Source organism: Polaromonas sp., assembly GCF_013817205.1.
Lineage (GTDB): Bacteria > Pseudomonadota > Gammaproteobacteria > Burkholderiales > Burkholderiaceae_C > Polaromonas.
Genome location: NZ_JACDDD010000006.1, coordinates 1 through 54,343 on the forward strand (window position 1 = coordinate 1; position 54,343 = coordinate 54,343).

The window sequence follows — 54,343 nt, forward strand, 5'->3', positions numbered from 1 at the left end:
TCGACCCAGGAAACAACAGAATCCGCTTAGTGGAGCTAAGTGGATACCCCTTAACTTTCCACAGTGTGTGGTCAAAAAAGGACGGCTCAGGCCGTCCTTTTTTATTCGGCCGCAGGGTTATAGCTTGCAGGATTTTGCTTTTTCTTACCCTTTGCAGGATACTGGCAGACCGTCAAAGCCTTAACAGGCACTTGGGGTTACGCATGAAACCTACAGTACTTCTTTCAATCTCCATCGGGCTTCTGGCCGCAGTTGCTGGCTCCGCCGTCGCGCAGGAGCGCATCTACCGCTGTGCCGCAACAGCTGGCGCCGCGCCCGAATACATCAATAACGCCAGAGATGCGCAGGCACGCGGCTGCAAGCAAATCGATGGCGGCAACGTCACGGTGGTGCAAGGCACGCAAGCCAGCCGGCCGGCGCCCGTGCGTGTGGCGGCTGCCGTGCAGGCCGCTCCGGCTTCAGGCAGCGCCGAGCAGCGCGCACGCGACAGCGACACCCGCGCCATTCTGGAGTCAGAACTTCGCAAGGCCGAGGCCAGGCTCGCCGAGCAGCAAAAGGAATTCAAAAACGGCGAGCCTGAAAAGCAGGGCATTGAAGGCCGCAACTACCAGCGCTACCTAGATCGCGTGGCGGAGATGAAGGAAAGCATTGCCCGCAACGAAAGCGACATTGCCGGCCTCAAGCGGGAAATCGGGCGTCTGCCTGGCCCCACCGTGCGCCAGTAAGCCCGCAGCCGGCTCTTCTGGGTCAGAATAGCAGGCTTGAAAAAGCCCAATCCCACACACGCTGCCGCCACTGCGGCGTTCCCCCGCTTCCAGTCCTTTGACCTGCTGGCCACTCTTGTGGCCGTCGTGCGCACCAACGGTGTGGTGGTGTTTGCCAATGCCGCACTCGAAGACGCGCTGGGTATCTCGCGCAGGACCATTGAGGGCTCCCTGCTACCTGACTGTTTCACCGAACCCGTTATTCTGCACAACGCGCTGGAAGGCGCGGGCAGCAACGAGTTTGCGACGTTGCGTTATGACGCCTGGCTCAAGCCCTTGAACCGCGAGCCCATGCCGGTCCATGTGGTGGTGGCCCAGACCGACACCCCGGGTGAAGCGATTGTCGAGTTGTTGCCGCTGGAGCAGCAGGCCAAGCAGGACCGGGAGGAGCGGCTGATTGACCAGGCCCAGGCCAACAAGGAACTGATCCGCAATCTCGCCCATGAAATAAAGAATCCACTGGGCGGCATTCGCGGCGCGGCGCAGCTGCTGCAGATGGAGATTGAATCCAAAGAGCTGACCGAATACACCCAGGTCATCATCCACGAGGCCGACCGCCTGCAAACTCTGGTGGACCGCCTGCTGGCGCCGCACCGCCGGCCGCACTTGGTGGGTGACGTGAATATCCATGAGGTCTGCGAGCGTGTGCGTTCGCTGATCCTGGCCGAGTTTCCCAAGGGCCTGCGCGTGCTGCGCGACTATGACATCTCCATCCCCGACTTTCGCGGGGACCGGGAGCAACTGATCCAGGCGGTTCTGAACATTGCCCACAACGCTGCGCAGGCGCTGGCCGAGCGCATTGCGGCCGGTGATGCGCAGATCAGTTTCAAGAGCCGGATCGCGCGCCAGGTGACTTTTGGCAAGCAGCGTTATCGCTTGGCACTGGAATTGCATGTTATTGACAATGGACCGGGCGTTCCGGACTCCATCAAGGACCGCATCTTCTATCCCCTGATCTCGGGGCGTGAGGGTGGCTCCGGGTTGGGGCTGACGTTGGCGCAAACCTTTGTTCAGCAACACCACGGCTTGATCGAGTGCGACAGCGTCCCCGGCCGCACGGATTTCAAGATGCTGATACCTCTGCCTTGAAACCCTCATGATTGTTGATGGATAACCGGTCGCCGTACCAAGGGATAAAAAAACATGAAACCGATCTGGATTGTTGATGATGACCAGTCCATCCGGTTTGTGCTGGAAAAGGCCTTGTTGCGCGAAGGCCTGCCGACCCGCAGCTTCACCAACCCGCGCGAATTGCTCGCGGCGCTGGACACCGCCACCGACGACGATGGCCCGCAGGTGCTGGTCAGCGACATCCGCATGCCCGGCGGCTCGGGCCTGGACCTGTTGTCCACCGTCAAGGAAAAACACCCCGGCCTGCCGGTCATCATCATGACGGCGTTTTCCGACCTCGACAGCGCGGTGTCGGCGTTTCAGGGCGGCGCTTTTGAATACCTGCCCAAGCCCTTCGACCTGCCCAAGGCGGTCGAACTGATCCGCCGCGCCGTCGAGGAAAGCCAGCGCGAGGAAGTGGCCGAGGAGCGCATGGCCGCCACGCCCGAGATGCTGGGCCAGGCGCCGGCCATGCAGGACGTGTTCCGCGCCATCGGCCGGCTCAGCCAGAGTAATGTCACGGTGATGATTACCGGCGAGTCCGGCTCCGGCAAGGAACTGGTAGCGCGCGCGCTGCACAAACACTCCCCACGCGCCAACGGTCCCTTTGTGGCCATCAACACGGCGGCCATCCCCAAGGACCTGCTCGAGTCCGAGCTGTTCGGTCACGAGCGCGGCGCCTTCACCGGCGCCCAAACCATGCGCCGCGGCCGGTTTGAGCAGGCCGACGGCGGCACACTGTTTCTCGACGAGATCGGCGACATGCCATTTGACTTGCAGACGCGGCTGCTGCGGGTGCTGTCCGACGGCAATTTCTACCGCGTCGGCGGCCACAACGCCGTCAAGACCAATGTGCGCGTGATTGCCGCCACACACCAGGACCTGGAGCAGCGTGTCAAGGAAGGCGGTTTCCGCGAGGATTTGTTCCACCGCCTCAACGTGATCCGCCTGCGCCTGCCGGCGCTGCGCGAGCGCCGCGAAGACGTGTTCATGCTGACGCGCCACTTCCTGCAGCAAAGCGCCAAACAACTCGGTGTGGCCGAGCCCAAGCGCATTTCCGATGCCGCCCTGCAAAAGCTCAGCACTTTTGGCTTCCCCGGCAATGTGCGCCAGCTCGAGAACATTTGCCACTGGCTGACCGTGATGGCGCCGGCGCAGGTGATCGAGGCCAAGGACTTGCCGCCCGAGGTGCTAGATGCCGCGCCCGAGCCGCTGCGTACACCCGCGCCGGTACTGGTTGAAAGCGGTGCGGTGGTGCGCCATGCAGCGTTGCCACCGGAGGGCGGTGTGGCGATGGATTCCGCGCCTGCTGAGAAGGCGACCCTGCCGCCAGCGGACCCGGGCTTGCCTCCGCAGGGCGGCACCTGGGAAAGTGGCCTGGAAGCCGAGGCCATGGCCCTGCTGGCAACCGGCCGCAGCGACGTCTGGGACGTGTTGACACGGCGTTTCGAGTCCAGGCTGATCCAGACGGCGTTGCTCAGCACGCGTGGCCGCCGCATCGAAGCCGCACAAAAACTGGGCATAGGCCGCAACACCATCACACGAAAAATTCAGGAATTGAATCTTGAATAAAGGCCCCCACGCTCCTCACTACGTGTAGTCGCTGCCCCCCAAGGGGGCGCTGCGCCTGCGGACTGGCAAAGCCAGATCCGCGGCCCCTGCTTGAACAGAGCGGGTTTCAGTCGATGCTGGATTTCGGCGGTTAAAGTCCAGCCATGAGCCGCTTATCCCTGACCCGCGACAAGATCTACAAAACCGTGGCGCGCCAGCTGCATGGCAAAGTTCCGTGCTGGGTCTGTGGTGAGCATGTGTTGCCGGCGGCTGCTACGCTGGAGCACATCCGCCCGCTGAGCGAAGGTGGCAACAGCCACGCCGATAACCTGGCGATCAGCCACGAGCTTTGCAACAGCCAGCGCCATGCGAAAGGCGTGGTTCCCGGCTCTGCCGAGTCACCGGGTCGGGTTGCCCGGGGTGTGTGAATGAAATCGGCCATCAGCCCACGTCGGGTGGGCGTGAGCAGCTATGCTATTTATAGCAAATCGAGGTGTACAACAACCGGGACATGGTCGCTGGGGCGCTCGTTTTTGCGCGGCAGCTTGTCGATCGCGCAGCTTTGCACCAGCGGCTTGAGCACGTCGCTGACCAGGATGTAGTCGATACGCAGGCCGCGGTTGCGGCGAAAGGCGAACTCGCGGTAGTCCCACCAGGAATAACTTTTCTCCGGCTGCTCAAACAGGCGGAAGGCGTCGTGCAGGCCCAAGGCCAGCAAGGCCTTTAGATGCTCGCGCTCCTCGGTGGTGTGGTGAATGGTTTCGCGCAGGCCTTCGGCGTCGTAAGTGTCGCGGTCGTCGAAGGTGATGTTGAAGTCACCGACCAGCACCAGTCTGGGCTGCGCCGCCAGCTCCTGGCCGAGCCAGTTGCGCAGACCTGCCAGCCACTTCATCTTGTACTCAAATTTTTCGGTGCCAGGCGCCTGACCGTTGACGAAATAACCGTTGACCAGCCGCAACTCGCCCTGCGGCGTGTCAAGGGTGGCGGCGATCACCCGCGATTGCTCGTCGCTAAAGCCGACGATGTTTTTCACGATATTGCGTGCCGGCGTGCGGCTCAGAATGGCCACGCCGTTGTAGGTTTTCTGCCCGAAAACCGCACTCTGGTAACCGGCGTCGGCCAGCGCCTGCAGCGGAAACTTGTCGTCGCTGAGCTTGAGCTCCTGCAGACACAGCGCATCGACCGGGTTGGCAGCCAGCCAGTCCAGCACCTGCGGCAGGCGGACGGCCAGGGAGTTGACGTTCCAGGTGGCGATTTTCATGGGCGCTCCAGCGTGACAAAAGTGAAGGCTAGCCCCTTGGCGGACACACCTGTGCTGCGCGCGATTTCGCGCCATGCTGGGCCCAGGGTGGGCGCATAAGCGTCACCGTCAAAGTCCTGCGCAATCTCGGTAACTTCGGCACGGCTGGCCAGTGGTTCAGCCTGTGCGTAGATCTGCGCACCGCCAATCACCCAGATTTCCGGCGCGGGGCTGGCCTGTGCCAGAGCCTCCTCAAGACTGCCGGCGCGCGTGGCGCCTTCGGCTTGCCAGTCAGTCTGGCGCGTGATCACGATGTTGGTTCTGCCGGGCAGTGGGCGGAATTTCGGCTGCAGCGAGTCCCAGGTCTTGCGGCCCATGATGACGGGGCAGCCGTGGGTCAGCTGCTTGAAGTGCGCCAGGTCTTCCGGCAAGTGCCAAGGCATGGTGCCGTCTTTGCCGATGACGCCGTTGGCGGCGCGCGCGTAGATGAGGTTGATGCGTGGAGAGGTCATGCCTGGTACTGCCTCAGACGTTCTTCAAGTGTTCCTGTGTGCAGCTCGAACAGATGGTTGTCGAAATCGTAGAAGTAAAGCGACTCGCCTTCGCCGGGTACACGCGGCCTGGCCGGGCGAACTTCCGATCCTATCGCACGCAGCCGGGCTTCAAAACCCGGCAGTTCGCCTACTTCAACTTTCAATGCCAGATGCCGGTAACTGCGTTCGCTTGGTGGCTCGCCTTCCATGGCCGCCAGCCAGGTGTCACCGAGCACAAAGAATTTTTCACGTGCCAGCGAGAAGTTTTTCAACTTGCTGTCATAGACCTCCCGGGCCCCCAGACCTTCACACAAAAAGCTCGCCATGCGACCAAGATCCCGCACGATGAAGGTGATGTGGCTGACACCCTGAACAGGCATGAACGGTCTTAGACGGCTACTGGCGCTTTGATGGCCGCATGGTGCTGGTAATCCACAAACTCGAAGTCCTCGAATTCATAGTCAAAAATCGAGTCGGGCAAGCGCTTGATGTTCAGGGTCGGGTAGGGGAAGGGCTGGCGGCTCAGTTGAAGCGCCACCTGTTCAGCGTGGTTGCTGTAGATGTGGCAGTCGCCACCGGTCCAGATGAAGTCGCCGACGTCCAGGTCGCACTGTTGCGCGACCATGTGGGTGAGCAGCGCATAGCTGGCGATATTGAAGGGCACACCCAGGAAAATATCGGCGCTGCGCTGGTAGAGCTGGCAACTGAGCTTGCCGCGCTGGCCGTTTTCGCCAGGTGCGACGTAGAACTGGAAGAAGGCATGGCAGGGCATCAAAGCCATTTTGGACAGATCAGCCACGTTCCAGGCGCTGACGATGATGCGGCGTGAATCGGGGTTGGTTTTGAGTGTCTTGATGACATCGGCAATCTGGTCGATGTGGCCACCGTCTGGCGTTGGCCAGCTACGCCACTGCACGCCATACACCGGGCCCAAGTCGCCGTCTTCGCGCGCCCATTCGTCCCAGATGGTGACGCCGCGCTCCTTGAGCCAGTTGTTGTCGCTGGAGCCCTGCAGAAACCAGAGCAATTCATGCACGATGGATTTGAGGTGGACCTTTTTGGTGGTGACCAGCGGAAAACCTTCGTTCAGATCAAACCGCATCTGGTAGCCGAACACGCTTTTGGTGCCGGTGCCGGTGCGGTCGGCTTTGAACACGCCGTGCGTGTCCACATGGCGCATGAACTCTTCGTACTGGGAGCGGATGGGGCGGGTCGTCATGTCAGTAGCTTCCAAACAGGCAATCCATTGCGGCCACGATTTCTTCTTGCTGTCTTTCCAGATTAGCTACTGGTTTGACCAACTCACGGGCGGGGAATGCGGCGAGGGCTGCCGTGTCGAGAACTACAGGCTTGTCAGTGATCTCGAATGCAGGATTCAAGTCGCGCAGCCGTATGCGGTACAAGGCGGCGGACCGGAGCGGAATGACGACGCGGGAATCGAGACCGTCGATGAAATCATTCTGCACGTCCAGCAGAAAAGGAGTGAATTTGCGCATGGCAACGACAGGGTGCGCATAAACGTCAAACCTTGCCATGGTCAAAAGCTGCGGTATTTGGCCAGCGGCAGGCCTTCACGGGCAATGCGCGCGTTGTATTCCGCAATCGCTTCCTTGTTATCCTCGTTCCATCGCTCCCAGTAGCGACGTTTGACTTCGGCGGCAAGTAGTGCGTCAACAGTCTGGGAGACATTCATGCCCATCTCGCGCGCCATTTCCAGCACCCTGGCATTGAGCGACAGATTGGTGGCTTTTTTAGGGGCGTTTTCAAATTTCAGCATGGCTTACCTCCATGAATCATGCGCATATTATATGCGCAGAAGCCGCCCTGGATTCATCAGGTTTTCGGGGTCCAGCGCCTGCTTGATGGCGCGCATCATTCCAAGCGCCACCGGCGATTTGTGCTTGGGCAGGGAGTCGACCTTGAGGCTGCCGACGCCGTGTTCGGCTGAGATCGAACCGCGGTAACGGTCCACCACCTCATAGACCAGCGCATTCATGGGTGCTTCCTGCTCGTTCAGGAAACGCGCCTGATCTTCGTTCTCGGGCGCTTGCACGTTGTAGTGCAGGTTGCCATCGCCGAGGTGCCCATACACCACCAGGCGCGCGCCGGGAAAACGCTGCAACAGCAGAGCATTGGTCTCCGCCACGAATTCGGGGATGCGCGAGACATTAATCGAAATATCGTGCTTGATGTTCAGGCCCTCTTCGGCCTGCGCCAGCGGAATGCTCTCGCGGATGTGCCACAGCGCGTGGGCTTGCGCCATGCTTTCGGCAACCACTGCATCGGCCACGCAGCCGGCCTCCATGGCAGCTTCCAACAGGCGCTCGAAACAGGCACGTGCATGTTCCTCGGACTCATTGTCGGAGTTCTCCAGCACCACACACCATTCCGACTCCTGCCAGAAGGGCACCCGTTGCTGCGGGAAATGTTTGGCCACCAGGCTCAGCGGGAACTGGCCCATCACTTCAAAACCGGTCAGGCCAGAACCAAGATGTTCATGCGCCAGCCCGAGCAACTGCACTGCGGCTTCGAGCGAGGGCACAGCCGCAAAGGCGGTGAGCTGGCTCTTGGGCAGGGGATAGAGCTTCATGGTCGCGCCGGTAATCACGCCCAGGGTGCCTTCGCTGCCGATGAACAGGTGGCGCAGGTCGTAGCCGGTGTTGTCCTTGCGCAGGCCGGTCAGGCCGTCCCAGATCTCGCCCTGCGCGTTGACGACTTCCAGGCCCAGGCACAGTTCACGCGTGTTGCCGTAACGCACGACCTGCGTGCCGCCGGCATTGGTGCCGAGGTTGCCGCCTATGGTGCAACTGCCTTCCGAAGCCAGGCTCAGCGGGAATAAAAAGCCGGCTTTCTCGCAGGCTTCCTGCAGGTTTTGCAGCACACAACCGGCGTCCACCGTGATGGTCAGGTTGCCGGCATCGAGACTGCGGACTTTGTTCATGCGGGTCAGGCTCAGCACCACCTGCGTGCCGCTGGCATCGGGCGTTGATCCGACCACCATGCCGGTGTTGCCGCCCTGCGGCACCATGCTCACGCGCGCGGCAGCGCAGGCCTTGACCACAGCGGCGACTTCTGTGGTCGAGCTGGGACGCACCACAGCCAGCGCCTTGCCGGTTTCGCGCCGACGCCAGTCCTGCACCCAGGCGGTCAGATCGCCCTCGGTCAGCACGTTGGACGCGCCGACGATCTGGCGCAGCGACTCAATCAGTTCGTTGTTTGTGCTCACGGTATCTGGGCTTTCGGTTCTGGGAGGGTCGGGTTTTGGGCGTTTTTCAGTCGTATGCGCACATGCAGCGCGCAGGCGATGAAGAGCAGCAGGCACAGCAAGACCTCGATCATCGCCAGGTAGTTGCCGGGGGGCTTGTCGCTCCAGGCGCGCACCGCGCCTTCGGTGAAGTACAGCCAGACCATCAGGCTGAGCCAGCGGTAGGTGTACATCCGGTTCTTCAACAGGCCGGCCAGTGGGATACACAGGGGCAGTACCTTGAGCGCCAGCAATGAGCCACCTGGACGAATCGGCGCCAGCCACAGCTCCCAGGCCAGGCCAAGCACGATCAGGCCGCCGAGGCTGCCCAGGGCCAGCCAGCGGGTGGCGTCGATTTGCAAGGTTTTGTTCATGAGGGAGAGGTCTTCATATGCGCGGGGTCGATGGCATGATACCGGGGATGCCATTTCAGCAGCCTTTGCAGCAGTTATTGACGGACCTCTCGCACTTTCCGTGGCGCGACACGGCCTGGACCCTGCGCCAGCGTTTTCGTGACGACCACATGGGCCTGACGGCCAGCAGCCTGACCTTTACCACCAGCATTGCGTTGGTGCCATTTTTTACGGTGGCGCTGGCGATTTTCACGGCGTTTCCCATGTTCTCCAAGCTGCAGGGCGTGCTGCAGCTCTGGCTAGTCAACAGCCTGATCCCGGACAACATCTCGCGCCAGGTGCTCGGTTACCTGACGCAGTTTTCGTCCCAGGCTAGCAAGCTGGGGGCGGCCGGCCTGGCGGTGCTGCTGGTGACCGCGATTGCGCTGATCCTGACGATAGACCGCACGCTCAACGGCATCTGGCGCGTCAAGAAACCACGCCCGCTGACCCAGCGCGTACTGATTTACTGGGCCGCCATCACCCTGGGCCCGCTGGTGCTGGGCGCCAGCCTGGCCGTCACCTCATCTGTGTTTTCCGGTTCGCGTGGCGTGGTGGGGGCGATGCCAGGTGGGTTGCGTATGTTGCTGGACGTATTGCAGTTCTTCCTGCTGGCCGGAGCCATGGCGGCGCTCTATCGCTACGTGCCCAACACCTATGTGCGCTGGGCCCATGCCTGGGCCGGCGGGCTGTTTGTCGCGGCCGGCATCGAGCTTGCCAAAAAGCTGTTGAGCCTGTATCTGAGCAGCGTGCCGACCTATTCGCTGGTGTACGGCGCTTTCGCCACCTTGCCGATTTTGCTGGTCTGGATTTATGTGGCCTGGGTCATTGTGCTGCTGGGCGCGGTGATTGCCGCCTACCTGCCCAGCCTGCTGGCCGGTGTGGCGCGCCGTGGCAGTGCGCACGGCTGGCAGTTCCAGCTGGCTGTCGAGTTGCTGCAACAATTGCACCAGGCGCGCAGCACCACCCGCATCGGGCTGGAAGGCTCGGAACTCGCGAAGGCGCTGCAGGTGGACGTGCTGCAACTCGAACCCGTGCTGGAGACCCTGATGTCGCTGGACTGGATAGGCCAGCTGACCGACCCCGAGGACGAGAAGGAGTCGCGCTACCTGCTTCTGGCCGACCCGGGGACCACACCGCTGGAGCCGCTGATGGCGAAGTTGCTGCTGAGCCGCGATCCGACCATGGAAAATTTATGGGAAAACGGCCGCTTCCCCTTGCTGCGCCTGCGTGACGTGTTATGAAATTGATAGCATAGGCGTCGCACCGCTTGCGTGCCTGGCTGGGTCGCGCGGGGAGGAAGGCCGCCCTCAGATCTTCACCTTGCCGGTCCAGATGTCCTTGTACATGACCCAGTCGCCCATGAAACTGTAAAGCGGGCGCTTGAAGGAGGCGGGCCTGTTTTGCTCAAAGGCGAAATGGCCGACCCACGCAAAACCGTAGCCGCACAGCAGCCCCGCCAGCAACCACCAGGGGTTGCGCGTGACCACCGCCGTCGCCAGACAGAGTAGCGACAGGCTGGAGCCTGCGAAGTGCAGGCGACGGCAGGTTCGGTCGCTGTGTTCGGTCAGGTAGAAGGGGTAGAACTCTGCGAAGCTTCGGAATGCTTTGGCGTCGACGGGCGTGGCTGGCGCTGCGGGGCTGGCTGCGTTCATGACTTGTCTCCGGATGATTCACCATGATAGCCACAGCGGCTATCAGGCATCAAGTAGCGGAAAACGGAGCCTTCAGAAAGCCGCGAAAGCGAGCCCGGCCGCCGCGCGTCGGCGCCTCGCTCAGCGCGTAACCCGGAAAACGCCGCAAAAAATGCCCGACGGCGATGCGACCTTCAAGCCGTGCCAGGCTCAGGCCCGCGCACTGGTGGATGCCGAAACCGAAGGCCAGGTGGCGGTTGTTCTCACGCGTCAGGTCCAGTTGCTCGGGGTGCGCAAACTGCGCCGGGTCCCGGTTGGCCGCGCCTATGCACAGCGTCAGCAGCGTGCCTTCGGGCAGGTCCACGCCGCCGACCGTGCAGGCCTTGACGGCACGGCGGTTGCTGAGCTGGTTGGAGGACTCAAACCGCAGGAACTCGTCGATTTCAGTAGTCAAATCGGCCTCTGGCCCTTGTCCCGCCTGCGCCGATAGCTGCAATTTTGATAGCAGCTGGACCTTCGCATCCGGCCACTCCTGCAGCGCCACCAGCGCATTCCCGATCAGGTTGGTGGTGGTTTCATGCCCGGCGTTGAGGATGAAGACGCAGTTTTGCAGGAGTTCGGTTTCGCTGAGTTTTTCGCCGGCGACCAGCCCCTCGGGCGACTTGTTGTTTTCGCCCTGAATCAGCCGCGTGAGCACATCATGTTCAGGATCGCCTGGGTGTTTCCGGCGCTCCGCGACGAGCGTCTTCAGATACGCCGTGAATTCGTTGACACTGCGGTTCCCCAGTGCTTCCTGTTCGGGTGTGAGCTTCGGTTCGAGCGCGCCCAGGATGGCCAGCGACCAGTCGCGCAAGGGGCCGCGCTCGGCATGTGGCACGCCCAGCAGGTTGCCGATGATCTCGACCGGGATGGCCGAGGCGAAGTCCTCGATCAGATCGCCGCCGCCTTTGGCATCGATGGCATCCAGCAGCCCGTCCACCAGGGTGACAAGGCCGGGCTCCATATCGGCAATCGCACGGCGCGTCAGCGCGCCCATGATGAGCTTGCGCACGCGCGTGTGCAGTGGCGGGTCGTTGAACACCAAGCTGGTGGTGTGATGCTCCAGCAGCGGCGCGCCCTCGCCGTACTTCGGCGTGAACTCCACCTTTTTGTCCGAGCTGAAGGTCTGCGCGTCGCGGTACACCGCCACGATGTCGGCGTAACGTGTCAGAAAGTACGAGCCATCGGGCATCTGCCGCATCGGTTCATTTTCACGCAGCCAGGCATAGACCGGGTAGGGATTGGCGTAGAAGTCAGCGGGCAGGGCGCGCAGGTCGAGCGTGCCGGCGATGTCGCGTGCGCGCGCAGCGCTCATGGCGGGTGTGATTGAAAAAGGGGAAGGACTTGACGCGGCATAGGGCATCCGTGAATTCTGACGGGGCTGACGGGGCTGACGGGGCTGACGGGGCTGACGGGGCTGACATGGCTGACATGGCTGACATGGCTGACATGGCTGACATGGCTGACATGGCTGACATGGCTGACATGGCTGACGGGGCCGGCGTTGTTGCACTTATAGTCAGCGCGGTGGCGCCAAGCCACGTTCACGAAACAACAACGAGGGAAAGATGAATAGAACATTGAAAATTACAGGCGGCCTGTTTGTTGCGCTTGTTTTGCAGGGTTGCGCGATGTATCAGCCAGTACCTGAAGGGTATACAGGCGCGGTTGCCGAGGTGGCTGACTCCGTGCGTCCCGGCGATGGAATGAAATCCGAAATCTTTGCGATCACGGAGTTGGATGGCCGCGAGATTCACAGCAGTTTTCGCGCGTCGGGCCCCGAAAGGTCCGGATGGAGAACCTCGCTGACCACGCGGGCGGTTTCCCGGCTTGTCCTTGCCGCCCCCCAGAAGGTCAAGCTTGTAGGCTCACACATTCACATCGACAATATGCGGGCCATTGTGGGCGACATTCGGGGCACGTCCTTCTCGGTATCGGGCGTCGTGGATTTCAAGCCCGAACCCGGGGGCAAATATCTTGTGAAGGGCGTCTTGCAGAAGGGCGTGTCTTCTATCTGGATCGAGGACAGGGCTACGGGCCTGCCCGTCACGCAAAAAATCGTCGAGAAATAACAGGCCCGCCGGTCCGAGCCGGCCGCTCACGCCTGCAGGAAGTCGCGCATCGCGAACAGTGTTTCTTCCGGCGACTCGGTCATCTGGTGGTGCCCGACCGGCACCTTGACCAGCTTCACGGTTTTGCCACTGGCTTTGGCCTTGTCAATCAGCAGCTGCGCGGCCCTGGCCTGCGTCATCTGGTCCTGCGCCCCGAGGAGGAAAAGAACCGGGCAGGTGATCTGCGTGATGGCGGTGTCGCCGTTGGCGTAGCTGTCGCAGGCCTTGAAACCGCGGTGGAACACATTGACTTGGGTGTTGCTGGCGATCACGCGCCGGCCCAGCGCCATGCTGGCGCCATGCACCCAGGTGCCCGGGCCGAGAGCCGAGGGCGGCGGCGCCAGCGTGCTGCGCGAGAAGATGTTGACCATCGCCAGCGCCTTCATCGGCTGGTTCAGCGCGGCGTCCAGCAGCGCGGCAGACACCTTCATGGGGAAGGCCGTGCCGACCAGAACCAGGTGGTTGATGCGCTCTTTCAGTTGCGCGGCTGCCTCCAGCGCAATCAGCGAGCCCCAGCTATGGCCGACCAGCGCCGCGCGCTGCACCCCGGCTGCATCGAGCAGGGCGGCGACAAAATCCGCGCCTTCCTCGACGCTGGACGGCGCTTCGCCTTCGCTCCGGCAGTGGCCGGGCAAATCCACAGCCAGCACGTTCCAGCCATGGTGGGCCAAGTAGCGGCTTTGCAATATCCAGACGCTGTGGTCGTTGATCACGCCGTGGATGAAGACCACAGTCGGTTTGGCAGCATCGAATGGCTTGCCGCCGGTGTAGCAGTAGGTAGTGTGGCCGTTGACGGTGAGGATCATGCCATGTCTCCCGACGAGCCGCCTCTAGGGCGACATGCACCCCCTCGAGGGGGCAGTGAATACACGAAGTGATGAACGTGGGGGGTCATAGCTTCTCCGCAGCTTTGAGCGCACGTTTCAAGTCGTCAATCAGGTCGTCCGGGTCTTCGAGCCCGATGCTCAACCGAATCGTGCCCTGACTGATGCCGCCGGCCGCCAGCGCTTCGTCGCTCATGCGGAAGTGGGTGGTGCTGGCAGGGTGAATCACCAGGCTGCGGCAGTCGCCCACATTGGCCAGGTGGCTGAAGACTTTGAGCGCTTCGATAAATGCCTTGCCCTGCTCGCGATTTCCCTTGATGTCGAAGCTGAACACCGAGCCTGCGCCGCGTGGCAGCAGTTTCTTCGCGAGTGCATGGCTGGGGTGCGATTCGAGCATCGGGTGGCCGACGCGCGAGACCAGCGGGTGGCTGGCGAGAAAAGCCACGACTTTCTCGGTATTGGACATGTGCCGTGCCATGCGCAGCGGCAGGGTTTCGATGCCCTGCAGGATCAACCAGGCCGTGTGCGGGCTCATGCAGGCGCCGAAGTCGCGCAGGCCTTCGCGGCGCGCGCGCAACAAAAAGGCCCCGATCGTGCTTTCCTCGGTGAAGACCATGTTGTGAAAGCCATCGTAAGCCTGGTTCAGCTCGGCAAACTTGCCTGCTGACCTGGGGCCGTCCCAGTCGAAGCTGCCGCCGTCAACCACAATGCCGCCTATCACGGTGCCGTGGCCGCTCAGGAACTTGGTCGCAGAGTGATGCACGAGGTCGGCGCCGTGTTCGAAGGGCTTGATCAGCCATGGCGAGGTCAGGGTCGAGTCCACCAGCAGCGGCACCCCGGCCTCATGCGCGATGGCCGAGACAGTCGGCATGTCCAGCACATCCAGCCCCGGGTTGCCGACGGTTTCGCCAAAAAACAGCTTGGTCTCGGGCCGGACCGCCGCCCGCCAGCCGTCGATGTCGCCGGGTTTGACGAAGGTGGTCTCAATCCCGAAGCGCCGCATCGTGTAATGCAGCAGGTTCTGCGAGCCGCCGTAGAGCGCAGTAGAGGCCACGATGTGGGACCCAGCGCCCATCAGCGTGGCAATCGACAAATGCAGCGCCGCCTGGCCGCTGGCGGTGGCGATGGACCCGATGCCGCCTTCGAGTGCAGCCACCCGCTGCTCCAGCACCGCGTTGGTCGGGTTGCTGATGCGCGAGTAAACGTGACCCGCGCGCTCCAGGTTGAACAGGCTGGCCGCATGGTCGCTGGACTCGAAAACAAAAGACGTGGTCAGGTGGATGGGCACGGCGCGTGCACCGGTGGCCGGGTCGGGCGCAGCGCCGGCGTGCAAAGCCAGCGTGTCAAAGCCCGGGTCAGAGTAGCCAGACATGGGGTCTCCAGTAGTCGTGGGTGGGAAGCTGCCCGCTCAAAAAGAGGAAGCGGCAAGCACCCTGAAACAAATCACGATGGCTTGCCCGGGCATTGTGGGCTATATTTGAACTGAATTGTCCCCGGGCGGCACCGGGGGGAAACCTGCAGACTGCAGAGAAAAACACCAGAGGAGCGCCCCATGAAAGTCCTTGATATCCTGCGCGTCAAAGGCAACACCCTGTACACCGTCAAGTCCGACGAACCGCTGGCCAAGGCTGCGGAGATCATGGCCGAGAAAGACATCGGCTCGCTGGTCGTGATGGACCACGGCGATCTGGTCGGCATGCTGACCTTCCGTGAAGTGATTCTGTGCATCGTCAAAAATGGCGGAGAAATCGGCGCCACCCTGGTCCGTACCGCCATGGACGACGCGCCGCTGACCTGTACCCCCGAGACCGAAATCGACGAAGTCCGCCGCATGATGCTGGGCCGCCATGCGCGCTACATGCCGGTGCTCAACAAAAAGGTGCTCGAAGGCGTGATCTCGTTTTACGACGTGGCCAAGGCCGTGGTCGACGGCCAGAACTTCGAGAACCGTATGCTCAAGGCCTATATCCGCGACTGGCCTTCTGAAGAAGACGAGACGCAAGATACCAAGCTCTGAAGCAGATTCGCCGTGCTGAATGCCCTGTTTGCCGGGTGGCGCGGAACCGGGTGATCGCTATCTTGAGTGTCTGTCCGGCTGCACGGCGGGACCCGGCAGACGATCAAAGTCGATGAAGTCGCCGCAAGGTTTTACCCCGCCGACCAGTATGCAACTGGTCTCCGTTTTGCGTGACTTGTTTCGGCGATGACAAGAACCCTGCAGAGAAACACGGCTCCAAAAGCCCTGAATCATTGGCGCTGCGGGGGCTCATATTGACGGGCCATCTCCCTCATGACCTTGGACCCCGTGAATGAATGGCCGATCGAAGGGAAAAACAGGGCCTTGATAGACAAATATCGCAGAGCAAGTAATATTTGGTGCATATATTGCGTGCAGCTCAGAGTTGGTACTACGGGGAGAAAAAATGCCTGCTGATGGATCCGGCAACACCTCGCCAAGACACGTCCTGGTCGTCGAGAACATCCTGGCGCAGGCCCAGATGTTGTGCCACATCCTCGAGGAGGAGGGCTACCGGGTCAGCATCGCCGACAACGGGAGATCCGCACTGGAAATGACCACCAGCCTGCTGCCTGCTCTGGTCGTCAGCGGGGTAAAAATTCCCGAAATGAGCGGCTACGAACTGTGTCGCCAGATCAAGGTCGACCCGGCGCTGCGCCAGATTCCGGTAATCCTCGTGACCAGTCTGGTGGACCCCAATGAGGTGCTGCTGGGTCTGCAGTGTGGGGCCGACAGCTTCGTCATCAAACCCTATGAAAGAAGCCACATGCTGGCGCGGGTGGAGCACGCGCTGAGCACCCGTGACATCGACCAGGCGCCGGAGGCGAGCGCACCGGCGGAAATCTTCTTCCATGGTGAGCGCCACCACATCACCGCCAGCCGCACCCAGATCCTCAATCTGCTGATGTCCACCTACGACGCGGCCATGCAACGCAACGATGAATTGACCGAAAGCCGGGAGCTGCTCAGGGAGCGCACGGCGGAAGTGCTGAAGTCCAACCGCTTCCTGGACTCCATGATCGAGCACATTCCTGCGGCCGTTTACATCAAAGACGCGACCCACTTCAGGTACGTGCGTGTCAATCGCGCCGAAGAAGACATGGTGGGCAGGCCGCGTGAGGAAATAATTGGCAAATGCGTGCACGACATTTTTTCGAAAGAAGAAGCCGACAACTTTGCCGCGCAGGACCGGCGGGTTCTGGCAAGCGGCCTTCTCGAAGACATCCCGGAAGACCGGCTTTTGTCGGGGGCCAATGGTCCGCGCTTGCTGCACACCTGCAAGGTGCCGGTTTTTGGCGACGGCGCAGAGCCCACGCACGTGTTGGGCATCTCAGAAGACATTACCGTCAGGAGAGACCTTGAAAAAATGGTTGCCACGCTGCATGCCGCGCTGAAAATCCGCGTCGATGACCTGGAAACCACCAACAAAAGCCTGGAGAGTTTTACCTCGGCGGCCTCACACGATCTGCGCTCACCGCTCAGCGTTATTGCCGGCTATGCCGGTCTGCTGGAGAAAAATTACGCTGATCGACTGGATGAAAAAGGCTTGCACTACCTGTCTGTCATCCGTGCCCGAGTGACAAGCATGACCGGGCTGATCGAGGACCTGCTGACGTTTTCACGGCTGACCCTGCAGGAGGTCGCCAAAACCCGGGTCGACATGAACGCACTGGTCGCGCAGGTGGCCGCCGAGATGCCCGGCTCAGGCCCGGACACCCCGCAGCCTGCCATCGCGCTCGGCCCCTTGCCGGATGCGCAAGCTGACCCGGCGCTGCTGCGTCAGGTATGGATCAACCTGCTCTCGAACGCGTTCAAGTACAGCAGTCGGGTCGCCAGCCCGCTGATCGAGATCAGCGGCCGCGTGGAAGATGCAGAAGCGATTTATTCGGTCCGCGACAACGGCGCCGGCTTCGACATGGCTTACTACGACAAGCTCTTTGAGGTGTTCGAGCGACTGCACGGCGACGAGGAGTTTGCAGGCACGGGCGTCGGCCTGGCCACGGTGCGCCGCGTGATCATGCGGCATGGCGGGCGTCTCTGGGCGGAGGGCAAGGTGGGTGAGGGCGCGGTGTTTCACTTTGCGTTGCCGCTGCAGGGCGGTTGACTGTGGGAGCCCGATCCTGCGATAGGGGAAGCATCCCGTCCCGGCCCGCGGCCGCGTTTCCACTCTGAAACCATCTGGGATAATCTCCCCCATGAGCGGCAACACCTTCGGCACCTTATTCGCAGTCACTAACTTCGGTGAATCCCACGGCCCGGCCATTGGCTGTGTGATTGACGGCTGCCCGCCGGGCATGGCCCTGAACGAAGCGGACATTCAGGTCGAGCTGGACCGGCGCCGTCCTGGCACCAGCAAGTTCGTCACGCAGCGCAACGAGCCGGATGCGGTGGAGATCCTGTCGGGCGTGTATGAGGGCAAAACCACCGGCACGCCGATCTGCCTGCTGATCAAAAACACCGACCAGCGCAGCAAGGACTATGGTGACATCCTCAACACCTTCCGGCCCGGCCATGCCGACTACAGCTATTTGCAGAAGTACGGCATCCGCGACCCGCGTGGTGGCGGACGTTCTTCGGCGCGGCTGACGGCGCCCACCGTGGCGGCCGGTGCAGTAGCGCGCAAGTGGCTCAAGGAAAAATATGGCACAACGTTTCGCGGCTGCATGACGCAAGTCGGAGACCTGCCGATTGCTTTCGAATCCTGGGAGCATGTTCCGAACAATCCCTTCTTCGCCCCGGTGGCCAATGTCTCAAAGCTCGAAGCCTACATGGATGAGCTGCGCAAGGGCGGCGACTCCTGCGGCGCGCGCATCCGCGTGACGGCGAGTGGCATGCCGGTGGGTTTGGGCGAGCCGCTGTTCGACAAGCTGGACGCCGACATCGCCTTTGTCATGATGGGTCTGAACGCGGTCAAGGGTGTGGAAATCGGCGCCGGGTTTGCGAGTGTCACGCAACGCGGCAGCACGCATGGCGATGCGCTGTCGCCCGAAGGCTTCAAGTCGAACAACGCTGGCGGTGTGCTGGGCGGCATCAGCACCGGGCAGGACCTGGAAGTCTCCATCGCCATCAAGCCGACCAGCTCCATCCTGACGCCGCGCGAATCGATCGACATGGCCGGCCAGCCGACGTCCGTGATCACCAAGGGCCGGCACGACCCCTGCGTCGGCATACGCGCGACGCCGATTGCCGAAGCCCTGTTGGCGCTGGTAGTGATGGACCACGCCCTGCGGCACCGCGCGCAGTGCGGCGATGTGGTGTCACCGATGCGGGCCATCAACGGCGCAGCCTAAGCCGGCGCTGACCATGCCCGAAGCCGCCACACGGCGCCGCCAGCTGGTGCCGTTTGCGGCGCTGTCGGCCAGCTACTTCGCCCACATCGGGTTTTTCAATCCCTACCTGCCGCTGTGGCTCAAGGAGCTGGGCTTCAGCATCCTGGCGATCAGCCTGCTGACCTCGGTGCAGGCAGCGACACGGCTGTTTGCGCCCTATGGTTGGGGTGCGCTCAGTGACCACACCGGAGAGCGTGTCAAGCTGCTGCGTTACGGCGCGACCGTGGCGTTGATCAGCTCCTGTGGCCTGTGGCTGGACTTCGATTCACGCTTCGGCATCTGGTGGCTGACGGCGGTGCTGCTGGTGATGTTTACCCACACCAGCGCCATGATGCCCATGAGTGAGGCGGCCATGGCGCACCTGATCAGCCAGGGCGGCGCCTTCGATGCGCGGCGCTATGGGCGGGTGCGTCTCTGGGGTTCGCTGGGTTTTCTGGTGACGGTGTTTGCGGCGGGCGCCTGGTTCGAGTGGTTCGGCATGAGGCACTTCCCGGCCTGGACATTTCTGTCGCTGCTGGCGGTGACGGTCAGCGTCTGGTGTCTGCCCAATCTGAAAGAGGCCGTCAACCCGCATGAAGAGAAAGTGCCGGTGCTGCCGATATTGCGCCTGCGCCCAGTGCAATGGTTTTTTGCGGCGGCGTTTTTCCATGTGCTGGCGCATATCGGCATCTATGTGTTTTTCTCGCTGTACCTCGACAGCATTGGCTACAGCAAGGCCATGATCGGCATCTTGTGGGCGGTTTCGGTGGTGGTCGAGATAGGCTGGTTCTACACCCAGGGCCGCTGGCTGCCCAAATTCAGCCTGACCGGCTGGCTGGTGATCTGCGCTGCCGCCACGACCTTGCGCATGGGGCTGACCGCCACCTATGCCGGCGTGCTGGCGGTGCTGGTGTTTGCGCAGATGCTGCATGCGCTGACCTTTGCGACCCACCACACGGTGTGCATCGCCTTGCTGTCGCACCATTTCCCCGGGCGTCTGCGCGGCCGGGGGCAGGCGCTCTACGTGGTGGTGGCTTATGGCATGCCGGGCGTGCTGGGCGGACTCGCGGGTGGGCTGTTGAGTTCGGCTTTTGGCCTGGTCAGCGTGTACTGGGCCTGCACCGTGGTCAGCCTGATGGCCACGGCTTGCGCCTTTGTGGCTTGGCGGCTGCAGCGCAGTCTCGAAGCTGCCGCTTCCTAAAAAATCAAAAGTTTTTAAGCCTTTTAGGCGTGCAGCCCTTTATTGACGGGCACCAGCAGCTACAGAAATAATAGCGAATCGCTCGCGGGCGTGGTGCTTAATCGAGCTTGATCGCCTTTTTTGCAATCAACTCGCCATAGATGGCCGTGTCACTTTTCATTCTCTGCGCCAGTGCGGCAGGGGAGTTGTCTTCAGCTTTCCAGCCCAGAAGAAAAAGCTTTTGCCGCATCTCACGCGAGCCGAGAATTTTGCCGAGTTCGCTGCTCAGGCGCGCCCGATGAGCCGCCGGCATGCCGGAAGGAGCCATGACCGCGTTCCAGACTTCGATGTTGGTGGTTTTTGCACCGATCTCCTGCATCGAGGGCAGATCAGGCGCCAGCGGGCTGCGCCTGGCCGAAGTCACCGCCACCGCGGCGAGCTTGCCTGCTTGTACCAGCGGCATGACGGTTGATCCCGGCAGCAGCGTCATGTGCACTTGTCCGCCCATCATGGCATTGAGGATGGGCGGGCCGCCACTGAAGGGCACATGCAGGGGCTGGAGTCCCAGCTCTTCCTTGACCAGTTCCATCGCCAGGTGGCCGCCCGAGCCGGCACCGATGGAGCCGTAGGCGAGCTTGTCGCCGCTGGCGCGGGCCTGCTTGATGAAGTCCGCCGCTGAACCCGTGACCATCGCTTTGGGAGCGACCCAGACCAGCGGGGCCGCGCCTATGAGGGCGATGGGCGCCAGGTCTTTCAGCGGGTCGTAGGGTAGCTTGGCATAGAGAAATTTGGCGCTGGTCAGCGGGCCGTTGCCGATGACGCCGATGGTGTGGCCGTCTTCAGCCTTGGCCGTGAGATCGGCGCCGATGTTGCCGCCTGCACCGGGCTTGTTTTCCACAATGACGGACTGCCCCAAGGCTTTGGACAGCGGCTCGGCCAGCAGGCGCGCCTGCACGTCGGGTGACGAGCCGGCCGGGTAGCCCACGACGATACGCACCGACTTGCTGGGCCACGCAGCAGGTGCTTGCGCAATGGCTGCCAGTGGCAGCAGCGCAAGGCTCATCAGGGTCAGTCCGGTGCGGGTGATGAAGGCAGGTTTTACGCGGTTGGTCATGGTTTGTCTCCTGGTGTTTTGAATGATTGAAACAGATGCGGGCGTGCCGGTTGGCGCGTGCTCAGGGGGCTGGCCAGCTCGTCCTGTCGGACCTGGCTTTGCAGCTCGAAAAAGGCGGGTACCGACACCGGCGCGGCGACGTGCGCAAGCGTTTGCAGCAGCTCGTGTGTGCGGGCCTGCAGGGCGCCACGTTCCAGGCCCTGCAGCATCACGACGAAGTCTGTGCCGGGGCTGGTGGCCGCGGCTGCATCCGCACGGTTGGCAATCGGAAAACCATCAGAAGCCTCGACAGTTCCCCATTGAGCGCAGACAATGTGGCCCCGATTCACCAGGCCCTCCAGCACAGAAGCAGCCTGCGCGGAGAAGCGTGCGGAATCGCTGCGCAGATGCACGGTGGCCAGCTGAGTTGCGGTCGATTGGCCGCAGCTGCCTGACAGCGTGCAAGGCAGCCGCACAAAGTCGCGCAGCTCGGTGCGCATGCGGGCCGACCAGGGCGTGGGGTGGGTGAACACCTCACGGTACTGCGCGCTGGCCAGGGCCGCGGTGGACGCCAGCCAGTAGCAGGTGAAGTAGCGGGGCGCTTGCCCCGGTGGTCCGTCAGCATCATGCGAGCGGTAGCGCCGCGCTTCGATGAAGCCCGGCAGGCCCACGCGCTCGGGTACGTGCTCCAGCGTGTGCCAGGCGTCGTACTCCGGCAGCAACTGCTTGCTGCTGATGCTGTTCCACAAAGCCAGAAAGGCCTGTGCGCCGGGGTGTGTCATGCAGCGCCTTCAGGCTCGGGCTGCACCAGAACCTTGGTGGCGACCTTGCTGCGTGCCAGCGCAAAGCCTTCGTACGCCTGTGCCAGCGGCAGGCGGTGCGTGATCATGTGGCGCAGGGTTTCCTGGTGGTGGCGCATGAATTCCACCACCTCGGACCAGGCCTGTTCCGGCGCGCGGTAGGAGCCGCGGATTTGCTGGTGCTGGCGAACCAGCGCCGTCAGGTCAATCGGCACCGGCGCCGCGTGGATGCCGGTGATGACCAGAACGCCGTGGGTTTTGAGAGCCCGCAGCGCGGGGCCGATCACGGCGGCAGCGCCGGTGGCTTCGATCACCACATCAAACTTGCCTTCCTCCAGATAAGGCGCCAGACCTTGTTCCATGCCCAGACCCGCAAAATCAACCAGGGTGTTGAAGCCCATTTTTTTCAGCACGGTCAGCCGTGCGGTATCGCCATGGCCGGCCACCACCACCTCGCGCGCACCGGCAGCGCGCGCGAACAGGGCAATACCCTGGCCGATGTTGCCGGGGCCGAGCACTAGCACGCGATCGCCCGCCCGAACACCGCCGGTGCGCACGGCTTCGTGGCTCACGGTCAGCGGCTCGGTGAGGGCGGCCACTTCAGCGTCCACGCCCGCGGGTATGGGCACGCAGTTGCGCGCCGGCACGTTTACCCAGGAAGCAAAGCCGCCGTCGCGCGTGACGCCGATGCCGCGCCGCGTGACGCAGGCGTCGGGCTGGCCCGCCAGGCAGGCTTCGCAACTGCCGCACACCACCGAGGGCCGTACCGCCACCAGCTGCTGCAGCGCCAAGCCGTCAACCCCTTCGCCCAGGGCGGCAACCTCGCCGCTGAACTCGTGGCCCACGGTGACCGGCAGCGCGGCCGCTACAAAGTGGTAGCTGGTTGTCCATTCATCAATGTGAAGGTCGGTGCCGCAGACGCCGGCGGACCGAACCTTCAGCAGAACCTCGCCCGGGCCGGGCGGCGGCGGGCGCGCAATATCCTGGAGCTGCAGGCCGGGGCCTGGTTGAAGTTTGCGAAGGGATTGCATCAGGGGTCACGCCGGTGGAGAAGATGACCGAGTGTCGAATGCTGTGACTCATACGTCAAAGACCGAGTTTGTATTTGAAGCATACTTGAAAACTATGGCAACCAGGTCAAGGAGGGCGAGTCATGGAACTGCGGCATTTGCGTTATTTCGTCGGCGTGGCCGAACAGGGCAGCGTCAGCCGTGCTGCTGAAAAACTGTTCATCGCGCAGCCTGCACTGTCGGCGCAGATCCGCCAGCTGGAAGAGGAACTGGGCGTCAGCCTGTTTGTGCGCTTGCCTCGGGGTGTGCGGCTCACGCAGGCGGGCGAGTCTTTTCTGGCCGACGCGAAGGCGATTCTGTCGCGTGCCCAGCAAGCTACGGTTCGGGCGCGCGAGCGGCAGTCAGGCCAGCGGGCCACCCTTCGCCTGGGGCTGGTTCCTTCCACGACGCATTCCGTGCTGCCGGGACTGCTGCAGCGGGTGCGCGACTCAGGTCTGGCCGCCAACATCGAAGCGCGCGAGATGATCACTTCGCGGCAACTGCTGGCCCTGCACAATGACGAAATCGACCTCGGTTTTGCCCGCCCCGGCGAAGGCAACACGCCGGCGGAAACGGTGGCCGCCATCGACGACCCCTATTGCCTGGTCGTGCCCGAGGGCAACGCCTTGGGCGCAAGCCGCGGGCCGCTCGCGCTGAAGCTGGCCGCTCATGAACACTTCGTGAGTTTTTCGCGTTACCAGGAGGCCGACTACTTTGACCGCACCGCCGCCCTGTGCCTGGAAGCCGGGTTCACGCCCGACATTCGCCACGAAGCGGGCCAGTTCGTCAATGTCATGGCGCTGGTGGCTTGCGGCCTGGGCGTGGCGATTGTGCCGGCATCGTTTGCCACGCTGCCGTTTGGCCGCGTGGTGTTTCGACGTCTTGAAGCCTCACGCTATAAAAGCCAGCTGGTTATTTTGCGGGCGCAGCGTCAAAGCCAGGACGACTGGTCGTCGGAGATGACGCGTTTGGCGGTGGCGGAGCTCAACAGCCTGGCACAACGACTTGTAGCGGGTCTGGAGCCGAGTTTTACAGTAATTTAGGCTCGTGGCCCTTATGGGACGGTCGAGAGCAGCTACTGATTTTATAGCGAATGACTGCCCCGGAATAGCCCGCATTCAAGAGTTGCGGGCAGTCTTGAAGGGGTTGAAACCGGTGATCAATGCCGTCGCGGTCAGCACCAGCACGCAGCCCGGCGCCATGCCCCAGGTGACCGGCTCGCCCAAAAACAGGCCGCCCCAGGCCACACCGAAAAGCGGGATCATGAAGGCGGCCGAGGTGGCTGCGCTGGCCGGAATCTCGCGCATCAGGCGCATGCTGATCCAGTACATCAGGCCCGAGGTGAAGAGGCCCAGCACCGCCACCGAGATCATCGCGCCGGTGCTGAAGGTCGCCGTCGGTACGCTGACGCCGGCCGGCACCAGCAGCAGCGCAACCGCCGCCACATGTACTGCGGCTGAAGCGGGCAGGGCGTCGTGCTCAAGTGTCGCGCGTTTCATCAGGATAGCGCCCACGCCATAGGCAGCGGCGGCGCCGGTGCAGGCCAGTGCGGCCAGCACCACCGGCGTGCTGACGGCCACCGGGCCCAGTTGCACCAGCAGTGCCACACCGGCAAAACCGATGGCGCAGCCCAGCAGGCGGCGGCCGCTGAGCCTTTCCTCACCCGCAGCGGCGGCCGCCAACACGCCGAACAGCGGCGCAGTCGCGTTTAGCACCGCCGAATAACCGGCCGGGATCACCAGCGCGGCCCAATTGAACAGCACAAAGGGCGCGACCACCGTCAGCAGGCTCAATAGCGCCAGCCTCGGCCAGGCGGCGCGCGCCGGCCACTTCTGGCGCAGTACCCGCATCAGCACCGCCAGCACCAGTGCCGCCAGCACGCAACGCAGGCCAGCCAGCAACCAGGGGCCCAGCGCGGGGCTGGCGATGCGCAGCAGCGGAAACGAGCCGCCCCAGAGGGCAGACAGGGCAATCAACTGGATGAAATGACGGGTTTGCATGGGATGCAAGGATTGTGCGCGATCCGGTCAGCGGCTGCTGCCACCTCCACCTGCATGCCGGATAATCCCTTCTCACCCACTGAAAGCCTGAGTCCATGAAAACAATCCTTGTCCTCAATGGTCCCAACCTCAACCTGCTTGGCACACGCGAGCCCGCGGTTTATGGGGCTCAGACGCTCGCTGATGTGGAAGCCCTGTGCGCAAAGGCCTGCGCGGCCCACGGCTTTTCGCTGGACTTCCGCCAGAGCAACCATGAGGGTGTGCTGGTCGACGCCATCCACGAAGCCGGGCGCGCCCAGGCGGACGGCACGCTGGCCGGCGTGGTGTTCAACGCCGGCGCCTACACCCACACCAGCGTGGCGCTGCATGACGCCGTCAAGGGCTCGGGCGTGAGCATGATCGAGCTGCACATCAGCAATGTGCATGCTCGTGAGGCATTTCGCCACCACTCTTATCTCTCGCCGGTCGCCAAGGGCGTGATGGCGGGTTTCGGTGTGCAGGGTTATGCACTGGCCATCGCCGCGCTGGCCGGCATGGGCTGACCGGCGCGGATTTTGCCATGTCCACCTTGCCCAAATACCCGGTGGACGAGCGCGAGGTCGAGTTCAGCGCGATACGCGCACAGGGCGCTGGCGGGCAGAACGTCAACAAGGTGTCCAGCGCGATTCATTTGCGCTTTGACATCATGGCCTCCTCGCTGCCCGAGCAGATTCGCGAACGGCTGATGTGCCTGAGCGACAGCCGGATCACGCAGGAAGGTGTGTTTGTGCTGAAAGCGCAGCAGCACCGCACCCAGGAGATGAACCGCGCAGACGCGCTGGCCCGCTTGCAGGAAGTCATTGATAGCGTGTCGGTGCCGCAAAAGGCACGGCGCGCCACCAAGCCGACCTATGGCTCGAAGCAGCGGCGCCTGGCCGGCAAGAGCCAGCGATCCGAAATCAAGAGTTCGCGCGGAAAAGTCAGCGAATAGGCCGCTTCACCGAAGTTCATGATGTTTTGAGGCTCCAGCCCTCGTGGTACGGGCGTAAGTAGCTATCAAAACAATAGCTATGTTGTGTGCCGATAATTGTGGTTTCGTGACTGGAGCCCATGACATGCCCGACCTTCCTCTTTCGTTTTTGCATCGTCCTGCAGATCCGTCGATTGCCGCGCCCTGGTTGTTGGTGCTGATGCACGGCGTGGGCAGCAACGAAAAAGACCTGTTCGGCCTCGCGCCTTATGTGCCGGAGAACTTTCATGTGCTCAGCCTGCGCGCACCGTACGCCATGGGAGCAGCAGCCTATGGCTGGTTTGCCTTCACCGTCGATGCCCGGGGCGAGCGAACCATCAACGAGGCCCAGGAAGCCGCCAGCCGGGGCGTCGTTGCGGCAACCCTTGCCGCCGCAGCGCAGCACCTGGGCATTCCATCAGAGCGGGTGGTCGCCGGCGGTTTCAGCCAGGGCGGCATCATGGCGCTGTCGCTGCTGCTCACTCAACCGTATTTGATGCACGCCGCCATGGTGATGCACAGCCGCCTGCTGCAACAGGTTGTCGCGCTGGTGGCCCCGGCTGAGGATCTGCAAGGCAAAAAGCTCTGGCTCAGCCATGGCACGCACGACAACGTGATTCCGCTGGCTGCGGCGCATGTGATCCGGGGTTTGGTGAAGAAGTTGCCGCTTGAACTGACTTACGCCGAGTATCCGAGCGCGCACGAGATTGTTCAGGAGGAATTGAGGGCGGCGATGGCGTGGTTGCAGGGGCTGTTTGCAGTCCCCGCGGATTTGATGAAGTGACACTGCCGGCCTTCCTTTTTTATGGAAGACGTGCCCGCTGACGGCTACAACTGCTGGTCCGCAAACGCCCGCATCGGTGGGGCTACTTGGCAGCCTTCGCCTCGGCGATGGACTGTGCCATGATAGCTTTCATTTTTTCCATCATGGGCGCCATGCGTACTTGCATGATGCTCATGGATTTTTCCATGACCACCGGCATCTTCCGGACGAATGCCTCGCCTGCGGGGCTTTGGTAGAAAGCAATCAGGCCGTTTATCTCTTCCTGTGTGAAACTTTCCTGGTAAATCTGGATATAGATGGGGCGCATCCTGGGCCAGTTCATTTCTTCGCGCATGACCTGGATGAACTTGGCAGGCGCCGCGTCCAGAATGCGCATCTGTTGCGCCGAAAGCTTTTCTCCTGGGATGGCCGCCATCATGGACTGGCGCATGGACTGCTCCATGTTCACAAACAGAGTGTCCATGACCGTGTCGGTTTTGGTGACGGCAAGAAGGGTGTGGATCGACGCTTCGCTCGGTGGCGCACAGTGGGCCGCGCAGGAAAAAGTGAAACAAGCGAAAAGAGCGATGATTTGACGCATGAGTGGCTCCGGCAGGCGGTGAAGGTTTGTGCTCGGGCGTGTTGTTGTCCGCGAAAATGCCAACAAGGGCCCTGCCATTCTAGGCGGCACTGCGCCCCTGGCTATCCCCCAAACGGAGGAGAAAGCGCGATGCCAGCGCTTCACCGAGGCGCCACAACAAGCCCGGCACCGACGCCACGAGCAAGGCTGCCCCCGTCACTGTCAGCAGCCCCAGTACCACACTGCGAAAAGTTGCCTCGCTGATGCCGATGTAGAGCCGCGCGCCCAGCAGCGACGGAATCAGCATCGCTGGCGCAACGATGGCGAAGTAGGGCAGGGTGGCGGTGGTGACGACGCCGGTGGCGATGTAGCTGGCAAAGGTGACGGCCAGCAGGGCGAGGTTGAAGTTCTGGATGATGGCGCGCTGGCTGTCCTTGTCCATGCCGCGCAGGGTGCACCAGAGCGTCGGGACGACCCCGGTGAAGCCGCCGAAAGCGCCCGTAAAGCCGCCGCCCGCACCAATGAAGGCGTCGGCAATGCGCCCACCGCGGGTGATGCGCGGCAACTGCGCAGCGAACATCATGGCCGGGCAGGCGACCACCAGCAGGCTGCCCAGCAGGGCCTTGAACATCAGCACGTCCAGTCGGGGCAGCAGCAGCAGGCCCAGCGGCAGGCCCAGCAGGCCACCGAGCACAAAGGGCGCGAGTTTGTGGATATCAAAGCCACGCCGCACGGTGACGGCGGCGATGATCTGACCGGTCAGCGAGTCGAACACCGCCATGGCCGCGGCCAGGCGCGGGTCAATGGTCCAGGCCCAGAAGGACATGGACACCATGCCAAAGGCAAAGCCGGACAGGCCCTGCACAAACCCGGCCACGACGGCGCCCGCGATGATGATCAGCGTTTGTGCATCCATGCGGCAGCCGGCGCCGCGTCAGGCCGTGTACTCGCTGACCGGCACGCAGCTGCAGAACAGATTGCGGTCGCCATAGACGTTGTCGACGCGGCCTACCGGCGGCCAGTACTTGACCTGCCTGAGCGTGGCCAAGGGGAAGGCGCCGGTTTCGCGCGGGTAAGGCCTGTCCCAGTCTGTGCCCAGCAAGCTGGCTGCGGTGTGCGGCGCGTGTTTGAGCGGGTTGTTGTCCTGTGGCCAGACACCTGCCTCGACCTTGCGGATCTCTTCCCGGATGGCAATCATGGCGTTGATGAAGCGGTCCAGCTCGGCCAGGGTTTCGCTCTCGGTGGGCTCCACCATCAGCGTGCCCGGCACTGGAAAGCTCAAGGTCGGCGCGTGAAAGCCGTAGTCCATCAGGCGTTTGGCGACATCCTCAGCCGTGACGCCGCTGGTTTCCTTCAGCGGCCGCAGGTCAAGAATGCATTCGTGCGCGACGTGGCCGTTGGCACTCGCGTAAAGCGTCGGGTAGTGGTCCTTGAGCCGCGCGCTGATGTAGTTGGCGCTGAGAATGGCGACCTCTGTCGCCTGCTGCAGGCCTTCCGGGCCCATCATGCGGCAATACATCCAGCTGATCGGCAGCACGGCGGCATTGCCCAGTGGCGCAGCTGATATGGCCCCCACGCTTTTCACTTCGTGTAATTCGCTGCCCCCCGAGGGGGCTGTTTTTCCTTGGGGCGCCCCGGCGGAAAAACTGGCCCCTCCGCCTGGATAACCGGCCGTGGCATGGCCGGGGAGGTAGGGCACCAGGTCGGCCACCACACACACGGGGCCGACACCGGGACCGCCACCGCCGTGCGGAATGCAGAAGGTCTTGTGCAGATTCAGGTGGCTCACGTCGCCGCCAAATTCGCCGGGCGCGGCCACACCCACCAGCGCGTTCATGTTGGCGCCATCCACATAGACACGGCCACCATGGCTGTGGACGAGGGCGCAGAGCTCCTTGACCTGCGTCTCGAACACGCCGTGGGTGCTGGGGTAGGTGATCATCATGCAGGCCAGTTTGTCGCTGTGTTGCTCACACTTGGCTTTCAGGTCGGCCATGTCGACATTGCCCTGTGCGTCACAGGCAGTGACAACGACGGTCATCCCCACCATCTGCGCGCTGGCCGGATTGGTGCCGTGGGCCGACGAGGGAATCAGGCAAATGTTGCGGTGGCCCTGGCCTTGCGCCTCATGGAAGGCCTTGATCACCAGCAGGCCGGCGTATTCGCCCTGTGAGCCGGCATTGGGCTGCAGGCTGATGCCCGCGTAACCGGTGGCCTGGCACAGCCAGTCACGCAACTGTTTGTCGAGCTCGGCGTAGCCCTGCAACTGGTCCTGCGGTGCAAACGGGTGGATGTTGGCAAACTCTGGCCACGTGATGGGGATCATCTCGCTCGTGGCGTTGAGCTTCATGGTGCAACTGCCGAGCGGGATCATGCTGCGGTCCAGCGCCAGATCCTTGTCGCTCAGCATGCGGATGTAGCGCAGCATGCCGGTCTCGGAGTGGTGGGTGTTGAACACCGGGTGCGTCAGGAAGTCGCTGCCGCGGCGCAGGTCTTCGGGGATCAGGGAGGCCAAGCCTTTTTCAAAAGCGCTGACCACCGGTACGGTCTGGCCGGGCTGCGCAAAGAAGGACCAGAGCAACTCGATGTCCTTGCGGCTGGTGGTTTCGTCCAGCGACACGCCCAGGTGATTGTTCAGGCGAAAACGCAGGTTCGCCCCCGCCTGGCGTGCGCGTCCAGCTATCAAATTGGTAGCGTCACCGGTCTTGATGGTGACCGAATCGAAAGCGCCACTGTTGGTGATCTCATAGCCCAGCGTCTTCAGGCCCTGCACAAAGACGGCGGTGTAAGTCGCCACGCGCTCGGCAATGCGCTTCAGGCCTTGCGGGCCGTGGTAAACCGCGTACATGCTGGCAATCACCGCCGGCAGTACCTGCGCGGTACAGATGTTGGACGTGGCTTTTTCGCGGCGTATGTGCTGCTCGCGCGTCTGCAGCGCAAGGCGGTAGGTCGGCTGGCCGTGGCTGTCGATGCTGACGCCGACCAGGCGCCCGGGCAGCGAGCGCTTGAACGCGTCGCGGCAGGCCAGGTAGGCCGCGTGCGGGCCGCCATTGCCCATGGGCATGCCGAAACGCTGGGTGCTGCCGAGCACGATGTCGGCGTCCCACTCGCCCGGCGGCGTAAGCAGGGTCAGCGCCAGCAGGTCGGCGGCCACACACAGCGCGGCGCCGTCCACATGCGCCTGGCCGGCCAGTGGCCGCAAGTCATGGATGCTGCCAGTGGTGGCGGGGTACTGCGCCAGCACGCCGAAGTAGTCGCCCCCGGACATCAGCATGGGCAGCGTGGTTGATGCGGTGCTGAGCCTGACCTCAATGCCCAGTGGTTTGGCGCGCGTCTGGATCACCTCGATGGTTTGCGGGTGGCAGTCACCAGCGACCAGGAAGACATTGCTTTTGCTTTTGACGCTGCGTTTGGCCAGGGTCATGGCTTCAGCAGCGGCCGTGGCCTCGTCGAGCATGGAGGCGTTGGCTACAGGCATGCCGGTGAGGTCGCAGACCATGGTCTGGAAGTTGATCAGCGCCTCCAGGCGGCCCTGCGAGATCTCGGCCTGGTAAGGCGTATAGGCGGTGTACCAAGCCGGGTTCTCGAGGATATTGCGCAGGATCACACCGGGCGTCAGGGTGCCGTAGTAGCCCTGGCCGATGAAACTCTTGAAGACCTGGTTTTTGGCCGCCATGGCCTTGAGCTGTTTCAGGGCGGCAGCTTCGCTGACCGGTGGGGGGATGGCCATGGCGCTGCTGCGCGCGATGGACCGCGGAACAATGCCGGCTATCAGCGCACGGCGTGAGTCCGAGCCGACAACGCGCAGCATGTGGGCTTCGTCCGTGGCATCAATGCCGATGTGGCGGGCAATGAATTCGGCAGGGTTTTCAAGCTCGCCGAGCGGCTTGGCGGTGGACATCAACATGACGAGGGACTTTCTAATGCCGTTCGCCATGAGCTTGTCGAAGGGTGCCATTAAAGAGGCAAGCTTCGACAGGCGCAGCCCGAACGGGGTGGAGAGGTGGTTTATGCGTTGGCGGCAAAGCTGGTGTAGGCAGCTTCATCCAGCAGCGAATCAAGCTGCGACTTGTCAGCCAGCTTGACCTTGAAGAACCAGCCGGCGCCAAGCGGGTCGCTATTGGCGAGTGAGGGGTCGTCCCGCAGGGCTTCGTTGACTTCAGTCACCTCGCCGCTGATCGGCATGAAGACGTCGGCGGCGGCCTTGACCGACTCGACCACGCCAGCCACCTCTTTCTGCGCAAAGCTGCTGCCGACCGAGGGCAGGTCCACAAACACCACATCACCGAGCGCATCCTGGGCGTGGGTGGTGATGCCGACGGTGGCAACGTCGCCGTCGAGCTTGATCCATTCGTGGTCTTCGGTGTACTTGAGCATGGTCTTCTCCATTGAGTAAAAGTTGAAAGATGAAAATTTCAGCCGCGGAAGTAACGGGCGGGCACAAAAGGCATGGCCCTGACTTCCATGGGCACCGGCTTGCCGCGCACCATGGCATTGACCCGCGTACCGATGACTGCGAAGGCCGGCTCGACATAGGCCATGGCTACGGGTGTGTCTATCGTCGGCCCGAGCAGGCCGCTGGTGACTTCGCCGATGCAGCGACCTTCGGCATTGTGCAGTTCGGTGTGTTCACGCACAGGCACGCGCTCGAGTGCGATCAGGCCCACGCGCTTGCGGGCCAGGCTGGCGGGAGTGTCAAGCTGTGCCAGCACCTTCTCAGCGCCCGGGAAGCCGCCCGCACGTTCGCCGCCGGTGCGGCGCACCTTCTGGATCGCCCAGTTCAGGCTGGCCTCGACAGGCGTGGTGCTGGTGTCGAGGTCGTTTCCGTAAAGGCACAGGCCCGCTTCCAGCCGCAGCGAGTTGCGCGCACCCAAGCCAATCGGTTTGACTTCAGGCTGGGCCAGCAAGGCGCGGGCCAGGGTATCGGCCTGGTCGGACGGCACGGAAATTTCAAAGCCGTCTTCTCCGGTGTAACCGCTGCGTGTGAGGAAGCAGTCGCAGCCGGCCACGGTAAAACGCCCGCCGGTCATGAACACCAGTTGTTCAACGCCAGGGGCCAGGCGCGCCAGCGCAGTGACCGCCTGCGGCCCCTGCAGAGCCAGCAGCGCCATGTCGGGCATGGGAATGACCTCGCATCGGCTGCCGATTTTTTGCTGGATGTGCGCGATGTCACCTACCTTGCAGGCGCCATTCACGATAACGAAGATATTGCCCCCACGCTTGCTCACTGCGTGTGGCTCGCTGCCTCCCGAGGGGGCGCTCGCGTCTTGGGGCGGCCCGGCGACGCTTCGGTCCTCCCCGAGATTAAAAAACATCAAGTCGTCGATGGTGCCGCCTTCGTCATTGAGCAGCAGGCCGTAGCGCTGCTTGCCGACGGCCAGGCCGATGACATCCACAGGGATCAGGCTCTCAAGCGCGGCGGCGGCATCGGGCCCCACCAGGCGCAACTGGCCCATGTGCGAGACGTCAAAGAGCCCGGCGGCGCTGCGGGTGTGATGATGTTCGGCCATCAGGCCGGCCGGGTACTGAACCGGCATCGAATAGCCCGCAAACGGGACCATGCGGGCGCCCAGTTCCAGGTGCAAGGCATTCAGAGGTGTTTTTGACAGCGGGGTATCGGTGGCGGACACAGGCGTTCTCCGGGGGCAAATAGACAACATGGCCATCAAACCATGGGCTGCCCCTGCTGTCCGGTTTACCTGAGAGATTCACCCGGCGATGCGGGCTTGCTCCTTCGGTGGACGGCCTGCGAGGCCGCCTCTCTCCAGTAGGGAACGCCCACCGCACGGGTGCCAGAGGGCGGTTGCCAGTCCTTTTGCCTGAGCGTTCAAAGCACCATTGGGGGTGACTCATGCGCCTTCGGCGGTTTTCACGCGAAAAACTCTCTCCTGACGCGGCAAGTGTAGCTGAAGGCCCGCCTCAGTCCGCCTGCTCATCAGGCAGCAGCATGGCGATGCGCTCGCTGATGGAGTCGGCCCGTTCGTGGCCCGTGATCTTCTCGATTTCCTCGATCATGCGGCGCGATGCGTCAAGCATGGCGTCGCGGTCCCGGGCGTCGCGCAAAGCATCGCGAAAGGTTGCGGCCAGTTCGGGATGCTTCCTGGAAAACATGCGTTCGCAGATATCAAAGAGGAACATGCGTGTAGTGGCCAGCGACCGCTTGCCATCAAACTGGTCCGCTGATACCCGGGCGGGCGCTGGTGGAACCGGATGGTTTCGGGAAAGCGGCAGGCTGCCAGGCATCGCGCGCTGCGGTTTTTCTGCCACTGGCTCCGGGGGGCGAGCATCCTCTGCCGCCTTGCCGGACTGGACCTGCAGAAAGCCTTCGCGCAACATGCGCAGGGCGATTTCCTCGCCGTCACCGTTAAATAGCGGCCGGAAGTCCATCACGGACTTGTTGCCATCGGCCAGCAAAAGCAGCGTGCGCTCGCGCTGGCTCAGCGTGCGGTTTCCTGATTTGAGCTCGGCCCGGGCGCGATCTGTCTTGTGGAGCTGCATGGGTCGTCCTGAACGGTGAGGCCCCCATCATGCATACACAATATGACACCTGTGTGAAGCGTGGTCGCGTAGGTGGTACGCACCCGGCCGTCTGCCATCGGGTCAGCCGGCCCAAGGGCACCGGGTCTGGCATGGCCTGGTGCTGAGGCGCGGCGGTGTGGTGCGCGCCGCTGGGGCCTTACATGCCGCTGTAGTTGGGCCCGCCACCGCCTTCGGGCGTAACCCAGACGATGTTTTGCGTCGGGTCCTTGATGTCGCAGGTCTTGCAGTGAACGCAGTTCTGCGCGTTGATCTGCAGGCGGTCGCTGTTGTCCGGATTTTTGACAAACTCATACACGCCGGCAGGGCAGTAACGCGACTCGGGGCCGGCGTAAGTGGCCAGGTTGATCTGGACCGGCACGCTGGCGTCTTTTAGGGTCAGATGGGCGGGCTGGTGTTCTTCATGGTTGGTGTTGGAGACAAACACCGAACTGAGGCGGTCGAAGGTGATCTTGTTGTCGGGCTTGGGATAAACAATCTGCGGGCACTCCGACGCCGGCTTGAGCTTGGCGTGGTCGGGCACCTTGTTGTGGATGGTCCAGGGCGGCGCCTTGAAACCGAGTTTGGGCAGCAGCCACAGTTCGATGCCGTTCATGATGGACGACAGGTACAGGCCTTTCTTCATCCATTGCTTGGTGTTGCGCGACGCATCCAGTTCTTCAAACAGCCAGCTCTTCGCGAAAGCTTCAGGGTAGGCGGTGAGCTCATCATGCTGGCGCCCACCTGTCACCGCTGCGTACGCCGCTTCCGCTGCGAGCATACCGGTCTTCATGGCTGCGTGGCTGCCTTTGATGCGCGCAAAGTTGAGGAAACCCGCTTCGCAGCCCACCAGCGCTCCGCCGGGGAACACGGTTTTGGGCAAGCTCATCAAGCCGCCGCAGGTGATGGCGCGTGCGCCGTAGCTGATGCGTTTGCCGCCTTCAAGGTATTGGCGAATAGCAGGGTGGGTTTTCCAGCGCTGCATTTCTTCAAACGGGCTGAGCCATGGGTTGCTGTATTCAAGCCCGGTGATAAAACCCAGCGTGACCTTGTTGCCCTCAAGGTGGTAAAGAAAGCCGCCGCCGTAGGTCTGGTTGTCCATGGGCCAGCCGAGTGAGTGCACCACGTGGCCGGGTTTGGCTTTGGCCGGGTCAATCTCCCACAATTCTTTGATGCCAAGCGCATAGGTTTGCGGGTCTTTGCCGGCGTCGAGCTGAAACTTTGAGATCAGTTGCCGGCCCAGGTGCCCGCGTGAGCCTTCGGCAAAAATTGTGTACTTGCCATGCAGTTCCATACCTAGCTGAAAACTGTCGCCGGGCTGGCCGTCCTTGCCGATACCGAGGTTGCCGGTGGCCACACCTTTGACCGAGCCGTCCTCGTTGTACAGAACCTCGGCCGCGGAGAAGCCGGGAAAAATTTCAACGCCCAGAGCTTCGGCCTGCTGGCCCAGCCAGCGCACCACGTTGCCCAGACTGATGACGTAATTGCCTTCGTTATGCAGCGATTTGGGAATCAGGAATTGCGGCGTGCCGAGCTTGCCGGTTTGGCTGAGAAACAGCATCGCGTCGCCGGTGACGGGCTGGTTCAATGGTGCGCCGAGTTCTTTCCAGTTGGGAAACAACTCGTTCAGTGCGCGCGGGTCCATCAGCGCACCACTCAAAATATGGGCGCCAGGCTCCGAGCCTTTTTCCAGCACCACCACTGACAGCTCCGTGCCTTTTTCGGCGGCAAGTTGCTTCAGGCGGATGGCGGTCGCCAAGCCGCCGGGGCCGCCGCCGACCACGACCACGTCATATTCCATGGCTTCACGGGGACCGAATTGGGCGAGGATTTCTTGGTGGGTCATGGGGGGGCTCGCTGATAATGAATTGCGTAAGGTTTCGTTCGGGTTCACAGGTATAGCAACTGATTTTATTCTGCTAACGTCAGCCGCAGGTAAGACGCTAATCTCTAATCAACAGGAGTTTGCCATGGCTTACAGCATGGATTTGTCGGGAAGGGTTGCCCTGGTGACAGGGGCCTCGGGAGGGCTGGGCGCGCAGTTTGCCAAAACCCTGAGCCGTGCTGGCGCGGCCGTGGTGCTCGCCAGCCGGCGCATGGACAAGCTAAAGGAGCTTCGGGCGCAGATCGAGGCCGAAGGCGGTGATGCGCACGTGGTGATGCTGGATGTGACGGACACGGCCAGCATCAAATCAGCTGTGGCGCATGCCGAGACCGAGGTGGGCCCCATCGACATCCTGGTCAACAATTCTGGCGTCAGCACCACGCAGCGCATCCAGGATGTGGGGGAGGAAGACTACGATTTCATCTTCAACACCAATGTCAAGGGCGCTTTTTTTGTTGCGCAGGAAGTGGGCAAGCGCATGCTGGCGCGTGCGCGTGGCACCGCGCCCGGTGCTTTCTCGGGTGGCCGCATCGTCAACATTGCCTCCATGGCGGGCTTGCGCGTCTTGCCGCAGATTGGCGTGTACTGCATGAGCAAGGCGGCGGTGGTGCAAATGACCAAGGCCATGGCGCTGGAGTGGGGCAAGTTCGGCATCAACGTCAATGCCATCTGCCCCGGCTACATCGACACCGAGATCAACCACCACCATTGGGAAACGGAGCAGGGCAAAAAGCTGGTGCAAATGCTCCCGCGCAAGCGCATCGGCAAGCCTGAAGACCTCGACGCACTGCTGGTGATGCTGGCCAGTGGACAAAGCCATTTTGTCAACGGCGCGGTGATTGCCGCCGATGATGGTTTCGGTATCTGACCCATGAAAATAGAGATTCCCGAGAGCAAGAAGCTGGTCTTCGAGATGCGCCTGCCGATCCGCTGGGGCGACATGGATGCGATGGGCCATGTCAATAACGCCAGCTATTTCCGTTATCTGGAAACAGTGCGCATCGACTGGATGTATTCCATCGGCTGCGTGCCAGACCCGAAAGGCGAGGGCCCGGTCATCGTCAATGCCTTCTGCAATTTCTACAAACAACTGCAGTACCCAGGCGATGTGCTGGTCAAGATGTACGCCAGCGACCCGGGCCGCACAACGTTCGAAACCTGGGGCACGATGGAGCGCTCCGACCAGCCCGGTGTGATTTGCGCCGCTGGCGGCGCCACCACCATCTGGATAGACTTCCCGAGCCAGAAGGCCAAAACATTGCCTGCTTGGCTGCGTTCTCTCGTCACTTGAAGCGAAATCGGCACTCCGCCCTTCATTTACGGCAATAGTTTGCTATAAAAAGAGTAGCAAAAGAACTGTCTTGAATGGTACGGTGCTCAGGCTAAACCGGACCTGTCGGAAGTCTTGGCAGGGCGGGCCTTGCGCAGAAGCAGCACCGCCGCCGGGGGAAAGACCAGCCAGAACCCCGAGGCTGGCATCAGCACCACGCCCACGCACCCCAATACCAGCAAGGCCCAGCCAATTGGTTTCAGGGCCTGGGTGGCGTGTTGCTTTTCAAGTGCGGCAACCGTCAGACCCAGCATAAACAGCCCCGCACCGAACAGCACAAACCAGGTTGCTGCCGCGCGCTGCGGATCTCCAGCAATGCTGTTGTAAAAGCCGCGGCCCGCGATGTCGAGCAGCGGTCCGCCGTACTTCCAGGGGGCATACACGGTGTGCAGCAGCGCGATGGCCATCAGGCAGCGGCCGATGGATATCTTCATGGTGTTTCTACGCTGGTTTTGCCAACGGCGCGCCATTGACCGGCCAGGGCGTCGCCGCTATCGCCGGTGGCGCTGGTTGCGTCGGATGGAGGCCCGCCAGGATGAAAACCCGGTTTGAAGTAAGCCAGCAAGGGCAGGGTGCAGCGCCAAGCTACGCCGTCCCGTCCGAAGAAAAAGGTTGTGGCGCTCCACCACGTGCTGGGCTTGAATAGCGACTTGTCTCGCCACAGGTTGAGCGTCGTCTGCACGCCGGCGTCCAGCGAGAACAAGACCAAAACGTAGGCAAACCAGAGCGAGCGGCGCAAGGTGCCGCCACCCAGGGCCTGGTACACGTCAAAGGCGACGGCCCTGTGCTCGGTTTCTTCAACCGCGTGCCAGCGCCACAGCGTGCGCATCTTCGGTTCAGCTGCGTCAAACCAACTGGGGTATCGCAAGGTGCCTTCGGCAAATACGGCGGTGCAATGCTCATACGCGGCCGTGATGGCCAGGTGGTGCAACACATGCAGCCTGCGCGATTGTTCAATCCGCCAGGTGGCAAGACGGGCCCAGATGTTGCTGAGGCCCTGCTTTTCCAGCTGGGCGTTGTACAGCCCGTGCACATGCCGGTGCGTGGCCTCCTGGCCAATGAAGCCGCGGACCAGATCGTGCAATGGCTGGTGGACGGCATCTTGCGGCAGCAGCGCGGCTCCGGCGCGCACCGAGTCCATAAAGTATTGCTCACCGACCGGGAAACTCATGGACAGCGCGATGTAGTACTGGCTGCGAAATGCGTCGCCCCCATGCCAGTGGCGGGCAAACCCACCGGACAGGTCGATATTGAGCTTGCGAATGGTGAGTGTTGTCATGAAGCCTTGTGTTTGCGTTGATTTATGAGCATTATTCAGTTTTGTACGCGCCCGGGCAACTCGCTTGTTGCTCAGTTTTTCTTCAACCTCCTGCCATGAACAAAAAGCCCCCGACTCTCTCCCCTGAAGTGATGCGCAAAGCACCCACCCAGGAGCGTGCGCAGCGCACCATTCAGGCGATCTTTGAGGCAACTGCTCAGATTATGGAAAGCGAAGGCGAGGCAGGCCTGACGACCAACAAGGTCGCGCGGAAGGCGGGCTTTTCAATTGGCACGCTGTACCAGTATTTTCCGAGCAAGGAAGCCATCATTCTTGCCATGAGCCAGCGCGAGCGCCGCCGGGTGATGGATGACATGCAAGCCATGATGACCCGCTCGGTGCAGGAGGGGCGTGACGCTGAAGAGGTGGTGCGCGAAATTATCCGCACCTTGATTGCGTCTTTTGCTGCAGGCCCCCGCTTGCGCCGCGCCATGGTTCGCATGGTCTGGCGGCTGGACCACCATGAACACATCACCGAGGCGCTGCGCGAAGCGGCCGAGCGCAATGCGATCGCGCTGGCCCAGCTCAACGATCGGCGGCTGCGCCCGCCCAATCCGGTGATGATGTTTGTCTCTACCCGTGCGGTGATGGGCGCGATTCGCAGCGCGTCACTGGAAGACTCGCCCCTGCTCGGCACCCGCGAGTTCGAAGATGAACTCGTGCGCATGGTGTGGGGCGCCATGCAGGCCTGACGACGTGATGCCGCGCTATTTCTGTTTGGGAACCCGGCCCATCAGGTAGAACTCGGGGTTGGGCATCATGCTGGAGAAGCTGGCGATGCGGTTGGACAGGCCGAAAAATGCGGTGATCGCCGCGATGTCCCAGATGTCTTCGTCGTTGAAGCCGTGCGCCTGCAGCGCGGCAAAGTCAGCCTCTTCAATCTCATGCGAGCGCTCGCAGACCTTCATCGCAAAGTCCAGCATGGCGCGCTGGCGCGGCGTGATGTCGGCCTTGCGGTAGTTCACTGCCACCTGGTCGGCCACCAGCGGTTTTTTCTCATAAATCCGCAGCAGCGCGCCATGCGCCACCACGCAGTACAGGCACTGGTTGGCGGCACTGGTGGTCGTGACAATCATCTCCCGGTCGCCTTTGGTCAGGCTCGACTCCTCGCGCAGCATCAGTGCGTCGTGATAAGCGAAGAAGGCGCGCCATTCAGCGGGCCTGCGCGCGAGTGCCAGAAACACGTTCGGCACAAAACCTGCTTTGTCCTGGACTTCCAGAATTTTTGCGCGAATGTCCTCCGGCAAGTCCTTGAGCTCTGGTGCCGGGTAGCGTGCGTGTGTGGGTGTCATGGCGAGATGATGTTGAGTTTGGGAAAGTAAGTCTGAAAGCGTACCGCATCACGGGTCAGCAAGCGCATATTGCCCACCAGAGCGTGCGCGCCGATGTAAAAATCGGGCATGGGCGAGCGCTTGTTACCGCTGGCGGTGCGGTAGATCTTGAAGGCTTGCCCTGCCAGATAGGCGGCGTCCCAGGGCAGCGCTTCGCGTTTAAGGGGCAATAGTGAAAGGGCAGCTTCCAGGTCGGCAGCGCGGTCGAACCTCGGGCTGATCTCGGCCAGGATGATGGGGCTGATGACCAAGGGCGCTTGTTGACCGAGCAAGTCCAGTTTTTCAAGCGACCACTCTGCCCAGTCCGCGTCGTCGGCCAGCACGTCAATCAGCACGCAGCTATCAACCAGGGTCGGCGCAAGCAGATAACGCGGGTCAGCCTCTTGCACCTTGCTGGCGCCAGGTTTTTCAACACGTGCGCGACTAGCCACGGATGAACTTCATGAATTCGTCCGTGCCCATGCCTTTGAACTGCGCTGCATTGGCGCTGCCACGCACCCGCTCAAACGCGCTGCGCAGGGGTGAGCCAGAATGCGCGGCGCGGCGCATGAGAACGTCGCCGTTGGCGCAGACCTCAAATTCGACTTCGCTGTGCGGCTGCAGGCCTGCCTTGTCGCGAACCGCTCGCGGAATGGTGACTTGGCCTTTGCTGGTGAGTCGCATAATTCTTACTCCTTGGAAGTAAGAATCTTACTTTTGTTTCGGGACCCACGCAACAGGCGGCTCTGGCGGCCTGTTGCGTATGGTCAAGCCAGGTCGAAACGATCCAGGTTCATCACCTTGTTCCATGCCGCCACAAAATCCCGCACAAAGACCTCTTGCGCGTCACTGCTGGCATACACCTCCGCGATGGCGCGGAGCTGGGAGTTGGAACCGAAAACGAGGTCGATCATCGTACCGGTCCACTTGAGCTCGCTGGTCGCCCTGTCGCGGCCCTCCAGCACCCCGTCGGACGCCTCGGACTTGCGCCACTGGGTGCGCATGTCGAGCAGGTTGACGAAAAAGTCGTTGCTCAGCGTGCCGGGGCGCTTGGTGAAAGCACCGTGCCCCGGGCCGGCCGTGAGGGCGCGCATGCCGCCGACCAAGACCGTCATTTCGGGCGCTGTCAGCGTCAGCAGGTTGGCGCGGTCCACCAGCAGTTCGGCCACCGAGGCCTGCTGCCCGGCACGGCTGTAATTGCGAAAACCGTCGGCGACCGGCTCGAGCACGTCAAACGAATCCACGTCAGTCTGTTCCTGTGACGCATCCGTGCGCCCGGGCAAGAAGGGAACCGTTAACTGGTGCCCGGCTGTTGCGGCGGCGGCCTCCACCGCAGCGCAACCCCCCAGAACAATCAGGTCAGCCAGCGAAATTTTCTTGTTGCCAGACTGTGCGGAGTTGAATCCCTGCTGGATGGACTCCAGCGCCGCCACTACTTTCGCCAGTTCGGCCGGCTGGTTGACCTCCCAGTCCTTTTGCGGCGCCAGACGGACGCGCGCGCCGTTGGCACCACCGCGCTTGTCGCTGCCGCGGTAAGTGGAGGCGGACGCCCAGGCTGCGTTCACCAACTGCGCGATGGACAGGCCGGATGCGAGGACTTTGGCCTTCAGCGCCACAACGTCCTGATCGCCTACCAGTTCATGGTCCACCGAAGGCAGCGGGTCTTGCCACAACAATTGACCCTGCGGCACCAGCGGGCCGAGGTAGCGTGAGATCGGCCCCATGTCGCGGTGCGTCAGCTTGTACCAGGCCTTGGCGAAGGCGTCGGCAAACTCCTGCGGATGGGCCATGAAGCGCCGCGAAATTTTCTCGTAAGCGAGGTCCATGCGCATGGCCATGTCGGCGGTGGTCATCATCGGGGCATGGCGCCGGGCGGGATCGTGCGCATCCGGCACCGTGGTGGCGGCCGCCGGGTCGGTGGGCTTCCACTGGTGGGCGCCCGCCGGGCTTTTTGTCAGTTCCCACTCGTAGCCGAACAGGTTCTCGAAGTAACCGTGGTCCCACTGGATGGGGTTGTTGGTCCAGGCACCTTCGATGCCGCTGGTGACGGTGTGCACGCCATGCCCACCGCCGAATTTATTGATCCAGCCAAAGCCCTGGTCTTCAATGCTGCCGCCCTCCGGCTCAGGACCCACATACTGGCCCGGATCGGCCGCGCCATGGGACTTGCCGAAGGTGTGTCCGCCGGCAACCAGCGCAACGGTCTCTTCGTCGTTCATCGCCATGCGGGCGAAAGTCTCACGGATGTCGCGCGCGGAGGCCAGCGGGTCCGGCTTGCCATTCGGGCCTTCGGGGTTCACGTAGATCAGGCCCATCTGCACTGCGCCCAAGGGCTTTTCGAGTTCACGGTCGCCGGTGTAGCGCTTGTCGCCCATCCACTCGGCCTCCGGTCCCCAGTAGATGTCTTCCGGCTCCTAAACGTCAGCACGCCCCCCGGCGAAGCCGAAGGTCTTGAAGCCCATGGAATCCATAGCCACGGTGCCTGCCAGCACCATGAGGTCGGCCCAGGAGATTTTTCGGCCGTACTTTTGCTTGGTGGGCCAGAGCAGGCGGCGTGCCTTGTCGAGATTGCCATTGTCTGGCCAGCTATTGAGCGGGGCAAAACGCTGAGTGCCGGAAGCCGCACCACCGCGGCCGTCAGCGATGCGGTAGGTGCCCGCGCTGTGCCACGCCATGCGCACGAAAAAAGGTCCGTAGTGGCCGTAGTCGGCCGGCCACCAGTCCTGTGAGTCCGTCATCAAGGCATGCAGGTCGCTGACCACGGCATGCAGGTCCAGACTCTTGAACTCCTTCGCGTAGTCGAAGGCTGTGCCCATGGGATCGGACTGGGGCGAGTTCTGGTTCAGCAGCTTGAGGTTGAGCTGGTTGGGTCACCAGTCGGCATTGGAGCGGCCGCTGGCCACAGTGGGCTTGAGCGCAGCACCTGAAAAGGGACATTGTTTTTCTGCTGACATGAGGATTCTCCGTGATGGGGGCTGACGATGAGGGATAAACTGAGTCTAGGATTGGTTATTCGATTGAACAAGTCAATGTTTCTTATATGGTTCATAGTTGAATGCAATCGATCGGCTTGATGGGGGTGGCGATCCCCAAAGCGCTGCCAAGCGGTGAGCAATCGCGCGGCGTTATGCTGGCGGTTTCATTTTGGAGAGACCCATGAACGCGGCATATGACAAAGGCTTGGCCACACGCAAGCAGGTGATGGGCGAAGACTTCGTAGCCAACGCTTTGGGCAATGCCACGGATTTCACGCGGCCGATCCAGGAGCACATTACCGCCAAGGCCTGGGGAGATGTCTGGCAGCGGCCCGGCCTGGACTTGAAGACGCGCAGCCTGATCACTGTGGCGATGCTGACGGCGCTGGGCAAGCAGCATGAACTCAAGGGTCATTTGCGCGGCGCCTTGAACAACGGCGCCACACCGGCCGAGCTTCAGGAAGTGCTGCTCCATGCCGCCGTTTACTGCGGCGTGCCAACCGCTGTGGACGCTTTCAGGACGGCGGCAGAAGTGGTAGACGGACCGAAGAATGCCTGACGCCGGCAGTTACGGCCCATTTCTCCGAATTCAAATATTTTAGTGTTTTAGGCCTCTAGCCCTTACGCAGCGGGCGTGAACAGCTATTGAAAACATAGCATCGAGGAGCCGGCTCAACCTTCCATCAGCTTGTGCACCAGGTCGGCAGTGGTGGACGCCTTGTACTTGCGCATCAGGCGGGCGCGGTAAATCTCTACGGTGCGGTGGCTGATGACCAGCGCGCGGCCGATTTCCTTGGAGGTCATGCCGTCCATCAGGTGCGCGGCGACTTCGCGTTCGCGCGCCGTCAACTCAGCCTTGACCGGCCTGCGTGAGCTCAGGTCCTCAAAGGTCCAGATGCCGGACTCGTGCGGCGCGGCGCGGTTGAGCGCGCGGCCTGTGACGTGGCACCAGAAAGTCTCGCCCTTCAAGCGCCCGTCCACCCGTTTCATGATGCGGTCGTCGGCGTAGTGGCCCTTGGCATTGAGAATGGGCAACATGCGCGCGCCTATGCGCTCGTACTCGGCGGCGCTGGGGTAGAGGACCTGGAAAGACTGGCCGATGAGCTGCTCGTGCGTAGCGCCAAACATCTCGCAGAGGTGCTGGTTGCAGTCGACGATGCCGCGGTTGCGTGACAGCACCAGCCCGACCGGCGCCATGTTGAAGGCCAGACGGTAATCAATGTCCATCGGGTCGGTAAGAGGCACAGGGTTAAACTTTAGGGGTAACTACGTATGCGGATAGGTAGTATCGTACGGTTTTGACGTGTGTGTTGGAAGTTCTTCAGGAGATTTTTTGTGAATAAACTTTTTCCCTCCGCTGCCGAGGCCCTCAAGGGTGTCGTCAAGGACGGCCAGTTGATGGCTGTTGGCGGTTTTGGCCTGTGCGGCATCCCCGAGGCCCTGATCCAGGCGCTATGTGACAGCGGGACCAAAGACCTGACCGTCATTTCCAACAATGCTGGCGTCGACGGCTTTGGCCTGGGCAAATTGCTCGAGACACGCCAGATCAAAAAAATGATTTCCAGCTATGTCGGCGAAAACAAGGAGTTTGAGCGCCAATACCTGGCCGGCGAGCTGGAGCTGGAATTTACGCCGCAAGGCACGCTGGCCGAAAAGCTGCGCGCCGGCGGCGCAGGCATCCCGGCTTTTTTCACGAAGACCGGTGTCGGCACCCAGGTGGCCGAGGGCAAGGAGTTGCGCGAATTCGATGGCGAGACCTACGTCATGGAGCGTTCGCTGGTGCCCGACGTGGCGCTGGTCAAGGCAGCGGTGGCCGACAAGTCCGGCAACCTGCGCTTCAACCTCACCGCCCGCAACTTCAATCCGGCTGCCGCGATGGCCGGCAAGGTCTGCATCGTCGAAGTGGAAAAAATCGTCGAAGTGGGCGAACTGGCGCCGGACGACATTCACCTGCCGGGCATTTATGTGCACCGCATCGTGCTCAATGCCAGCCCTGAAAAACGCATCGAAAAACGCACCATCACCGAGAAAGCCTGATATGCCCTGGACCCAAGATCAAATGGCGGCGCGTGCCGCGCAGGAACTCGAAGACGGGTTCTACGTGAACCTCGGCATCGGCATACCGACGCTGGTGGCCAACTTTGTGCCGGCCGACAAGGAAGTCTGGCTGCAGTCGGAAAACGGCATGCTGGGCATAGGCGCCTTCCCGACCGAAGACGAGGTCGATGCCGACCTGATCAACGCCGGCAAGCAAACCGTCACTACCATCAAGGGCTCTTCCATCTTCGGCAGCCATGACAGCTTCGCGATGATTCGCGGCGGCAAGATCAACCTGAGCATCCTGGGCGCCATGCAGGTCAGCGAGAAGGGCGACCTGGCCAACTGGATGATCCCCGGCAAGATGGTCAAAGGCATGGGCGGCGCGATGGATCTGGTGGCCGGCGTCAAGCGCGTGATCGTGCTGATGGAGCACGTCGCGAAGAAAAAAGACGGCACCGAAGACCTGAAGATCCTCGAAAGCTGCACCCTGCCACTGACCGGACTGGCCGTGGTGGACCGCATCATCACCGACCTGGCCGTGATGGACGTGACGCCGAAAGGCCTGAAGGTGATCGAACTCGCACCCGGCGTGACGATGGAGGCCTTGCAGGCCAAAACCGGGTGCAAGCTGCATTGACGGCAAGAGCTTGTTCTGCGTTTCCCTGAGAGGGAGCCACTAAAAAAGGCTCGGAAGGGCCTTTTTTATGCGGTGGAGCGGGTGATGGGAATCGAACCCACGTTATTTGCTTGGGAAGCAAGAGTCCTACCATTGAACGACACCCGCATGCGTCGATTGTAGAACCACCGCGCGGGTGGTTCTCCGTCAAAAAAGCTCAGGGCCGCAGATAGGCCCAGCCGTCCTGCTGTTTCTTCATGATCTCCGTCACACCCGCAGGCACGTAGGCGATGGTGGGCAACATGTCGTCTTTGCCCAGCTTCTGGCCGCGCATCGTGTTCTCGCAGGCCACGACACGCACATTGGCTTTCGTAGCGTCGGCGACCCGTGCACCAGTCGGCGAGTCCATCTTCAGCATGCCGATACCGGGTCCATAGGCGACGATGGCGATATCCACGTTGGCGGCGCCCACGTCGTCCTGCACGTTCTTCGCGTTGTTCAGGGCGAGGTTCCATTTGGCCGGGTCGTTGTCGCTGACCTGGATCACAATTTTATGACGTTTTTGGCCTGTAGCCCCCGCCCCTTGTGCGTGAGTAGCTATCAAAAACGGAGCAGACAGGGCGGCGGCGCCGACCATGCCGACTTGAAGAAGCATTCTGCGGTTCATCATTTCTGCATGTCTCCGAGGCACAGGTATTTCATTTCGAGGTATTCGTCCATGCCGTGGCTGGAGCCTTCGCGGCCCAGGCCCGACTGCTTGACGCCGCCGAAGGGCACGTGTTCGGTGGCGATCACGCCGGCGTTGATGCCGACCATGCCGTATTCCAGCGCCTCGGCCACGCGGTAGATGCGGCCGATGTCGCGGCTGTAGAAGTAGCTGGCCAGGCCGAACTCGGTGTTGTTGGCAGCGTCAATGGCTTCCTGCTCATGCTTGAAGCGGAACACCGGCGCAAACGGGCCGAAGGTTTCTTCCTTGGCGCAGAGCATGTCCCCCGTCGCTTCTGCCACCACGGTTGGCTCGAAGAACTGGCCTTTCATGCGTTTGCCGCCGGCCAGCAGCTTGCCGCCCTTGGCAATCGCGTCGTCCACATGGCGCTGCACCTTGTCAACGGCCGCGTCCTCGATCAGCGGGCCCTGCACCACGCCATCTTCAAAGCCGTTGCCGACCTTGAGCAGCTTGACCTTGGCCGCAAATTTTTCGACAAACTGGTCGTACACGCCGTCCTGCACATAAATGCGGTTGGCGCAGACGCAGGTCTGGCCGGCGTTGCGGTACTTGCTGGCCATAGCGCCCTCAACGGCGGAGTCGATGTCGGCATCGTCGAACACGATGAAGGGCGCGTTGCCGCCCAGTTCCAGAGCCAGCTTCTTGATCGATGGTGCGCTTTGCGCCATCAGGATTCGGCCGACCTCGGTGGAGCCAGTGAAGCTGATGTGGCGCACAGTGTCACTGGCGCAGAACACCTTGCCCACCGCGATGGAGTTGTCGTTGTCGGCGGTCAGCACGTTCAGCACTCCCGCGGGGATGCCGGCGCGCATGGCCAACTCGGCTGCGGCCAGCGCAGTCAGCGGCGTCAGTTCAGCCGGTTTGATGACCACTGGGCAGCCGGCGGCCAGCGCCGGGGCGACCTTGCGGGTGATCATCGCCAGCGGGAAGTTCCAGGGCGTGATGGCGGCACAGACGCCGATGGGCTGCCTGAGCACCATCAACCGGCGAGTGTTGTCAAACTGGGGCAGGGTTTCGCCGTTGACGCGTTTGGCTTCTTCGGCGTACCACTCGACAAAACTGGCGCCGTAGGTGACTTCGCCCTTGGCTTCGGCAAACGGTTTGCCCTGCTCGGCGGTCATGATGCGGCCCAGGTCCTCGACATTGGCCATCAGCAGCTGGTACCACTTGAGCAGGATGGCGTGGCGCTCCTTGCCGGTTTTGCTGCGCCAGGCGGGCCAGGCTGAGTTGGCGGCGGCAATCGCGTCTTCGGCGTCTTTGGTGCCCAGGTTGGCCACCTCGGCAAGTTTGAGGCCAGTCGAGGGGTCGTTGACATCAAATCGACTAACGCCCTCGACCCATTGTCCGTTGATCAACGCATCGGTTTTCAGAAGGCTGGGGTCTTTGAGTAGCGCCAGAGGGGATGTCTTCATGTCCATGTGAGTCTCCTGAGAAGATGGGGGAATGGTGGGTGATTGTTGGGTTAACGGCAAAATTGCGTGCTCAGCTTTGGCAAGCCACTGTGAGAGTTAGGGGGTAATGCAAGCGACGCGGTCAGTTTTCGATCACACGTCGGGCGAACCGCTCAAGGTAGTCCATCAATGCATCGGCGCCATGCATGGCCGCCTTTTCGTCGCCGGTGGCGATACCTTGGGCCAGTTCCATGTGGTGGCGCGCACCTTCGGCAATTTCGCCTTCGTGCTGATAGGCGTACCAGAAGCGCCGGCATTGCACGACCAGCGGCACCACGCATTTGACCGCTGAATGGTTTTGACTGGCATGGTGGTTGACCTCGTCGAGTTCATGGTCAGACCGCATGTAGTCCTCGAGGTGACCACGCGCCGCCGCCTTGACCATTTTTTCAGCACAACGAACAATCGCCTGACGCTGCGCTGCTGTTGCGCGGCGCGCAGAACATGCGGCAATGAGGCGTTCGAGTGCGCGACGCGTCTGGATCACATCCAGATGGTCGGCCAGATCGATGTGGGAGACGAGCAGGCCGCGGCGTGGCTGCTGATCAATAAGTCCGATCGACACCATGCGCAACAGCGCTTCGCGTACCGGCGTACGACCCAGCTGGGTCAGCTCCACCAGTTCCGCCTCGACCACCGGGCTGCCCGGCTTGAGCTGCAGCGTAGAGATCAGTGCCTCGATCGCATCGTAGGCGAGATCCGCTGCGCGTCGCTTCATGGGGAAGGGTGGGCTGGGCATCGAGGGCTGTGGCATGGTTGCGGTTGAGTTGTCGGCGTTGCAGCAGAGCTGCCACTCACCGACCAGGCCTGTTCGCAAGAACGAGACACATACGATGAAGGTCAGGCCTTGAATGATTGTAGCGACGCCTACTGGCGACGGGGCCGCAGAAGTGTTTGATCGGCTTCCCGGTTTTGAGAATGGATTCTTTGCTCACAGTCGTGATCCGCTGGTTTCAGTGCTTTACTTTATGGGGTGAGGTAGTGCGAAGCTGCTGTGCGCCAGCGTGGCAATGCGTGCCGGCGAGATCGGCGTGCCTGGCGCGGGCTGTGGCCAGCCAAACAAAAACTGCGTGGCACCGCCGCAGACACGGCCCTGGCAAGCCCCCATGCCGCAGCGGCTGTGCAGCTTCGCCGCGGTCCAGCTCTCGAAGCCACACAGTTGCGCGTGGCTCACGTCTTCACAGCGGCACACCAGCGTGTCGGGCGCCGCCAGTTGTTTCAAGCCGGGATGAAGCGCGAAGCGGGTGTGCAAGCTTGTGGCGAAGGCCTCCCAGCGCTGCCGCTGGGGCCACAACCGCCGGGCCTGATCCACTTGTCCCATGGCTGCATGGCCGGCAATGGCGCCCTGCACCAGGGCGCGTTCGCTGCCGCCGAAACCGGTGCATTCGCCGGCGGCGTAATGGTCGGGCAGACTGGTGGCTTGCCAGGCGTCTACCGCAATGGCGTGCTGCGCATTCAGGGCGCAGCCCAGCGCCTGGCCGAGTTGGGTGTTGGGAATCAGGCCGAAGCCGCAGGCCAGGCGGTCGCAAGCGACGTCCAGCGTACGCCCACCTTGCTGAAGGCGCACCGACTCCACGCGGCCCTGGCCCGAAGCGGCCACGACGTGGCTGGACAGGCGATAGCCCCGATGTATGAGCGTCAAGGCCTGCAGGGCTTTGCCGGGCCAGCGCACCAGCGAGGCGGCAAAAGCGGCCACCGCACTGACGGATGCCTGTTCGGCCACCCGCAACACCTGCGCACCGGCGGCCTGGGCCGCGGCCGCGACCGCCAGCAACAGCGGGCCGCTGCCCGCCACCACGATGCGCTCGCCGCGCACCGGCAGGCCCCCTTTGATCAGGGCTTGCAGCCCGCCAGCACCCGTGACGCCGGGCAAGGTCCAGCCCGGAAACGGCAGCAGCAGTTCCCGCGCGCCGGTGCACACAATCAGCTTGTCATAGCCCAAGCTCCAGCCTCGATTGTCGTCTTCCAGCAGCAGCTGCCTGGGCTGCGGCACCGCCACGATGCGGGTGCTGGACAGCAGCCGCACATTCGGGTGACTGGTCAGGGCTTCACGCCGCTGCAAAGCGGCCCGGGGCAGATGGGCGCCGGGGCCGTCGCGCCAGATCTGGCCGCCTGGGGCCGGGTTGTCGTCGATCAGCGTGATGGCCGCGCCCGTGGGGGCCGCCGCCAGTGCCGCAGCCATGCCCGCCGGGCCGGCGCCGACGATCAGCAGGTCGCAATGTTCCGGGGAAGGGGAGGTCATCAGTTCAGGCTCCCGCCATGGCTGCGGTCTGCACCGCCATGCCCTCGACGCACAGCGTCTGGCAGGCCAGGCGGCGCTGACCGCTAATCAGCACCCGGCATTCCTGGCAGACACCCATGCCGCAGAACGCGGCGCGCCGCTCGCCGCTGGCGGAGATGCGCGTGATGCCGCTGCCCGCGATGGACAGCGCTGCGGCCACAGTGACACCGGCGGGCACGCGTTGTGGCTGGCCGTCAAGGCTGAATTCAATCGAACTGTTGATGTTGTTCATGCGGCCATTTCGAAGCGCTGCGGCAAGTAGGGCGCTGGGTCGAGTTCTGCCCGGTGCCCGGTGATTTGTGCTGCCAGCAAGCGGGCGCTGGCGGGGGCAGTTGTTACGCCCAGGCCTTCGTGGCCCACGGCCAGCCAAAGCCCGGCGCGCTGCGGATGCGGCCCCAGCAGCGGCAGGCTGTCGGGGGTGGCGGCGCGCAGGCCGGTCCAGCAGCGGATGGCGTTGAGATCGGCCAGGGCGGGCATATAGCTCAGCGCGCGCTCCAGCATCTGCGCCAGCATCTCGGCATCCACTTCTGGGGCGCTGTCATCAAACTGGCGAGACGAGCCGATCAGCAGTTGCCCGGTGGGGCGTGGCTGCAGGTTGAACGCCACGGAGGGCCCGGTGCAGTGGTGTGCGCTGGTGACATAGCCCAGTTCCACCAACTGGTGACGGACCTGGCCTGGGTAGCGGTCGGTGATCAGCAAATGACCCTTCTTCGGGCGTATCGGCAGCTCGGGGCACAGTTGCGTGGCATGGATGCCGTTGGCCAGCAGCACGGCGTTGGCGCCAAGCCAGTTGTTGCCGGCCAAGCGCACGCGTGAGCCGTCGATCCCCAGCACTTCGGCATGTTGCACACGGATCTGCTTCGGGTGCTGCGCCAGCAACCAGCGCGCCGCGTTGGGCGCATAGACCACGCTGTCGCCTGGCACATGCAAAGCGCCACACAGGCCGGGCCGCAGTGCAGGCTCCCAGGCCTGCAGTGTTGGCGCATCAATCAGATCGCAGCCCACATCGTGCGCGCGCAGTCGCTCCTGCTTTTCGTGAGCTGCTGTCATTTCCTCGTCGTTCGCGGCCAGCCACAGCGTGCCGCAGGGGTGCCACGCACAGTCCGCGGCCATCGCGTCGGCCCATTGCCGCCATATGGCAAGCGAATGGCGGCTGAGTGCGAGCTCGGCGGGGTTGTCGTCCATAACCACCAGATGCCCCATGCCCGCCGCCGTGGCGCCGCCCCGGCGGTCGTCGAGCACCAGCACGTCCAGCCCGGCGCGTGCCAGCTCGTGTGCACAGGCGCTACCGACGATGCCGGCACCGATGACGATGACATCCGCATCCATGGGCATGGTTAAAGGCGGATGCCCCATCCAAAGGGATCGTCGGCCTCGATCAGCAAGGTGGCTTCTGCGCTCATGTGGGCGCGCCCGCGCAGTGTGGGGATGATGTGCTCGCCATCGCGCTCATAGCTGGCTTCGAACTGGCTGCCGATCACGCTGGCCTGGCGCCAGATTTCTCCCGACGCGAGTTTTCCGTCGGCTGCCAGGCAGGCGATCTTGGCGCTGGTGCCGGTGCCACAGGGTGAGCGGTCGTAAGCCTTGCCAGGGCAGAGCACGAAATTACGGCTGTCGGCTATTTCATCGTCGGCGAATAATTCAATGTGATCAATCTCCGCGCCTTCGGCCCCGGTGATGCCCTGCGCCGCCAGTGCCTCGCGCAACGACCAGCTATAGGCAGTCAGTGCGTCCAGCTTATCGCTGGCCACGCGCTGTCCATGGTCACTGACGAGAAAGAACCAATTGCCGCCCCAGGCCACGTCGCCGCGCACCGTACCGTGGCCAGGCACCTCAACCGCGACCTGGTGTCGATGCCGATAAGCCGGCACGTTGCGCACGCTGACCGAGCCGTCCCCGTGGAGCGTGGCGGTGACCGTGCCGACCGGTGTTTCGATGCGATGCTCGCCGGGCGGGATACGGCCCATATAGGCCAGCGATGCCACCAGCCCGATGGTGCCGTGCCCGCACATTCCGAGGTAGCCGGTGTTGTTGAAGAAAATCACGCCGGCGGCATTGGTCGGGTCCACTGGCTTGCACAGCAGCGCACCCACCATCACATCGCTGCCGCGCGGCTCGAGCACCGTTGCGGCGCGCCAATCGTCGTGGCTTTGCTCCAACAGTGCACGCCGCTCGGCCATGCTGCCGGTGCCCAGGTCGGGAAAGCCGTCCACAACCAGTCGGGTCGGTTCGCCGCCGGTGTGGGAGTCAATGATCTTGATGCGTTTCATAGCGGGTCCGGGTCCTCCGTGGATGGTTCGAGCCGTGAAATCTGCAGGAAAGTACTAAAAGGAACAGAGCCACTGTCATGGCTCTTTACTGCTCTATTCCGTCAGGTCAGCGGCGCAGGAGCCGCTTCATAGCTCGGCAGCGTCAATAGCTCGCGAGTGGTGTTGGTACAGCGTTGCGGAAAGTGAAAACCGTGACGGGGGCCTGCTTCATATTGCCCTTTTCGTCATAGGCATAGGTGCCGGCAACGCCCTTGTAGCTTGATTTGTAGATTTCCGCGCCGACCTTGTTGGGGTCAATCGAATTGGCTTTTTGCATGGCCTCGCCAATGAACAGGGTCTGGTCGTAAAACGAAGCCGCATACGCGTCCGCGTCGAGGTTGAAACGTTTTTTGTATTTCGCCTTGAACGCGGGGCCTTCTGCAGCCTTTTCCAGGATCGAGCCGCCCTGCGCGCAAAAAACGGTGTCGTTGACGGCGTCTGCCGCCAGCTTTCCCATTTCTGGGCTGCACAGCGTGTCACCGCCCAACAACTTGGCGGGCATCGCCAACCGCTTCATTTGCCGCGTCATCGGTGCAGCTTGCGGGGCATAACCACCAAAGAAAATCACCTCTGGCTGCTTGGCTTTCAGGTTGGTCAATATGGACGAGAAGTCAACCGATTTGTCCGTGGTGAATTCCTGCCCCACAACAGTGAGGCCCAGATTTTTGGCCTCTTTGACGAATTCTTCGGCAACCCCTTGTCCGAACGCCGTGCGGTCGTCAATCACGCCAACTTTCTTGGCCTTGAGTACGTTGGCTGCATAGGCCGCCATGCTGGCGCCAATCTGGCTGTCACCGGCAACGATGCGGAACAGGTTTTTGTAGCCGCCCTGGGTGACTTTGGGGTTGGTGCCGACTGTGGACATCATGGTGCCACCTTCGTTATAAACCCGCGACGCGGGAATGGCAACGCCGGAGCAGTAGGGCCCCATGACAAATTTCACACCGCTGTCCACCAGCTTCTGGGCGGCGCTGACGCCGGTTTTGGCGTCACATTGGTCATCTTCGGAGTGCAGTTCAAATTTGAGTGTCTTGCCAGCCACCACGATTTTTTTGGCATTGAGTTCTTCAATCGCCAGTCGCACGCCATTTTCATTGTCTTTCCCGGCAAACGCGTTGGCCCCTGACAGCGGGCCGGTGTGGCCAATTTTCACCACCTGTTCCTGGGCTTTCGCATTGCCTGCAAACGCAATCGCCATAACACCAAGAAGCGGAATCATGTTCGGTTTGATTTTCATACCTGTCTCCTAAAGTTTCGGGTAAATAAATGGGTGCCCAAAAGGGCTGTCGTCAGGCAACCGACTGGTATTGAGCCGGTCGTGTTGCCAGCACTTTGTTCACGAGGGGGTGCGGCCCAGCCCCTGTGCGCTCCGCCAACTCGGCCTCGACCACCGGACTCTCAGGCTCGAGTTGCAGCGTGGAGAGCAGCGCCTCGATGGCGTCGTAAGCGCCGTCGGCCGCGCGACGCTTGGGCGACGTGGTGGAAGCAGATGGAATGCGGGTGGACATGAGAGGTGCGCTGGATCGGATCAGAGTGAGGCGCCGACCTTGCGCAGTTCCGCGATCTGCGGCGCCTTGGGCAGCCAGAGCTTGTCGAACTCCTGGATGATCGGCGCAGGGTTGTAGCCCGAGTCGCTCTTGAAAGCGATGCCGCCCGTCTTGAATTTCTCGATCAGCCCGAGCTCGGTGGTGACAATGTCCTTGATCTGCGCGTCGAGCGATTGCTTGACCAGATCGCGAATCAGATCCTTGTCCTTCGCGTCCAGCGTCTGCCAGATGCGGCCCGACACCAGTGGGGCGAAAGGCATGAAGAGCGCGTTCATCGGCAGTAGCACCTTCGACACCTTGTCGAAGCGCTGGTTCCACGAAAACTCGATGTCCGCCTCGAGGGCATCGACCTGGCCGTTGGCCATCGCTTCGAACACGGCGGGCGTGGGAATCGGGGTCGGCGCTGCGCCCACCAGTTGATAGAAGTCGCGGTAGACGGGCGTCGGGTTGATCCGCAGCTTCATGCCCTTGAGATCGTTGGGGCTCGAGATGTCCTTGGTCGAGAAAATCACCCGCATGCCGGTGATGCCCCAGCCCAGGCCGATGGTGCCGGTCTCGCGCGGCAGCACGTCGAGCAGCTTCAGCGCGGCCGGCGTGCGCACCAGCGATGCGACGTTGGTCGTCGAGCGCACGAGATAGGGCGCATTGATGGCAGCCACGCTCGCGACGCGCGAGCCCAGCTCGGCCGCCTGAATCCAGCCCATGTCCAGCGCGCCGGACTGCAGCTGCTGCATCATGGCCGACTCGTTGCCCAGCTGGCCCGAGTGGAACACCGTGACGCTGAGGCGGCCATTGGTGGCCTTCTTCAGCGATTCACC

58 protein-coding genes, 1 tRNA gene, 2 pseudogenes and 2 riboswitches (1 of these 63 cut by a window edge) are annotated in these 54,343 nt (G+C 62.4%); of the genes and pseudogenes, 20 read left to right on the forward strand and 41 right to left on the reverse strand.

From position 1 onward, the window contains the following. Window positions 1-203 precede the first annotated feature (203 nt). The 4 genes from H0W47_RS02380 to H0W47_RS02395 all read left to right on the forward strand — a co-directional run bounded on the left by H0W47_RS02380 (window position 204) and on the right by H0W47_RS02395 (window position 3,853). Complete coding sequence (locus tag H0W47_RS02380) at window positions 204-725, forward strand: hypothetical protein (RefSeq protein WP_296920162.1); 522 nt, start codon at window positions 204-206, stop codon at window positions 723-725. A gap of 36 nt (window positions 726-761) precedes the next feature. Then, window positions 762-1,853, forward strand: a complete 1,092-nt coding sequence (glnL, locus tag H0W47_RS02385) for a nitrogen regulation protein NR(II) (protein WP_296920165.1) — start codon at window positions 762-764, stop codon at window positions 1,851-1,853. A gap of 54 nt (window positions 1,854-1,907) precedes the next feature. Then, window positions 1,908-3,446, forward strand: coding sequence for a nitrogen regulation protein NR(I) (gene ntrC, locus H0W47_RS02390; RefSeq protein ID WP_296920168.1), 1,539 nt, complete (start codon window positions 1,908-1,910; stop codon window positions 3,444-3,446). Between the two features lie 143 nt (window positions 3,447-3,589). Beyond that, window positions 3,590-3,853 (forward strand): HNH endonuclease signature motif containing protein, encoded by a 264-nt coding sequence (locus H0W47_RS02395; protein ID WP_296920171.1) that lies wholly within the window; start codon window positions 3,590-3,592, stop codon window positions 3,851-3,853. Window positions 3,854-3,903: 50 nt separating this feature from the next. On the opposite strand, the gene xth is transcribed toward H0W47_RS02395, so the two are convergent. Genes xth through H0W47_RS02435 form a run of 8 tightly spaced genes read right to left on the reverse strand, consistent with a single transcriptional unit; the run spans window position 3,904 to window position 8,816 of the window. After that, window positions 3,904-4,686 carry an exodeoxyribonuclease III gene (gene xth, locus H0W47_RS02400; protein ID WP_296920174.1) on the reverse strand — a complete coding sequence of 261 codons (783 nt, stop codon included), beginning with the start codon at window positions 4,684-4,686 and terminating at the stop codon, window positions 3,904-3,906. Beyond that, on the reverse strand, window positions 4,683-5,177 hold the full coding sequence (locus H0W47_RS02405; protein WP_296920176.1) for a dihydrofolate reductase: 495 nt from the start codon (window positions 5,175-5,177) through the stop codon (window positions 4,683-4,685). Before H0W47_RS02405 ends, xth begins: the two co-directional genes overlap by 4 nt. Then, window positions 5,174-5,578, reverse strand: a complete 405-nt coding sequence (fosX, locus tag H0W47_RS02410) for a FosX/FosE/FosI family fosfomycin resistance hydrolase (RefSeq protein WP_296920179.1) — start codon at window positions 5,576-5,578, stop codon at window positions 5,174-5,176. Before fosX ends, H0W47_RS02405 begins: the two co-directional genes overlap by 4 nt. A gap of 8 nt (window positions 5,579-5,586) precedes the next feature. Continuing rightward, entirely contained in the window at window positions 5,587-6,417 is an 831-nt protein-coding gene (locus H0W47_RS02415) for a thymidylate synthase (protein WP_296920182.1), read from the reverse strand. A 1-nt stretch (window position 6,418) separates the two neighbouring features. Beyond that, window positions 6,419-6,733 (reverse strand): CcdB family protein, encoded by a 315-nt coding sequence (locus tag H0W47_RS02420; protein WP_296920185.1) that lies wholly within the window; start codon window positions 6,731-6,733, stop codon window positions 6,419-6,421. 2 nt (window positions 6,734-6,735) lie between these two features. Continuing rightward, complete coding sequence (locus H0W47_RS02425; protein ID WP_296920188.1) at window positions 6,736-6,975, reverse strand: type II toxin-antitoxin system CcdA family antitoxin; 240 nt, start codon at window positions 6,973-6,975, stop codon at window positions 6,736-6,738. A 27-nt stretch (window positions 6,976-7,002) separates the two neighbouring features. Then, window positions 7,003-8,424 carry an FAD-binding oxidoreductase gene (locus H0W47_RS02430; protein ID WP_296920191.1) on the reverse strand — a complete coding sequence of 474 codons (1,422 nt, stop codon included), beginning with the start codon at window positions 8,422-8,424 and terminating at the stop codon, window positions 7,003-7,005. After that, window positions 8,421-8,816, reverse strand: a complete 396-nt coding sequence (locus H0W47_RS02435; RefSeq protein ID WP_296920194.1) for a DUF2069 domain-containing protein — start codon at window positions 8,814-8,816, stop codon at window positions 8,421-8,423. The genes H0W47_RS02430 and H0W47_RS02435 overlap by 4 nt, the downstream gene beginning before the upstream one ends. Before the next feature lie 47 nt (window positions 8,817-8,863). Here H0W47_RS02435 and H0W47_RS02440 point away from each other — a divergent pair, with 47 nt between their 5' ends. Then, a complete protein-coding gene (locus tag H0W47_RS02440; RefSeq protein WP_296920195.1) occupies window positions 8,864-10,078 on the forward strand; it encodes a YihY family inner membrane protein in 1,215 nt (404 codons plus the stop codon). A 66-nt stretch (window positions 10,079-10,144) separates the two neighbouring features. Here H0W47_RS02440 and H0W47_RS02445 read toward each other — a convergent pair whose 3' ends face one another. Next, window positions 10,145-10,489 (reverse strand): Mpo1-like protein, encoded by a 345-nt coding sequence (locus H0W47_RS02445; protein WP_296920199.1) that lies wholly within the window; start codon window positions 10,487-10,489, stop codon window positions 10,145-10,147. 49 nt (window positions 10,490-10,538) lie between these two features. Next, entirely contained in the window at window positions 10,539-11,822 is a 1,284-nt protein-coding gene (locus H0W47_RS02450; RefSeq protein ID WP_296920202.1) for a cytochrome P450, read from the reverse strand. A gap of 253 nt (window positions 11,823-12,075) precedes the next feature. On the opposite strand from H0W47_RS02450, the gene H0W47_RS02455 reads away from it, so the two are divergent. Next, the gene (locus H0W47_RS02455) at window positions 12,076-12,579 is read left to right on the forward strand and encodes a hypothetical protein (protein ID WP_296920204.1); all 504 of its coding nucleotides are present in this window, start codon (window positions 12,076-12,078) and stop codon (window positions 12,577-12,579) included. Window positions 12,580-12,605: 26 nt separating this feature from the next. Here H0W47_RS02455 and H0W47_RS02460 read toward each other — a convergent pair whose 3' ends face one another. Beyond that, window positions 12,606-13,424, reverse strand: coding sequence for an alpha/beta hydrolase (locus tag H0W47_RS02460; RefSeq protein WP_296920207.1), 819 nt, complete (start codon window positions 13,422-13,424; stop codon window positions 12,606-12,608). An 85-nt stretch (window positions 13,425-13,509) separates the two neighbouring features. Then, on the reverse strand, window positions 13,510-14,814 hold the full coding sequence (locus tag H0W47_RS02465) for an O-acetylhomoserine aminocarboxypropyltransferase (RefSeq protein WP_296920209.1): 1,305 nt from the start codon (window positions 14,812-14,814) through the stop codon (window positions 13,510-13,512). Window positions 14,815-14,994: 180 nt separating this feature from the next. On the opposite strand from H0W47_RS02465, the gene H0W47_RS02470 reads away from it, so the two are divergent. From H0W47_RS02470 to H0W47_RS02485, 4 genes are all read left to right on the forward strand, one after another. After that, entirely contained in the window at window positions 14,995-15,459 is a 465-nt protein-coding gene (locus tag H0W47_RS02470; protein ID WP_296920212.1) for a CBS domain-containing protein, read from the forward strand. A 406-nt stretch (window positions 15,460-15,865) separates the two neighbouring features. Further along, complete coding sequence (locus tag H0W47_RS02475; protein ID WP_296920215.1) at window positions 15,866-17,563, forward strand: ATP-binding protein; 1,698 nt, start codon at window positions 15,866-15,868, stop codon at window positions 17,561-17,563. A 91-nt stretch (window positions 17,564-17,654) separates the two neighbouring features. Next, window positions 17,655-18,749, forward strand: coding sequence for a chorismate synthase (gene aroC / locus H0W47_RS02480; protein WP_296920218.1), 1,095 nt, complete (start codon window positions 17,655-17,657; stop codon window positions 18,747-18,749). A 13-nt stretch (window positions 18,750-18,762) separates the two neighbouring features. Beyond that, a complete protein-coding gene (locus H0W47_RS02485) occupies window positions 18,763-19,968 on the forward strand; it encodes an MFS transporter (RefSeq protein WP_296920221.1) in 1,206 nt (401 codons plus the stop codon). A gap of 97 nt (window positions 19,969-20,065) precedes the next feature. On the opposite strand, the gene H0W47_RS02490 is transcribed toward H0W47_RS02485, so the two are convergent. The 3 genes from H0W47_RS02490 to H0W47_RS02500 are packed head-to-tail and all read right to left on the reverse strand — an operon-like array spanning window position 20,066 to window position 22,871. Further along, window positions 20,066-21,061, reverse strand: coding sequence for a tripartite tricarboxylate transporter substrate binding protein (locus tag H0W47_RS02490; protein WP_296920223.1), 996 nt, complete (start codon window positions 21,059-21,061; stop codon window positions 20,066-20,068). Further along, the gene (locus H0W47_RS02495; protein ID WP_296920226.1) at window positions 21,058-21,822 is read right to left on the reverse strand and encodes a DUF4286 family protein; all 765 of its coding nucleotides are present in this window, start codon (window positions 21,820-21,822) and stop codon (window positions 21,058-21,060) included. Before H0W47_RS02495 ends, H0W47_RS02490 begins: the two co-directional genes overlap by 4 nt. Next, window positions 21,819-22,871 (reverse strand): alcohol dehydrogenase catalytic domain-containing protein, encoded by a 1,053-nt coding sequence (locus H0W47_RS02500; RefSeq protein ID WP_296920229.1) that lies wholly within the window; start codon window positions 22,869-22,871, stop codon window positions 21,819-21,821. Before H0W47_RS02500 ends, H0W47_RS02495 begins: the two co-directional genes overlap by 4 nt. A gap of 122 nt (window positions 22,872-22,993) precedes the next feature. On the opposite strand from H0W47_RS02500, the gene H0W47_RS02505 reads away from it, so the two are divergent. Continuing rightward, window positions 22,994-23,932, forward strand: coding sequence for a LysR substrate-binding domain-containing protein (locus H0W47_RS02505; protein ID WP_296920232.1), 939 nt, complete (start codon window positions 22,994-22,996; stop codon window positions 23,930-23,932). A gap of 75 nt (window positions 23,933-24,007) precedes the next feature. On the opposite strand, the gene H0W47_RS02510 is transcribed toward H0W47_RS02505, so the two are convergent. After that, window positions 24,008-24,889, reverse strand: coding sequence for a DMT family transporter (locus tag H0W47_RS02510; RefSeq protein WP_296920236.1), 882 nt, complete (start codon window positions 24,887-24,889; stop codon window positions 24,008-24,010). Between the two features lie 95 nt (window positions 24,890-24,984). Here H0W47_RS02510 and aroQ point away from each other — a divergent pair, with 95 nt between their 5' ends. From aroQ to H0W47_RS02525, 3 genes are all read left to right on the forward strand, one after another. Next, window positions 24,985-25,431, forward strand: a complete 447-nt coding sequence (gene aroQ / locus H0W47_RS02515) for a type II 3-dehydroquinate dehydratase (RefSeq protein ID WP_296920240.1) — start codon at window positions 24,985-24,987, stop codon at window positions 25,429-25,431. 17 nt (window positions 25,432-25,448) lie between these two features. Next, window positions 25,449-25,859, forward strand: a complete 411-nt coding sequence (gene arfB, locus H0W47_RS02520; protein WP_296920243.1) for an alternative ribosome rescue aminoacyl-tRNA hydrolase ArfB — start codon at window positions 25,449-25,451, stop codon at window positions 25,857-25,859. Between the two features lie 124 nt (window positions 25,860-25,983). Beyond that, window positions 25,984-26,661: a phospholipase gene (locus tag H0W47_RS02525; protein ID WP_296920246.1), complete on the forward strand. Its 678-nt coding sequence runs from the start codon at window positions 25,984-25,986 to the stop codon at window positions 26,659-26,661. Between the two features lie 82 nt (window positions 26,662-26,743). Here H0W47_RS02525 and H0W47_RS02530 read toward each other — a convergent pair whose 3' ends face one another. From H0W47_RS02530 to H0W47_RS02560, 7 genes are all read right to left on the reverse strand, one after another. Further along, entirely contained in the window at window positions 26,744-27,307 is a 564-nt protein-coding gene (locus H0W47_RS02530) for a DUF2059 domain-containing protein (RefSeq protein ID WP_296920249.1), read from the reverse strand. Between the two features lie 13 nt (window positions 27,308-27,320). Continuing rightward, a complete protein-coding gene (locus tag H0W47_RS02535) occupies window positions 27,321-28,136 on the reverse strand; it encodes a sulfite exporter TauE/SafE family protein (RefSeq protein ID WP_296920252.1) in 816 nt (271 codons plus the stop codon). Window positions 28,137-28,154: 18 nt separating this feature from the next. After that, entirely contained in the window at window positions 28,155-31,127 is a 2,973-nt protein-coding gene (gene gcvP / locus H0W47_RS02540) for an aminomethyl-transferring glycine dehydrogenase (RefSeq protein ID WP_296920254.1), read from the reverse strand. Window positions 31,128-31,228: 101 nt separating this feature from the next. After that, window positions 31,229-31,597 carry a glycine cleavage system protein GcvH gene (gene gcvH / locus H0W47_RS02545; protein WP_296920257.1) on the reverse strand — a complete coding sequence of 123 codons (369 nt, stop codon included), beginning with the start codon at window positions 31,595-31,597 and terminating at the stop codon, window positions 31,229-31,231. 38 nt (window positions 31,598-31,635) lie between these two features. Beyond that, window positions 31,636-32,880, reverse strand: coding sequence for a glycine cleavage system aminomethyltransferase GcvT (gene gcvT, locus H0W47_RS02550; protein ID WP_296920394.1), 1,245 nt, complete (start codon window positions 32,878-32,880; stop codon window positions 31,636-31,638). Window positions 32,881-32,896: 16 nt separating this feature from the next. Beyond that, window positions 32,897-32,998: riboswitch (glycine riboswitch) on the reverse strand. Window positions 32,999-33,025: 27 nt separating this feature from the next. Next, a riboswitch (glycine riboswitch) is annotated at window positions 33,026-33,113 on the reverse strand. Between the two features lie 26 nt (window positions 33,114-33,139). Beyond that, window positions 33,140-33,718, reverse strand: a complete 579-nt coding sequence (locus H0W47_RS02555) for a hypothetical protein (protein WP_296920260.1) — start codon at window positions 33,716-33,718, stop codon at window positions 33,140-33,142. 178 nt (window positions 33,719-33,896) lie between these two features. Then, on the reverse strand, window positions 33,897-35,582 hold the full coding sequence (locus H0W47_RS02560; protein ID WP_296920262.1) for an electron transfer flavoprotein-ubiquinone oxidoreductase: 1,686 nt from the start codon (window positions 35,580-35,582) through the stop codon (window positions 33,897-33,899). 124 nt (window positions 35,583-35,706) lie between these two features. Here H0W47_RS02560 and H0W47_RS02565 point away from each other — a divergent pair, with 124 nt between their 5' ends. Next, window positions 35,707-36,489 (forward strand): SDR family oxidoreductase, encoded by a 783-nt coding sequence (locus H0W47_RS02565; protein WP_296920265.1) that lies wholly within the window; start codon window positions 35,707-35,709, stop codon window positions 36,487-36,489. A gap of 3 nt (window positions 36,490-36,492) precedes the next feature. Beyond that, complete coding sequence (locus H0W47_RS02570; protein ID WP_296920267.1) at window positions 36,493-36,912, forward strand: thioesterase family protein; 420 nt, start codon at window positions 36,493-36,495, stop codon at window positions 36,910-36,912. A gap of 86 nt (window positions 36,913-36,998) precedes the next feature. Here H0W47_RS02570 and H0W47_RS02575 read toward each other — a convergent pair whose 3' ends face one another. Then, on the reverse strand, window positions 36,999-37,385 hold the full coding sequence (locus H0W47_RS02575; RefSeq protein WP_296920270.1) for a DUF6463 family protein: 387 nt from the start codon (window positions 37,383-37,385) through the stop codon (window positions 36,999-37,001). Then, window positions 37,382-38,230 (reverse strand): metal-dependent hydrolase, encoded by an 849-nt coding sequence (locus tag H0W47_RS02580; protein WP_296920273.1) that lies wholly within the window; start codon window positions 38,228-38,230, stop codon window positions 37,382-37,384. Before H0W47_RS02580 ends, H0W47_RS02575 begins: the two co-directional genes overlap by 4 nt. A 95-nt stretch (window positions 38,231-38,325) precedes the next feature. On the opposite strand from H0W47_RS02580, the gene H0W47_RS02585 reads away from it, so the two are divergent. After that, window positions 38,326-38,961 carry a TetR/AcrR family transcriptional regulator gene (locus H0W47_RS02585; RefSeq protein WP_296920276.1) on the forward strand — a complete coding sequence of 212 codons (636 nt, stop codon included), beginning with the start codon at window positions 38,326-38,328 and terminating at the stop codon, window positions 38,959-38,961. A gap of 15 nt (window positions 38,962-38,976) precedes the next feature. On the opposite strand, the gene H0W47_RS02590 is transcribed toward H0W47_RS02585, so the two are convergent. The 4 genes and pseudogenes from H0W47_RS02590 to katG form a co-directional block, all read right to left on the reverse strand. Continuing rightward, window positions 38,977-39,561, reverse strand: a complete 585-nt coding sequence (locus tag H0W47_RS02590) for a peroxidase-related enzyme (RefSeq protein ID WP_296920279.1) — start codon at window positions 39,559-39,561, stop codon at window positions 38,977-38,979. After that, the gene (locus H0W47_RS02595) at window positions 39,558-40,031 is read right to left on the reverse strand and encodes a type II toxin-antitoxin system VapC family toxin (protein ID WP_296920282.1); all 474 of its coding nucleotides are present in this window, start codon (window positions 40,029-40,031) and stop codon (window positions 39,558-39,560) included. The genes H0W47_RS02590 and H0W47_RS02595 overlap by 4 nt, the downstream gene beginning before the upstream one ends. After that, on the reverse strand, window positions 40,024-40,263 hold the full coding sequence (locus tag H0W47_RS02600; RefSeq protein WP_296920284.1) for an AbrB/MazE/SpoVT family DNA-binding domain-containing protein: 240 nt from the start codon (window positions 40,261-40,263) through the stop codon (window positions 40,024-40,026). Before H0W47_RS02600 ends, H0W47_RS02595 begins: the two co-directional genes overlap by 8 nt. An 83-nt stretch (window positions 40,264-40,346) precedes the next feature. After that, a pseudogene (gene katG, locus H0W47_RS02605) lies at window positions 40,347-42,533 on the reverse strand (catalase/peroxidase HPI). A gap of 202 nt (window positions 42,534-42,735) precedes the next feature. Between katG and H0W47_RS02610 the strand changes: the two are divergent. After that, window positions 42,736-43,113, forward strand: a complete 378-nt coding sequence (locus H0W47_RS02610; protein ID WP_296920287.1) for a carboxymuconolactone decarboxylase family protein — start codon at window positions 42,736-42,738, stop codon at window positions 43,111-43,113. 113 nt (window positions 43,114-43,226) lie between these two features. On the opposite strand, the gene H0W47_RS02615 is transcribed toward H0W47_RS02610, so the two are convergent. Then, entirely contained in the window at window positions 43,227-43,781 is a 555-nt protein-coding gene (locus H0W47_RS02615) for a PAS and helix-turn-helix domain-containing protein (protein ID WP_296920397.1), read from the reverse strand. Window positions 43,782-43,889: 108 nt separating this feature from the next. Between H0W47_RS02615 and H0W47_RS02620 the strand changes: the two genes are divergently transcribed. Together H0W47_RS02620 and H0W47_RS02625 are read left to right on the forward strand one after the other, a co-directional pair. Continuing rightward, on the forward strand, window positions 43,890-44,591 hold the full coding sequence (locus tag H0W47_RS02620) for a CoA transferase subunit A (protein ID WP_296920290.1): 702 nt from the start codon (window positions 43,890-43,892) through the stop codon (window positions 44,589-44,591). A gap of 1 nt (window position 44,592) precedes the next feature. After that, window positions 44,593-45,231, forward strand: coding sequence for a CoA transferase subunit B (locus tag H0W47_RS02625; protein WP_296920292.1), 639 nt, complete (start codon window positions 44,593-44,595; stop codon window positions 45,229-45,231). A gap of 73 nt (window positions 45,232-45,304) precedes the next feature. Here H0W47_RS02625 and H0W47_RS02630 read toward each other — a convergent pair. The 11 genes and pseudogenes from H0W47_RS02630 to H0W47_RS02680 all read right to left on the reverse strand — a co-directional run. Further along, window positions 45,305-45,378 (reverse strand) — tRNA-Gly (locus H0W47_RS02630). 49 nt (window positions 45,379-45,427) lie between these two features. Further along, on the reverse strand, window positions 45,428-45,877 hold the full coding sequence (locus H0W47_RS02635) for a DsrE family protein (RefSeq protein ID WP_296920294.1): 450 nt from the start codon (window positions 45,875-45,877) through the stop codon (window positions 45,428-45,430). Further along, window positions 45,877-47,355 (reverse strand): NAD-dependent succinate-semialdehyde dehydrogenase, encoded by a 1,479-nt coding sequence (locus H0W47_RS02640; protein WP_296920297.1) that lies wholly within the window; start codon window positions 47,353-47,355, stop codon window positions 45,877-45,879. The genes H0W47_RS02635 and H0W47_RS02640 overlap by 1 nt, the downstream gene beginning before the upstream one ends. 115 nt (window positions 47,356-47,470) lie before the next feature. Continuing rightward, the gene (locus H0W47_RS02645; protein ID WP_296920299.1) at window positions 47,471-48,106 is read right to left on the reverse strand and encodes a GntR family transcriptional regulator; all 636 of its coding nucleotides are present in this window, start codon (window positions 48,104-48,106) and stop codon (window positions 47,471-47,473) included. A gap of 243 nt (window positions 48,107-48,349) precedes the next feature. Continuing rightward, window positions 48,350-49,630, reverse strand: coding sequence for an FAD-dependent oxidoreductase (locus tag H0W47_RS02650; RefSeq protein ID WP_296920302.1), 1,281 nt, complete (start codon window positions 49,628-49,630; stop codon window positions 48,350-48,352). Window positions 49,631-49,634: 4 nt separating this feature from the next. Beyond that, on the reverse strand, window positions 49,635-49,901 hold the full coding sequence (locus H0W47_RS02655) for a (2Fe-2S)-binding protein (RefSeq protein ID WP_296920305.1): 267 nt from the start codon (window positions 49,899-49,901) through the stop codon (window positions 49,635-49,637). Next, window positions 49,898-50,998: an FAD-binding oxidoreductase gene (locus tag H0W47_RS02660; RefSeq protein ID WP_296920400.1), complete on the reverse strand. Its 1,101-nt coding sequence runs from the start codon at window positions 50,996-50,998 to the stop codon at window positions 49,898-49,900. The genes H0W47_RS02655 and H0W47_RS02660 overlap by 4 nt, the downstream gene beginning before the upstream one ends. An 8-nt stretch (window positions 50,999-51,006) precedes the next feature. Continuing rightward, entirely contained in the window at window positions 51,007-51,939 is a 933-nt protein-coding gene (locus H0W47_RS02665; RefSeq protein WP_296920308.1) for a 4-hydroxyproline epimerase, read from the reverse strand. Between the two features lie 142 nt (window positions 51,940-52,081). Then, window positions 52,082-53,215: a branched-chain amino acid ABC transporter substrate-binding protein gene (locus tag H0W47_RS02670; protein WP_296920311.1), complete on the reverse strand. Its 1,134-nt coding sequence runs from the start codon at window positions 53,213-53,215 to the stop codon at window positions 52,082-52,084. 103 nt (window positions 53,216-53,318) lie between these two features. After that, window positions 53,319-53,486: pseudogene (locus H0W47_RS02675) on the reverse strand (GntR family transcriptional regulator); the annotation flags it as partial. A 20-nt stretch (window positions 53,487-53,506) separates the two neighbouring features. Continuing rightward, window positions 53,507-54,343, reverse strand: the 3' portion of a protein-coding gene (locus tag H0W47_RS02680) for a TRAP transporter substrate-binding protein (protein ID WP_296920315.1). It continues 159 nt past the right edge of the window; 837 of the gene's 996 nt are visible here — the last part of the coding sequence; its start codon lies off the right edge, out of view; the stop codon is at window positions 53,507-53,509.

Bases quoted from the DNA above. Each gene is read 5' to 3' on its own strand.
- H0W47_RS02380 (WP_296920162.1), top strand. From the start codon at position 204: ATGAAACCTACAGTACTTCTTTCAATCTCCATCGGGCTTCTGGCCGCA.
- ntrC (WP_296920168.1), top strand. From the start codon at position 1,908: ATGAAACCGATCTGGATTGTTGATGATGACCAGTCCATCCGGTTTGTG.
- H0W47_RS02395 (WP_296920171.1), top strand. From the start codon at position 3,590: ATGAGCCGCTTATCCCTGACCCGCGACAAGATCTACAAAACCGTGGCG.
- xth (WP_296920174.1), bottom strand. From the start codon at position 4,686: ATGAAAATCGCCACCTGGAACGTCAACTCCCTGGCCGTCCGCCTGCCG.
- H0W47_RS02405 (WP_296920176.1), bottom strand. From the start codon at position 5,177: ATGACCTCTCCACGCATCAACCTCATCTACGCGCGCGCCGCCAACGGC.
- fosX (WP_296920179.1), bottom strand. From the start codon at position 5,578: ATGCCTGTTCAGGGTGTCAGCCACATCACCTTCATCGTGCGGGATCTT.
- H0W47_RS02415 (WP_296920182.1), bottom strand. From the start codon at position 6,417: ATGACGACCCGCCCCATCCGCTCCCAGTACGAAGAGTTCATGCGCCAT.
- H0W47_RS02420 (WP_296920185.1), bottom strand. From the start codon at position 6,733: ATGGCAAGGTTTGACGTTTATGCGCACCCTGTCGTTGCCATGCGCAAA.
- H0W47_RS02425 (WP_296920188.1), bottom strand. From the start codon at position 6,975: ATGCTGAAATTTGAAAACGCCCCTAAAAAAGCCACCAATCTGTCGCTC.
- H0W47_RS02435 (WP_296920194.1), bottom strand. From the start codon at position 8,816: ATGAACAAAACCTTGCAAATCGACGCCACCCGCTGGCTGGCCCTGGGC.
- H0W47_RS02440 (WP_296920195.1), top strand. From the start codon at position 8,864: ATGCCATTTCAGCAGCCTTTGCAGCAGTTATTGACGGACCTCTCGCAC.
- H0W47_RS02445 (WP_296920199.1), bottom strand. From the start codon at position 10,489: ATGAACGCAGCCAGCCCCGCAGCGCCAGCCACGCCCGTCGACGCCAAA.
- H0W47_RS02450 (WP_296920202.1), bottom strand. From the start codon at position 11,822: ATGAGCGCTGCGCGCGCACGCGACATCGCCGGCACGCTCGACCTGCGC.
- H0W47_RS02455 (WP_296920204.1), top strand. From the start codon at position 12,076: ATGAATAGAACATTGAAAATTACAGGCGGCCTGTTTGTTGCGCTTGTT.
- H0W47_RS02460 (WP_296920207.1), bottom strand. From the start codon at position 13,424: ATGATCCTCACCGTCAACGGCCACACTACCTACTGCTACACCGGCGGC.
- H0W47_RS02465 (WP_296920209.1), bottom strand. From the start codon at position 14,814: ATGTCTGGCTACTCTGACCCGGGCTTTGACACGCTGGCTTTGCACGCC.
- H0W47_RS02470 (WP_296920212.1), top strand. From the start codon at position 14,995: ATGAAAGTCCTTGATATCCTGCGCGTCAAAGGCAACACCCTGTACACC.
- H0W47_RS02475 (WP_296920215.1), top strand. From the start codon at position 15,866: ATGCCTGCTGATGGATCCGGCAACACCTCGCCAAGACACGTCCTGGTC.
- aroC (WP_296920218.1), top strand. From the start codon at position 17,655: ATGAGCGGCAACACCTTCGGCACCTTATTCGCAGTCACTAACTTCGGT.
- H0W47_RS02485 (WP_296920221.1), top strand. From the start codon at position 18,763: ATGCCCGAAGCCGCCACACGGCGCCGCCAGCTGGTGCCGTTTGCGGCG.
- H0W47_RS02490 (WP_296920223.1), bottom strand. From the start codon at position 21,061: ATGACCAACCGCGTAAAACCTGCCTTCATCACCCGCACCGGACTGACC.
- H0W47_RS02495 (WP_296920226.1), bottom strand. From the start codon at position 21,822: ATGACACACCCCGGCGCACAGGCCTTTCTGGCTTTGTGGAACAGCATC.
- H0W47_RS02500 (WP_296920229.1), bottom strand. From the start codon at position 22,871: ATGCAATCCCTTCGCAAACTTCAACCAGGCCCCGGCCTGCAGCTCCAG.
- H0W47_RS02505 (WP_296920232.1), top strand. From the start codon at position 22,994: ATGGAACTGCGGCATTTGCGTTATTTCGTCGGCGTGGCCGAACAGGGC.
- H0W47_RS02510 (WP_296920236.1), bottom strand. From the start codon at position 24,889: ATGCAAACCCGTCATTTCATCCAGTTGATTGCCCTGTCTGCCCTCTGG.
- aroQ (WP_296920240.1), top strand. From the start codon at position 24,985: ATGAAAACAATCCTTGTCCTCAATGGTCCCAACCTCAACCTGCTTGGC.
- arfB (WP_296920243.1), top strand. From the start codon at position 25,449: ATGTCCACCTTGCCCAAATACCCGGTGGACGAGCGCGAGGTCGAGTTC.
- H0W47_RS02525 (WP_296920246.1), top strand. From the start codon at position 25,984: ATGCCCGACCTTCCTCTTTCGTTTTTGCATCGTCCTGCAGATCCGTCG.
- H0W47_RS02535 (WP_296920252.1), bottom strand. From the start codon at position 28,136: ATGGATGCACAAACGCTGATCATCATCGCGGGCGCCGTCGTGGCCGGG.
- gcvP (WP_296920254.1), bottom strand. From the start codon at position 31,127: ATGTTGATGTCCACCGCCAAGCCGCTCGGCGAGCTTGAAAACCCTGCC.
- gcvH (WP_296920257.1), bottom strand. From the start codon at position 31,597: ATGCTCAAGTACACCGAAGACCACGAATGGATCAAGCTCGACGGCGAC.
- gcvT (WP_296920394.1), bottom strand. From the start codon at position 32,880: ATGTTGTCTATTTGCCCCCGGAGAACGCCTGTGTCCGCCACCGATACC.
- H0W47_RS02555 (WP_296920260.1), bottom strand. From the start codon at position 33,718: ATGCAGCTCCACAAGACAGATCGCGCCCGGGCCGAGCTCAAATCAGGA.
- H0W47_RS02560 (WP_296920262.1), bottom strand. From the start codon at position 35,582: ATGACCCACCAAGAAATCCTCGCCCAATTCGGTCCCCGTGAAGCCATG.
- H0W47_RS02565 (WP_296920265.1), top strand. From the start codon at position 35,707: ATGGCTTACAGCATGGATTTGTCGGGAAGGGTTGCCCTGGTGACAGGG.
- H0W47_RS02570 (WP_296920267.1), top strand. From the start codon at position 36,493: ATGAAAATAGAGATTCCCGAGAGCAAGAAGCTGGTCTTCGAGATGCGC.
- H0W47_RS02575 (WP_296920270.1), bottom strand. From the start codon at position 37,385: ATGAAGATATCCATCGGCCGCTGCCTGATGGCCATCGCGCTGCTGCAC.
- H0W47_RS02580 (WP_296920273.1), bottom strand. From the start codon at position 38,230: ATGACAACACTCACCATTCGCAAGCTCAATATCGACCTGTCCGGTGGG.
- H0W47_RS02585 (WP_296920276.1), top strand. From the start codon at position 38,326: ATGAACAAAAAGCCCCCGACTCTCTCCCCTGAAGTGATGCGCAAAGCA.
- H0W47_RS02590 (WP_296920279.1), bottom strand. From the start codon at position 39,561: ATGACACCCACACACGCACGCTACCCGGCACCAGAGCTCAAGGACTTG.
- H0W47_RS02600 (WP_296920284.1), bottom strand. From the start codon at position 40,263: ATGCGACTCACCAGCAAAGGCCAAGTCACCATTCCGCGAGCGGTTCGC.
- H0W47_RS02610 (WP_296920287.1), top strand. From the start codon at position 42,736: ATGAACGCGGCATATGACAAAGGCTTGGCCACACGCAAGCAGGTGATG.
- H0W47_RS02615 (WP_296920397.1), bottom strand. From the start codon at position 43,781: ATGGACATTGATTACCGTCTGGCCTTCAACATGGCGCCGGTCGGGCTG.
- H0W47_RS02625 (WP_296920292.1), top strand. From the start codon at position 44,593: ATGCCCTGGACCCAAGATCAAATGGCGGCGCGTGCCGCGCAGGAACTC.
- H0W47_RS02635 (WP_296920294.1), bottom strand. From the start codon at position 45,877: ATGAACCGCAGAATGCTTCTTCAAGTCGGCATGGTCGGCGCCGCCGCC.
- H0W47_RS02640 (WP_296920297.1), bottom strand. From the start codon at position 47,355: ATGGACATGAAGACATCCCCTCTGGCGCTACTCAAAGACCCCAGCCTT.
- H0W47_RS02645 (WP_296920299.1), bottom strand. From the start codon at position 48,106: ATGAAGCGACGCGCAGCGGATCTCGCCTACGATGCGATCGAGGCACTG.
- H0W47_RS02650 (WP_296920302.1), bottom strand. From the start codon at position 49,630: ATGACCTCCCCTTCCCCGGAACATTGCGACCTGCTGATCGTCGGCGCC.
- H0W47_RS02655 (WP_296920305.1), bottom strand. From the start codon at position 49,901: ATGAACAACATCAACAGTTCGATTGAATTCAGCCTTGACGGCCAGCCA.
- H0W47_RS02660 (WP_296920400.1), bottom strand. From the start codon at position 50,998: ATGGATGCGGATGTCATCGTCATCGGTGCCGGCATCGTCGGTAGCGCC.
- H0W47_RS02665 (WP_296920308.1), bottom strand. From the start codon at position 51,939: ATGAAACGCATCAAGATCATTGACTCCCACACCGGCGGCGAACCGACC.
- H0W47_RS02670 (WP_296920311.1), bottom strand. From the start codon at position 53,215: ATGAAAATCAAACCGAACATGATTCCGCTTCTTGGTGTTATGGCGATT.